Below are 57,671 nucleotides of genomic sequence, written 5' to 3'. Positions count from 1 at the left end.
GGCATTCCGTCCGGGCGACATTCTGACCACGATGTCCGGCCAGACGGTAGAAGTGCTCAATACCGATGCCGAAGGCCGCCTGGTGTTGTGCGACGCCCTGACCTACGTCGAGCGCTTCGACCCTGAGCTGGTGATTGACGTGGCGACCCTGACCGGCGCATGCGTGATCGCATTGGGTCATCACATCACCGGTTTGCTGTCGAATCACAATCCGCTGGCCCATGAGCTGATTGGCGCGTCCGAGCAGTCGGGTGACCGCGCGTGGCGTTTGCCGCTGGCTGACGAGTATTACGAGCAGCTGGATTCCAACTTTGCTGATATGGCGAATATCGGTGGCCGTCCGGGTGGTGCTATCACCGCAGGCTGCTTCCTGTCGCGCTTTACCCGTAAATACAGCTGGGCCCATCTCGACATCGCCGGTACGGCATGGCGTTCAGGTAAGAACAAAGGCGCCACGGGCCGTCCTGTCGCTCTCCTGTCTCAGTTCTTGTTGAACCGCGCAGGGCTTGATGGCGACGATTGATCTCCCCATACACCCTAGCGATACCCAAAATCATTCGAGCTGTATCAAGGCGGCAACTGAATGAATCCCTGGGAGCTTACATCAAGTAAGTGACTAGGGTGAATGAAGGCAGCCAACGCAGAGACAGCTTGAAGGATGAAGGGGATCAGGTCGGTTAATTCCGGCCTGATTTATTTTGGTTAAATGCACTGGATAACTGATGAAACAAGCCACTTTTTTTCTGCTCGATACGCCCGATGGCGACACCGGCCTTAGCTCGCACGAAGCGCTGGCCTGTCAGATTGCCGCCGAACGCTGTCGCGCCGGGAAACGCGTTTTGCTGGCATGTGAAGATCAACAGCAGGCAGAACGTCTGGACGAAGCCTTATGGCAGCGCGACCCAAGCCAGTTCGTGCCGCACAATTTGGCCGGCGAAGGCCCAAAATTCGGTGCGCCGGTTGAGCTATGCTGGCCGGGAAAACGCGGTAACGCGCCGCGCGATCTCTTGATAAGCCTGCTGCCCCAGTTTGCAGATTTTGCTACTGCTTTCCATGAAGTGGTAGACTTCGTACCATACGAAGATTCCCTAAAACAGTTGGCGCGCGATCGCTATAAAGCGTATCGCAGCGTTGGCTTTACCTTGACCACGGCCACGCCGCCGTCGGTCACTACATCGACCGACTAAAAAAACGAAGCGAAATGGATAAGACATATAACCCGCAAGATATCGAGCAACCGCTTTACGAGCACTGGGAAGAACAGGGCTATTTCAAGCCGCATGGCGACACCAGTAAAGAAAGCTTTGCCATCATGATCCCGCCGCCGAACGTCACCGGTAGCTTGCACATGGGTCACGCTTTCCAGCAAACCATCATGGACGCCATGATCCGCTATCAGCGTATGCAGGGTAAAAACACGCTGTGGCAGGCGGGTACTGACCATGCGGGTATCGCAACGCAGATGGTGGTTGAACGCAAAATTGCTGCCGAAGAAGGTAAAACGCGCCACGACTACGGTCGCGATGCTTTCATCGACAAAATCTGGGAGTGGAAAGCCGAATCCGGTGGCACCATTACTCGCCAGATGCGCCGTCTGGGCGACTCCGTGGACTGGGAGCGCGAGCGCTTCACCATGGATGATGGCCTGTCTGACGCCGTGCGCGAAGTCTTTGTGCGCCTGTATAAAGAGGACCTGATTTACCGCGGCAAACGTCTGGTGAACTGGGACCCGAAACTGCGTACTGCGATTTCTGACCTTGAAGTTGAAAACCGCGAATCCAAAGGTTCCATGTGGCACCTGCGTTATCCGCTGGCTGACGGCGCGAAAACGGCCGAAGGTAACGACTATCTGGTGGTGGCGACGACGCGTCCTGAAACCATGCTGGGTGATACCGGCGTGGCCGTTAATCCAGAAGATCCGCGCTACAAAGATTTGATTGGCAAAGAGATTATTCTGCCGCTGGTTGGCCGTCGTATTCCTATCGTGGGTGATGAACACGCCGATATGGAAAAAGGCACCGGCTGCGTGAAAATCACGCCAGCCCACGACTTTAACGACTACGAAGTGGGTAAACGTCACGGCTTGCCGATGATCAACATCCTGACCTTCGATGGCGATGTTCGCCAGACAGCCGAAGTTTTCGACACTAACGGTGAAGAGAGCGACGCGTGCAGCAATGAAATCCCAGAAGCCTTCCGCGGCCTAGAGCGTTTTGCCGCGCGTAAAGCCGTGGTTGCTGCTTTCGACGAAGCTGGCCTGCTGGAAGAGATCAAACCTCACGAGCTGACCGTGCCTTATGGCGATCGCGGTGGCGTGGTTATCGAGCCAATGCTGACCGACCAATGGTATGTGCGCACAGCCCCGCTGGCGAAAGTGGCGGTAGAAGCCGTTGAGCAGGGTGAGATCCAGTTCGTGCCTAAGCAGTACGAAAACATGTATTTCAGCTGGATGCGTGACATTCAGGACTGGTGTATTTCCCGCCAGCTGTGGTGGGGCCACCGTATCCCTGCGTGGTACGACGCCGAAGGCAACGTTTACGTTGGCCGCGACGAAGCTGAAGTGCGCAGCGAAAACAATCTGGGCGCAGACGTCGTGCTGACCCAAGACGAAGATGTGCTCGACACTTGGTTCTCTTCTGGCCTGTGGACCTTCTCCACGCTGGGCTGGCCGAACCAAACTGCCGATCTGAAAGCTTTCCACCCGTCGAGCGTCGTGGTCAGCGGCTTCGACATCATCTTCTTCTGGATCGCGCGCATGATCATGATGACCATGCACTTCGTGAAAGATGAAAACGGCAAGCCGCAGGTTCCATTCCACACGGTCTACATGACCGGGCTTATCCGCGACGACGAAGGGCAGAAGATGTCTAAGTCGAAAGGTAACGTAATCGATCCATTAGATATGATTGACGGCATTTCGCTGGAAGACCTGCTGGAAAAACGTACCGGTAACATGATGCAGCCACAGCTGGCGGAGAAAATCCGTAAGCGCACCGAGAAGCAGTTCCCGAACGGCATCGAGCCGCACGGTACTGATGCCCTGCGCTTCACACTGGCCGCGCTGGCTTCAACCGGCCGTGATATCAACTGGGACATGAAGCGTCTCGAGGGTTATCGCAACTTCTGTAATAAGCTGTGGAACGCTAGCCGCTTCGTGCTGATGAACACAGAAGATCAAGATTGCGGCCTGAACGGCGGCGAGCTTGAGCTGTCTCTGGCTGATCGTTGGATCCTGGCTGAATACAACCGCACGGTGAAAGCTTACCGTGACGCAATGGACGGCTACCGCTTCGACTTAGCGGCCAGCATTCTGTATGAATTCACCTGGAACCAGTTCTGCGACTGGTATCTGGAACTCACCAAGCCGGTAATGAATGGCGGCAGCGAAGCACAGCTGCGCGGCACCCGTCATACGCTGGTGGAAGTGCTGGAAGGCCTGCTGCGCCTGGCGCATCCGATCATTCCATTCATTACAGAAACCATCTGGCAGCGCGTTAAAACGCTGAAAGGCATCACAGCTGAAACTATCATGCTGCAACCTTTCCCAGAGTATGACGCGGCTAAGGCTGACGAAAGCGCGCTGGCCGACCTTGAGTGGATCAAGCAGGCTATCATCGCTATCCGTAACGTTCGCGCCGAGATGAACCTCTCTCCGGGCAAACCTCTGGAGCTGCTGCTGCGTGGAGCAAGTGCAGATGCACAGCGTCGCGTTGAGCAGAACCTGAACTTCATCTCCTCGCTGGCACGTCTTGAGTCCATCACCGTGCTGCCTGCGGGCGATAAAGGCCCGGTTTCTATGACCAAGCTGGTGGACGGCGCTGAGTTGCTGATCCCAATGGCCGGTCTTATCGACAAAGCCGCTGAGCTGGCGCGTTTGGATAAAGAGATGGCGAAGATTGACGGCGAAATCGCGTCAATCGAAGGCAAGCTCTCCAACGAAGGCTTCGTGGCTCGTGCTCCAGAAGCGGTTGTTGCTAAAGAGCGTGAACGTCTGGTTGCCTGTGGCGAAGCCAAAGTTAAGCTGGCTGAGCAGAAAGCGACTATCGCCGCGCTGTAAGATATCGTGTCTAAGTGATGTTATGCAAAAGGCCGCTCACGCGGCCTTTTTTGTTGCAGCGGCGCAAGCTAAATTTATTGCGTATTTTAAAACGGCATCCGTGGCCCCGGCGTTGCATCATTGCGCGGTTAGGTGGTATTAATTCGGACTGATTGTGTTTTTATCATCATATTGAGTGAGCCTTATGTCTACCGCCACACCCCTCAACTTGCAGGTGCGTCTGATACGTCCTGAAGACAATGCCGCTATTGCGAATGTTATCCGCCAAGTCTCTGCCGAATTCGGCCTGACCGCCGACAAAGGCTACACGGTGGCGGATCCCAACCTTGACCATTTATATGAAAATTACAGCCAACCGCGCTGCGCATATTGGGTGGTGGAGCTGGATGGGCAGATCGCGGGCGGCGGCGGGGTCGCACCTCTACAGGGCGCAGAAGATGATTTGTGTGAATTACAGAAAATGTATTTCCACTCGGCATTGCGCGGGAAAGGTTTAGCCAAGAAATTAGCCTTACAGGCATTAGATTTTGCCCGCACCCAAGGCTTTGCACGCTGCTATTTAGAAACCACCGGCAGCCTGACGCAGGCCGTGGCTTTATATGAGCACTTAGGTTTTGTGCATATTGACGGACCATTAGGCAATACAGGTCATACTGATTGTGAAGTTACCATGCTTAAACTGCTATAATCAGGCACGATTAAGTTTGGATCGGCTAACTTTGGCACAGGCATCAGTATGTTCACTTATAAAGAAATTTCGACGCTGAACGAATTAGAATTGATGGTGTATAACACCATCATTAAAAACACGGATAAAGTCATGTATATGACTATCCGTGAACTCGCTGATGCTGCGGGCGTTTCCACCACCACCGTGCTGCGTTTTTGCAAGAAAATGAATTGCGACGGATATTCAGAATTCCGCATTCGCTTTAAGTTATATCTTGAACGTGATGAAAAGCCGCCGGTCTCTTTCGGTATTAGTGAGATTATTAGTTACTTCAAAAGTATTAATAATAGCGAGTTTGATGAGTTATTAGATAAAGCCGCTGCGCAAATTGCTTCCACCCGCAGAATTATATTTGTGGGCATTGGCACGTCGGGCGCTTTGGGTAAATATAGCGCGCGCTTTTTTTCTAATATTGGTAAGTTCAGCACTTATATTGATGACCCTTATTACCCAATTAATAGCGATATGTATCAGGATGCCATCGCGATTATTTTCTCGGTTTCTGGCGAGACAGAAGAGATCATCCGCATTGCCAGCCAGTTCAGTTTGCAGAATTGCAAAATTATCAGCCTGACCAACAGCGAAAGCTCCACGCTGGCCCGCATGGCGGACCTCAACATCTCTTACCACATGCCACCCATTCTGCTCGAAGGCCACTACAATATTACGACGCAGATCCCAGTTTTGTATATTATCGAAACTATCGGCAAAAAACTGCCGCCGCTAATTAATGAAAATATTATCAAACACCCTAAATAAAACAGGGTGTTTTAAATATGTAACATCTACCAAATAACCCGCTTTGTTATATCGTGACTTCAATTTCTTTTTTGCTAAACTCCCGTCCGAAGTATAAAAATAATAATCTCACCTCTCGTGCCAAAAGTTATACCCGCAGTGATTGACGTCTCAGCTAAGCAGCCAAAGCGCCAAATACCCCGGGTATTAGGAGAATAATAATGGCGATTGATTACGCTCAAACTGCTCAGGAAGTCGTAAAATATATTGGTGGCGATAATAATGTGATTAGCGTCACACATTGCGCAACCCGATTACGCTTTATTTTGAAAGATAATAGCATCGTCGATAAAGAGGAATTAAAACGCGTTAAAGGCGTTATTACCGTTATCGAAGCGGGCGGGCAGATGCAGGTGGTGATCGGCAACCACGTCAGCGATGCTTATAAACAGGTTCTGCGACTGATCACCGTTGACGAAAATGCCCCGGTCTCCGCGCCGAATGTTGGCATTGTCAGCCGGGTGATGGACGTCATTTCGAGTATTTTCACGCCATTCCTTTACCAACTCGCGGCCTGCGGTATTTTACAGGGGATCATCTCCTTCCTGGCCGCCGTCGGCATTATGGACTCCAGCAGCGGCACTTACCGCATCCTGAACTTTGTGTCGTGGACGGCATTCACCTTCCTGCCAGTGATGATCGCCTTTACGGCGGCTAAAAAATTCAACGTTCATCCATTCACCGCTGTTATCACCGCCTGTGCGCTGATCAGCCCTGACTACATGAACATGGTGACGGCGTTCAAAATCACCACTATCAACTCTGCGGATCCTGCGATGCAGCAATTGATGCGTGAAGCCGTTAGCAACCCGGAAATCGCCAATGCTCTGACCAATCTCGTGGGCATTCCGCTCTCCGCGCCGACGCTGGACTTCCTCGGCATTCCGGTGAAATACCTCAGCTACACCGCGTCAGTTATCCCCATCATTCTGATGGTTTGGGCGATGTCCTACGTTGAGCGTTTCTTCAATAAAATCCTGCCAGTGGTGATCCGCAACCTGTTCACCCCAATGTTCTGTATCGCGATTATGGTGCCGATGACCCTGCTGGTGTTTGGCCCGATTGGCAACCTGATTGGCGGCGCGATCGGCGGCGTTTATAACTACCTGTATCATCTCAGCCCGACCGTGGCAGGCTTCGTGGTGGGTGCCTTCTGGCAGCCGTTAGTCACCCTTGGCGTTCATTGGGGCATTACGCCGGTTACCGTCGGCAACTACGCAACCTTGGGTTATGACACCTTCACTGGCCTGCAGGCTTCTGCGGTATTCGCTATGACCGGCACCATGTTCGGCGTTTATCTGAAAACCCGTAGCCGTGAAATGAAAGGTATTTCACTGTCAGCGGGCGTAACCGGGCTGTTTGGGATCACCGAACCGGCTATCTATGGTGTGGCGCTGCGCCTGAAAAAACCTTTCCTGTGCAGCTGTGCTGCGGGCGGGATTGGCGGCGCGATTGCAGGCTCATTCAACGCCGTTTCATGGAGTTACTGCCTGCCGGGCATCGCGGTGCTGCCGGTGTTCTTCAAAGAAGGCCACATGCCGCAGTTCCTCGGATTCCTGCTTTCTATCACCGTGGCGTTCGTGCTCGGCGCGCTGTTCACCTATCTGGTCGGCTTTAAAGACGAAGTGGAAAGCCAACCCAAAAGCAGTGCCAAGGCGGCTGATACGACGGCGCCACAGGCCCAGTTGAATCAGGCTTAATCAGTATTTTGTAGATTGGGCGGGAGCTTCCCGCCCTGAATAAGGGAGAATTTGTATGAGAAGCAGCCAGCAATTACCGAAAGATTTTTTATGGGGCGGTGCCGTAGCCGCGCATCAGGTTGAAGGTGGCTGGGATAAGGGCGGTAAAGGCGTAAGTATCGCCGATGTGCTTTCCGGTGGCTCGCACGGCGTGGATCGCGTGAGAACCGATGGCGTGCTTGAAGGTTATCGCTATCCGAACCATGAAGCCGTCGATTTTTACTCGCACTATAAAGAAGACATCGCGCTATTTGCTGAGATGGGCTTCAAATGCTTCCGCACCTCGATTGCCTGGACCCGCATCTTCCCCAATGGTGATGAGGCCCAGCCAAACGAAGCTGGCCTGCAATTCTACGACAACATGTTTGACGAGCTGCTTAAGCACGGCATCGAGCCGGTTATCACCCTGTCTCACTTCGAGATGCCGTGGCATCTGGTAAAAGAGTACGGCGGCTGGAAAAACCGCAAAGTGGTGGATTTCTTTGTGAAGTTCAGTGAAGTGGTGCTGGAGCGTTATAAGCACAAAGTGAAGTACTGGATGACCTTCAACGAGATCAACAACCAGCGCAACTGGAAGTACCCGCTGTTCGGCTATTGCTGCTCCGGCGTAGTGTTCACCGAACACGAAAACCCGGAAGAGACCATGTATCAGGTGCTGCACCACCAGTTCGTGGCCAGTGCCAAAGTGGTGAAGCTGGGTCATGCCATTAACCCTGACTTCCAGATTGGCTGCATGGTGGCCATGGTGCCGCTGTATCCATTCTCCTGCCATCCGGACGACGTGATGTACTCGGTGGAGTCCATGCGTGAGCGCTTCCTGTTTGGCGATGTGCACATGCGCGGATACTACCCGTCCTACATTCTTAAAGAGTGGGAGCGTCGCGGCTTTAACATCCAGATGGAAGAGGGCGACGAACAAGCCCTGCGCGAAGGCTGCGCGGATTACATGGGGCTGAGCTATTACATGAGTAACGCGGTGTCGGCGCATAACCCGAGCGATGACAACGGCTTGTCTGGCTTTGCCGGCAGCGTGCCGAACCCGCACGTCAAGGCGTCCGACTGGGGCTGGCAGATTGACCCAGTAGGCCTGCGCTACTCGCTGAGCGTGCTGTACGAGCGTTATCAGAAGCCGCTGTTCATCGTCGAAAATGGCTTTGGCGCCATCGATAAGGCTTCTCCAGACGGCATGATCCACGATGACTACCGTATCGCCTACCTGAAAGCGCATATTGAGCAGATGAAGAAAGCGGTGTTTGAAGACGGCGTTGACCTGATGGGCTACACCCCTTGGGGCTGCATCGACTGCGTGTCCTTCACCACCGGCGAGTACAGCAAGCGCTACGGTTTTATCCACGTCGATAAAAACGATGACGGCAGCGGAACCATGGCCCGTTCGCGTAAACAGAGCTTTGAGTGGTACAAGAACGTGATTAGCAGCAATGGCGAAGTGCTTTAAGGCGAGATGTCAGACAAGCTGTTGAAAGTCAGAAAGAATTCAGGCCCGTTAAGGGCCTGAATGTTATGAGCGAAATGATTTACTTCACGTAGGTAAAGGCAGTGGTGACGTGTTTCACACCACTCACACCGGCTGCAATGCTCGCCGCCGATTTCCCCTCTTCCTGAGTTACCAGACCCAACAAGAAGACTTCGCCGTTTTCAGTGGTCACTTTCACATTGGAAGATTTCACCGAGTCGCTGGTCAGGATCTGCGAACGGACTTTGGTGGTGATCCACGTGTCCATCGATGCAGTGCCCATAGAGACAGGCTTGCCGGTACGGATTTCGTTGTAGACTTCGCTCGCGCCGTCAACACCCATGGTGATTTGCTTCGCGCGCGCGGCCATGTCTGGCGTTGGCGTCTGGCCGGTTAGCAAGACTTTGCCCTGATAGGCGGTCGCCACAATGCGAGCTTCATCTTTAAGCTGTTTATCTTTGCTAATGGCGTTAGACACGCGAGCTTCCAGCGTGCCGTCATCCACCTGAGTACCCACGGTACGTGGATCGGTGGTGGTTTTCGTTGCCACGCCCGCGACGCCAACAACGGCGGCCGCTACGCAGCCTTGTAATAGTAGGGCGCTTAACAATACTGCAAAGAGAGGACTCGCCTTCATTGGATCTCCTTAATCGTCCTGGTGAGGGAACAGCGTGTTATCAATCAGGTCACAGAGGCAGTTCACTGTGAGCATATGCATTTCCTGAATACGTGCGCTGCGATGGGACGGAATACGGATCTCAACATCGTGAGGCCCTAATAGACCGGCCAACTCACCGCCGTCATACCCTGTCAGTGCGACGATGGTCATGTCGCGGGTCACTGCTGCTTCAACCGCTTTGACAATATCACGGCTGTTACCGCGGGTGGAAATAGCCAGTAAAACGTCTCCAGCCTGCCCCAGCGCGCGAACCTGTTTGGCGTAGATTTCTTCATGCAGGCGATCGTTAGCGATAGCCGTCAGCACGATGTTATCCGCACATAGTGAGATTGCGGGTAAGCTTGGACGTTCAGTTTCAAAGCGATTAATCAGACTGGCTGAAAAATGCTGGGCATTCGCGGCGGAAGTACCATTACCGCAGCACAGTATCTTGTTACCGTTTAGCAGTGATTGCACCAGCGTCATTGCTGCGCGGGAAATCGCATCGGGCAGTGCTTCTGCGGCGGCAATCTGGGTTTGAATACTTTCAGTAAAGCAGGCTTTGATTCTATCCAGCACGTGATTTAGTCCAGTCAGTAAAATGTCGGCTGCGCTATGGCAGGCGTCAGTCTCAAAACAATCTTAATCCGCATTGAATGCATCACGCAGCCATTCTATCTGGCTACCCGTGATGGCTAAAACATCAAAACGGCAAGATGATGTGTCAAAGCTCGCATTTCTTCGTGCAAGCCAAAAAGAGGCGGCTTGTAATAAACGCCGCTGTTTTTGATGCGTCACGCTGGCCGCGGCTCCGCCAAATAAGGCGTTGCGACGGTAGCGCACCTCAACAAACACGATGGTTTGCTGGTCGCGCATGATCAGGTCAATTTCACCCTGTCGGCAAGCCACGTTGGCCTCGACGAAAATTAACCCGGCTTTTTCGAGATAACGCCGGGCGAAGACTTCATAGTCTGCGCCACGTTCGCGCGTTGTCGCGTTTTTTTCTAACATCTATACATCCTTGTACTTAAAAAACGGGGTAAATCCGATACCCCGTTCACGCTTTCAGCTTTGTCTTAAACCTATGATTTAAGAAGAAACCGGCACCAGCGCGCCTTTACTGTACTGCAACCACGGCATTTTGCGATGGATCACGCAGTTTTGGTTCGCACTCAGCTGGCCGGTTTTGCCACTAATCTGGAAGCCTGGGATCTGGCGCATTTGTGAGAAGTGGTTTGCCAAGTCCCATGCGTCGATACCCATTGCGTAGAGGCGCACCAGCGAGTAGTCATTTTTGAACTGACCCGTAGCTTGCTGCATCAACGCCGGGTTGGTGCCCGCCAGCAGAGGAATATCGCTGAACTGCACGCCTTCCATCTCCAGACGGTAATCCGGGCCTGCGCCTGCCTGATAGCTGCGCGAACTGGCGTAGACAGCTGGCTTATTGCGGCCGCTGACAGCCAAATCAATCATCGGCTTAATCAGCGTCAGCTCGTCCTGCGTCGCCACGATATACACCGAATCTACATTACCCGATGCGCCGCCGCCGGTGGCCTGAGTGATCTGGTCATCGGTTGGTGGTGCCGGGATGGTGATGCCGCCAATGGTCACGCCCTGAGGCGCGGTCGCCGCCGCTTGCGCGCTGCTCGACACCGGCGTGCCGGTCAGACGAATGCCGCTGCGGATGGTGGATTTCAGTTCTGCATAAGAGCCAAGGCCCTGTTTCAGCACCGTTTGTCCACCCTGTTTCTGCCACTCATCGGCAAAAGCCTGAGCGATACGGTCGCCGAAGTTACCACGCGGCACCAACAGCAGCGGAGCCTGACGGTGCTGTTGCCACATATGGCGCGCGGCGTCCTGAGCTTCGTCTTCCGGAGAGAGCGCAAAGTAACAGATATTCGGGCTGCTTTTCTCAGTTTCTGGCTGATTCAGCGCTAAAACGTTTAATGGCGTTTGATCTGCCGCCAAACCGTTGACCTGATCCTTCAGCAATGGGCCGACGACGATAGTCGCGCCATCTTGCTGAGCCTGCGCGAGCAAGGCTGGGATTGGTTGGGTGCTGGTGTCATACACTTTCACCTGAGCACTTGGGTTAGCCGACGTGGTTGGCTGTGGGGCAGCCGGAGCTGCTGCAGTAGTGGCTGCCTGCTGCTCTTGATCCGCGCCGTCCTGCTGGGCCGAAGGGCTAACGGCGGCATTCGGGTCAACCGGAGCTGGAGCCGGTGCCGCGTTTGGATCTGCTGCTGGCTGCTGCTGCGCCGCAGGCTGAGCAGAAGGTAATCCGTTCATTGCCGCGTTGAAGCCTTGCTGAATGGCATTGCCATACACCTGCGCCGCGCCGCTCATCGGCAGGAACAAGGCAATCTTCTCCGTAGAAGAAGGTTGGAAGTTCAACACGCTGTTTAACTGAGTCGGCAGGCTCTTAGCCGCCGGGTTCACCGGATAGCGGCGCTGCCAGTCTTTAATACCGGCTTTCAGCAGGTCAGGGTCTTGCTTGTTGCTCTGCCAGACGCTGAGCAGGTCGAGCCAGCCTTGCAGGGTGTTTTCATTCGCATTGATGGTGATGTTGCTAACGTCCTGCGGCGTCATCTGAGTCAGCGCGGCCCAGGTGGCGTCAATGTTGTTCTGATGGGGTTTACCCTGTAACAGCGGCTCCTGAGCGATATAGGCACGCAGCAGGCCTAGGCTGGTGCGGCCTTGGCTGGCGTCGATTTGCGCCTGATAGAAGCGCGCCTGCTGGTCGCTGTTGAGGTTGGAGGGATCGATTTTGCTCAGCGTGGTGGCCGCCGCTGGGTAATTCTGCTGGGCGACCTGCACTTCGGCGCTCACCAACTGCTGCTCTTGCGCCTGCACGGCGGTCAGGTTTTGCGGCAAATTGGCCAGCTGATCGGCTGCCTGAGGCACTTTGCCTTCGCGCAACAGGGCACGAACTGCAAGTAATTGCCAGTCAGCCTTGGTATCATCACCGCTTTGCTGGGCCTGCTGCAGATAATAGTCTGAGCTGCCCGTCGCCTTCGCCTGAACGGTTTCAGTCGGCGCTTGCGGTGCCTGGCTCGAACAACTGGCGAGAAGCATCGCCACGATAACGGCAGGGATCAAACGTCCCGTGCGGGTACGAAAAGTAGTTGAGGAAGGCATTCAGTTTCCAGTGATGTTTTTTTCAAGATGCTCAATATTAAATCGGCAATCCGGATGAAACAATGAATCAACACGATCAAGCAGATATTTCTGCATCAACGCTGTACATCGTACCGACACCAATCGGCAATTTAGGGGACATTACCCAGCGTGCATTGGCGGTGCTCAGCAGCGTAGATTTGATTGCGGCGGAGGATACCCGCCATACCGGATTACTGCTGCAACACTTCGCCATTAGCGCCAAAATGTACCCTTTGCATGACCATAATGAGCAGCAAAAAGCCGAGCATTTATTAGCAAAATTGCAGAGTGGTCAAAGCATTGCGTTAGTTTCCGATGCCGGAACGCCGCTGATTAACGACCCCGGCTACCATCTGGTGCGTCGCTGCCGTGAAGCCGGTATTCGTGTGGTTCCTTTGCCGGGGGCCTGTGCCGCGATTGCGGCTCTGAGCGCCGCCGGTTTGCCTTCGGATAAATTCTGTTACGAGGGTTTTCTGCCTGCGAAAACAAAATCACGAAAAGATGCCCTTCAGGCACTGATTGAAGAGCCTCGCACCCTGATCTTCTACGAATCCACTCATCGCCTGCTCGACAGCCTGCAAGATATGGTGGAAGTCTGGGGGCCAGATCGCTATGTCGTGCTGGCGCGCGAAATCACTAAAACCTGGGAAAACATCCGTGGTGACGCCGTGGGCGCGCTGCTCGACTGGGTAAAAGAAGATGAAACCCGCAAACGTGGCGAAATGGTGCTGATTGTCGAAGGCCATAAAGTAGATACCGAAGCCTTACCGGCTGAGGCACTGCGCACGCTGGCGCTGCTACAAAAAGAGTTACCGCTGAAAAAGGCCGCCTCGCTGGCCGCCGAGATCCACGGCGTGAAGAAGAATGCGTTGTATAAATACGCACTCGACCAGCAAGAGGGTGACAAGTAGGCCATTATGGCCTATCATCCGCGCCGGAGTTGACCAGACAGTCGCCGCTTCGTTGCCGTCCCTTTCGGGGGAGACAGATGAAGGGGAGGAAAGTCCGGGCTCCATAGGGCAGGGTGCCAGGTAACGCCTGGGAAGCGCGAGCTTACGACAAGTGCAACAGAGAGCAAACCGCCGATGGCCCACGCAAGTGGGATCAGGTAAGGGTGAAAGGGTGCGGTAAGAGCGCACCGCGCGGCTGGCAACAGTTCGTGGCATGGTAAACTCCACCCGGAGCAAGGCCAAATAGGGGTTCACATGGTACGGCCCGTACTGAACCCGGGTAGGCTGCTTGAGCCAGTGAGCGATTGCTGGCCTAGATGAATGACTGTCCACGACAGAACCCGGCTTAACGGTCAACTCCTCCAATACGAAAAGGCCCGTGTAACGCAAGTTACACGGGCCTTCTTCATTTATGGCGTTTCGCGGTGAAGCTTATTGCGTCACACCGGCAGGTCGATCAGCAGGGCGCGCAGCGGGGTGCTGGCGGTCAGGCTGATTTCTGACTCACCTTGGATAAACGCGCCGTCGCCACACACCAGCTTCTGCTTCTCCTGACTCTCTGCGCCCAGGGCGTCGATGCGGCCGTGAATCGATTGCAAATAGGCTCGCGTGCCGCGTATCGGTAGAGTAATGCTCTCGCCTTCGCCCAGCTCAATATGATGGATCCACACCTGCTGGCGCAGCTGTAGGCTGCCTTTCTCGCCATCGGGCGATGCCAGCAACAGGTGCGGCTGCTGGCCGACCTTAAGCTGCTGGATCAGCGGATTTTCATGCTGCGGGCAGGCGTCCAGCCACAGCTGCATGCGGGTCAGAGGCTGGGTTGAACTCAGGTTCAGCTCGCTGTAAGCAACGTTATTCTGGGTTGAAAGCAGCACGGCTTCGCCCTCGTTGACGCGAACGCTATTGCCCTCGGCGTCGCGGTACTCCGCGCTGCCTTGCAGCACTAAATTCAGGATGTCGACGTGCGGGTAGGTGCGTGGCTGGAAGCTGGCACCCGGCGCCAGCACTTCCTGATTGAGAACGCGCAGTGACGCGTAGCCCATAAGTTTTGGGTCAAAATAGTGCCCAAATGAAAAGGTATAGCGCGCCTGAAGCCAACCAAAGTCAGCTGTGCCGCACTCTTTTGCAGTTCTGCTCTTAATCATTGCGGTCTGGCTCAGTTAAAAAAATTCCATACTTAAATGGTAAGCGTCTGGACGACTGATTGTTAGCCAGTTAATCTGGTCGGTATATTCAAATTTCCTGACAGAGAACCCCATGGCTAAGGATCGCGCACTCACACTTGAAGCACTCAGGGTCATGGATGCCATCGACCGGCGCGGCAGCTTTGCGGCGGCGGCAGACGAGCTAGGCCGCGTGCCTTCTGCATTGAGCTACACCATGCAGAAGTTGGAGGAAGAGCTGGACGTGGTGTTGTTTGACCGTTCAGGTCATCGGACAAAATTCACCAACGTTGGCCGCATGCTGCTCGAACGCGGCCGCGTTTTGCTCGAAGCCGCTGATAAACTTACCGTAGATGCCGAAGCGCTGGCGCGCGGTTGGGAAACCCAAATCACCATCGTTTGTGAAGCGCTGGTTCCCGCTACCCAGCTATTCCCGTTAATTGAAAAGCTGGCGCTGAAAGCCAACACGCAGGTATCGCTGATAACCGAAGTGCTAGCCGGTGCCTGGGAGCGTCTTGAGCAGGGCCGCGCCGACATTGTTATCGCGCCGGATATGCACTTCCGCTCATCGTCTGAAATCAACAGCCGCAAGCTCTATAAGCTGATGAGTGTCTATGTCGCCGCGCCGGATCACCCAATTCATCTGGAAGCCGAGCCGCTGTCGGAAGTCAGCCGGGTGAAATATCGCGGCATCGCGGTGGCGGATACCGCCCGCGAGCGCCCGACCCTCACCGTGCAGCTGCTGGATAAACAGCAGCGTTTAACCGTCAGTACCATTGAAGAGAAGCGACAGGCGCTGTTGGCAGGTTTGGGTGTGGCGACGATGCCTTATCCGATGGTGGAAAAAGATATCGCCGAGGGGCGTCTGCGGGTGGTGAGCGCGGAGTACAACCGCGAGGCGGAGATCATCATGGCGTGGCGCCGCGACAGCATGGGTGAAGCCAAGGCGTGGTTCCTGCGGGAAATCGCCAAGCTGCTTGCCACCCGCGACGCCAACTAGTCTTGCTCCCCCTCGCCAGAGGGGAAGCATGCGGCTTAGCTGAAACGCAGGTCGCGGCCGTGCTCGGCATCCAGATCCTGCGCCGGACCGGTGGAGATCACCCCGTGCGGATTGATGGTCGCGTGGCTGCGATAGTAATGATTGCGGATGTGCGCGAAGTCCACGGTTTCGGCAATGCCCGGCATTTGGTAGATGTCACGCAGGAAGCCGTAGAGGTTCGGGTAATCACTAATGCGATAGCGGTCGCACTTAAAGTGCGTGACGTACACCGGATCGAAGCGCACCAGTGTGGTCCACAGGCGCAAATCGGCCTCGGTTAGCTGGTTGCCGGTCAGGTAGCGATGTTTCTCCAGCAGGGCTTCGGCTCGGTCCAGCCCTTCAAATACCCCTTTTACCGCCTCGTCATAGGCTTCCTGCGAGGTAGCAAAACCCGCTTTATAGACGCCGTTGTTAATTAGTGGATAGACCCACTCATTCACTTCATCAATGGCCGAGCGCAGGTTTTCCGGGTAGTAATCCCCAGCGCGCGCGCCTTGGGCATCAAACGCGCTGTTGAACATACGGATGATGTCCGCCGATTCATTGCTGACGATGGTTTGCAGCTTTTTGTCCCACAGGATAGGCACGGTGACGCGCCCGGTGTAGTCCTTCTGCGCCCGCAGATAGATTTCATAGGCGAAGTTCAGGTGGTAAAGGTCATCGCCGGTCGCGGCAGGGAAGTCGGTGGCGAAGGTCCAGCCATTCTCCAGCATCAGCGGATGCACCACGGAAACTGGAATCAGCTTATCCAAGCCTTTCAGGGCGCGCATCAGTAAGGTGCGGTGCGCCCAGGGACAGGCGAGGGAGACATAAAGGTGATAGCGATTCGGCTCGGCGGCGAATCCGCTTTTGCCGTGCGGACCTGCCTCGCCGTTGGGGGTCACCCAATTGCGAAATTGCGATTCAGTGCGTTTGAAATGGCCGCCGGTAGATTTGGTGTCATACCAAACGTCATGCCATTTGCCTTCGACGAGTTGTCCCATGATCCCTCCTTTCCCATCATCCTTCGTGCTGAATCTTGGTGTACTGCATTGATGCAACGCGAATCATGCTGGGGAGATGTGCAGATAAGAAATAAAAAGGGCGAGGTGAATAATCACATCGCCCATCAGTCTATTGAGTATAGCGGCACATTCTTATGTGCGAACTGTTACCAGTTTTTCTTGATCAGGCGGTCGATGCTGATTGCGCCCGGACCCGCTACGAACAGGGCGAAGAAGCCACCGGCGATAGACAGGTTTTTCATGAACATCATCTGGTTTACGGCAACAGCAAAATCAGTGTGGAAGATCAGTGCAGTCAGGATGGTGAAGATTGCAGTGATAAACGCTGTAGTACGGGTCAGGAAGCCGAACAGAATGGCCAAGCCGCCGCCGAACTCAAGCAAAATGGTCAGTGGCAGCAGGAAAGATGGCACACCCATTGAGCTCATGTAAGCACCGGTTCCTGCGTAGTTGGTGATCTTGCCCCAGCCCGCAGTGATGAACAGAATCGGCATTAAGATACGAGCGATAAGCAGGACGGTATTGTTAACTTTGGTCATTTTCGACTCCGAAAAATGTTGCCCAAATTGGGCGACAATAATATTAACGGCACGTCCGGGTATTATCCCCAACCGTTACCGCGTCTGGTTGATGATGGGATAGTAAGGGGAAAGTTGAACAGTTGTTAGCAAGTAAAACTGTCTATTATTATCAAATAAATTGAACAGCGCGGCGGGAACTTAAAGAAACGGGCCAGTCGGAGAAACTCCGGACTGGCCCGTGGGGGAGCGCGTTGCGAGTTGATTAAAAATGAATTAGTCGATTTTAATCAATAAATTAGCGCTACGGCTTTATAAAGTTACGGCGGAAAAGCTGCACGGTGCCCCAGATACCAAAGGCGCGACGCGACCAGCGAACCACTTTACTTGGATGTCGGATGCCGTAAATCGCCAGAACGCTGGAACCCAGCACCAGGTATTTACGCATATCAATAAACTTCACCCAGCCGCGATCTACTTTTGCGGTTGCTTCGAGCCATTCGTGGCGGCCCGCAGACAACTCAGCGCGTTGGCGCTCGATTTTACGCAGCAGTTTTACTTTCTCGATAACGCGGTCAGGTGTGCTCATTGGTCATCCTTTTCCAGCAATGAACGGTCAATATCCAGCTGTTTACGCGTCATGCTCAACAAAGTTGAACGTTTCGCTTTCGACAGCGTCCAGAGACCTAATACCACCGCCAGGAACAGTAAAACGCCGGTGGTGGTGCCCATTGCAACAAGTCGATAAGCCGGGTCGATTGCCCAGAACAGCACAACCAATAGGCTCATTAAACCGAAAGCGGTAAAGATGAGGGTGATGCCCGCCATCAGCAAGAGTTGGAAAATATTGGCCTTTTCCTCTTCCAGCTCAATGACGGCCAGTCTGACACGCGTTTCAACCATGCCAACCAAAACGGTGACAATGCGTTGCGCCGTATCAAGTATCCCTTTGCCCGGTCCTTGTGGCGGAGTCTTTATCGGTTCAGCCATAATTAACGGCGGGCTAGCAGAACGCCAATGACTACGCCGACGGCAGCACCAATACCAACGCCAGTCCAAGGTTTGTCATGCACGTAATCATCAGCACGACCTGCGATTTCTTTCGAATGATGGGCCAGCTTATCGCCAGTATCACTCAGGCGAGAGCGGGTGTCTTTCAGCAGGCTTTCTGCCTTGCCGCGCAGCTTATCTAACTCTGCTTTTGGCTTATCGGTGGAAGTTTGAAGAACTTCTTCCAAAGTATCAGCCAACGATTTAAGTTCCGCGCGCAGATTTTCTGAGGTGGTGTTCTTAGCCATTTTTGTATCACTCCATACGTTAACTGATGCGAACTTTTAACATAGCGGATATCTGGGTTATCGCAACTTAGGCACCTGATTTAAGGACTAAAGCCCCCGATTTAAGGTTAAGCCTGAGTCAGATAACGCCATTTCACCGCTATGAACGGGGAAAATCGGTCTGACAGGGCTAATTATTGGCCCTGTGCTTCTTTCAATTCAGATTGTGCTTCGTCCAGCTTGTGCTGTTTCTTCTCGATCTTTTTGCTGTCGCCCGTGGCTTGGGCTTCTTTCAGCTCTTGCTCACGTTCCTGAACTTTTTCTTTCTTTTCAGCAACATGTTTTTCGTATTCGGCTTTGAGACCAGAGTCCGTGCAGTGCGCTTGGTTTTCGCTCAAGGCTTTTTGCAGGCCAGCGATCTGGTCTTTATTGTTGTGCTGATGTGCGTAATCAAGTTGGGTCTTGATTTGCTGTTGTTTAGCGGCGCAAGTCTGTGGCTGCGAAGCAGCGAGAGATGCGGCAGAAAATGCGAAAAGCGGTATAGCGAACAGCGCGGATAAACGCAGATTCATGAGGGTGTCTTCCTTAGTCATTGTGAAACGCTGGTGCATTTCTTCCGTAGGTAAAGCACTGAAAAACGTCTTATCGAAATGGGTCGATAGAAAAAATGCGCCGTCTTGGCACAGATAATTTTTCAATACAGTGGGATTAAGTATAACAGCAGATAATAGATGCGCTTAGGGGAGGATTCCGAAAGCGCGAGAGGGTTAACCTAATTTGAGCTGGTCGCGGGTGATTTTATGCACCCAGAGCTGGGATTGTGGCGGATCGCAGCGTTGGATGGAGAAGCCCAGCGGTAAGATATCCATCAAGGCGTGTTCCGCCAGTTCGCGCTGCTCCAGTGAGTCCAGTTCGACGATCAGCCCGTCCTGCACCGGCGTGATGCTCTGAATGCGAATGCCGCGCTGGTTCAGGCTTTGGTAAACATAAAAGCCGTCGGGCAGCGCCACGCCGGCCCGCACTGGGCGAATCTGCAGGGCGTTAGTGTTCTGCGGCATGCGGGCGACGGCAAATCCAATCACAATCGCCACCAACACCAGCGTCAGCAAGGTGATAGGCCACAGGATTGAGCGTTTAATCGGTTTGATTTTCACGGTGCCTTATCGCCCTTATTCTGACGATCGGCCTGCTTTTTACGCCACAGCAGCAGCAATGAGCCGCCAAGGCCACCCACCAGCAGCACCACCGGCAACAGCATCAGGCAGTTCATCAGCTGATCTTCGTACTTCAGGAACAGCGGCGTCTTACCCAAGAAATAGCCGAGGGTGGTCAAAATTAAGATCCACAGCAGGCCGCTCATCCAATTGAAGAACTGGAAACGCGCGTTGCTCAGCCCGGACAGGCCCGCGATGGTCGGTAATAAGGTTCTGACGAAGGCCAGAAAGCGGCCCACCAGCAGTGCGGAAAGCCCGTGGCGGTGGAACAGGTTGTGCGCGCGCTCGTGATACTGCACCGGGAGATGCGCCAGCCAGCCTTGCACTATTCGCGTATTGCCCAGCCACTTGCCCTGAATATAACTCAGCCAGCAGCCGAGGCTAGCGGCGGTGGTCAGCAGCACGATGGTAAGCGGGAAATTCATGGCGTCTTTAGCAATCAATACGCCGACTAAAATTAATAAGCTGTCGCCAGGCAGGAAGGCGGCGGGCAGCAGGCCGTTTTCGAGGAAGATAATCAAAAATAAAACGGTATATAACGTCCAGACCAGCGAAGGGTTGGCCAGAGTTTCATAATCTTGTTGCCATAAGGCATCGATAAGCGAACTAATGATTTCCATGTACTTTTGCGAAACTCCATCGTTTTCAGTTAACCCGCCTGAATCGACTACGGAGCAAGCATGCTCAACGCGAGACTTTCAGACCGAGAAGTACGCCTTTCCCTGGCGCTGCATTCGGGGCAAAAAGCCCAAAACGCCGTGAGTATTGATACATGCAGTATAGGAATTGATACAAAAGGCCGATTGATCACTGGCAATCAAATGCATCTTAAGTGCAAAAAAAACGTTGTAACCTTTATTTTCCTTAGTCTTTATGCGGGTATTTTGGACGATTCCTCGCATTAAGCGCATTTTATCGCTCGGCGCTTAGGTAATAAAAGTCGTCTAACTGTAACAAAACAACCACCTTTGAGACAGGTAAATATACCTGCTTGAGCGCATTGGTTTAAGTTCGCAACGCCATACGGGGCGCGCTTTTACACTGACTGACACAACTCGACAATGGCTGACAGGTAGAGGCTTATTTTTCTGACAAATGGGTAGGATTATTCAGAAGAAATTGATGAAAGCAGGTCGAGAAATCGGCCTGCTATAAGAGGCACTATTTGTTGTTTAGCGGAGTAGGGACATTGAGAGGTGGTGAATCGAGATGCACCACCGGGTTTTCTGAGTACATATAGCGATCAACGTTGAATTCAAAGTCATCGCTGGTGGCGCGGAACAGCATCTGCTTGGTGTTTTCCAGATGTTGCCACATCGCCAGCTTGGCGGCGTGCGGGTCGCGGCGGATCAGCGCCTTCAAAATTTTGTCGTGATCTTCACACCAGCCTTCGATCGATTTCTCATCAATATGTTCGTGCAGCTTGCGCCAGTAAGGGTTCTGCCGACGCTGGCTCCACATCTTCTCGACGATGGTCGCCATGGCGCTATTTTGGGTGGATTGCGCCACCTGAATGTGAAATTTCAAATCCCATTCTGAATCGCGAAAACGGTCTTCAAGCCGCGCCTGCTCTTGGATCTCCATCAGCCGGATAATGTCCTGCTTGGTGACCTGAGTCGCTGCAAACTCCGCGATATTGCTTTCAATCAGCTGGCGCGCCTGAAGCAGCTCAAAGGGGCCTGCCGCGCCGAAATCAAGGCCGGTACCGCCGCTGCCCGCCACCACCAGATGCTTCTGCTGGTTGGACATCACGTGAATGCCTGAGCCTTTGCGCACCTCCACGTAGCCTTCTACTTCGAGCATGATGATGGCTTCGCGCACCACGGTGCGGCTGACATTCATCTCTTCCGAAATCAGACGTTCGGCGGGCAATTTCTCGCCGACCGGATAAACGCCACCCTCAATTCTCTCTTTGAGCGTCGCGGCCAGTTGTTGATAAAGACGTCTGGTTTCAGTGGGTTCCATGATTTTACTCTTCATCACTTTGATAAATTGAATTGCGCGGGACTAGCGTTCCAAACTTGTTATACCAGTATACGAGGAAGTGCAGGGCGATGCACCGTGCAACTCAAGTGAAAACCGGTATGCCTTGCACAAGACATACCGGCGGAGACGAGTTTTAGACTTTCGCGGGCTGCAACGGCTGGGCAACAGGCTCAACCGCCGAGCGATTTTGCAATACGGTCCAGATAACAATCGCGCCGAGCAGGTCAAATACCGACAGCGCGGCAAACAGCGGGCTGAAGCCCAAGGTGTCAGCCAGTGCGCCCACCACTAAGGCGAACAGCGTGCTGGCGGTCCATGCTGCCATGCCGGTCAAACCATTGGCGGTCGCCACTTCGTTTCGGCCAAACACGTCAGAGGAGAGGGTGATCAGCGCGCCAGACAGCGACTGGTGGGCAAAGCCGCCGACGCACAACAGGGCGATGGCCGCGTAAGGGCTGGCGAACAGGCCAATCATCCCCGGACCAATCATCAGCAGCGCGCCCATGGTCACCACCAGTTTGCGCGAGACAATCAGGTTCACCTTGAAGTATTTCTGGAATAACGGCGGCAGATAGCCCCCCACGATGCAGCCTAAGTCGGCGAACAGCATCGGCATCCAGGCAAACATCGCAATATGCTTGAGGTCGAAGCCATAGGCTTTAAACATAAACAGTGGGATCCACGCGTTGAAGGTTCCCCACGCTGGTTCAGCCAGAAAACGCGGCAGCGCGATGCCCCAGAACTGGCGGTTACGCAGGATTTGCCATGCCGACATCTTCTTACTGTTTGAAGTTTGGTGCTGCGCTTCCTGACCACCCAGAATGTATTCGCGCTCAGGCTCGCTCAGCTTCTTCTGGTCTTTCGGGTGCTTATAAAACACCAGCCAGCACACCGCCCATACCAGACTCAGCACGCCGGTGATGATGAACGCCATCTGCCAACTGTGCATCACAATCGCCCACACTACCAGTGGTGGCGCAATCATGCCGCCGATGGAAGAGCCGACGTTGAAGTAGCCCACCGCGATGGAGCGCTCTTTGGCGGGGAACCACTCGCTGCTGGCTTTCAGGCCCGCCGGGATCATAGCCGCTTCTGCCATACCTACTGCGCCACGAGCGATAGCCAAGCCGCCCCAACTGCTGGCCAGCGCCGTCGCCATACAAAACAGCGCCCACATGATGGCAAACATGGCGTAGCCCACTTTGGTGCCCATCACGTCCAGCACGTAGCCCGCCACGGGTTGCATGATGGTGTAACAGGCTGAATAAGCAGCGATAATATAAGAATATTGTTGAGTGGTGATATGCAGTTGATCTTGTAATGTCGGTGCCGCCACGGCGATGGCATTACGTGTTAAATACCCCAGAACAGTACCGACGGTCACCAGTGCGATCATGTACCAGCGTAACCCTTTAATCTTACCCATTTCGTTCTCTCCAACCCAATGTAGTCGGCGATGGCTCGATACGGCCACGGCGCGAATAGCTCCGCCTGACGGCGGGCCTCGGCTTTATTGCTTCTTGGTTTTTTCTTTTGCCCAGCGAACGGTTCGCTAAAAAATGCCCAAACAACGGTGCCGTCGAGGTGGCAGGATCTCGACGGCACATTTGTTCGGGCAAAATTACGATAACTTGTCATACAGATTTAAAATTTGAATGACATCACAAAACCACATTTGAATAGTGTGGATAATGTGCGCTGGCTATATAAATTGATAAAATCCTTAAATATCAATAATTTTAAAGATTTTTTATTATTTCTCAGTCTATTGGCGAGCCGGGTTTAGCAAGAAATAGCGCTGGACGATAGCTTAAATTGGTGTGATAACTTTGCATCAAGAGAGATAACTCAAATTCACATCAAGGCGAGGAACCCCAAGATGGCGCAGTTTTTAACTGAAGATTTCCTGCTCGATACCGAAGTCGCACGTCGCCTGTACCACGACTATGCGAAAGATCAGCCGATTTTTGACTATCACTGTCACCTGCCGCCGGAACAGATTGCGCAGGACTATCAGTTTAAAAACCTCTACGACATCTGGCTGAAGGGGGATCACTACAAGTGGCGCGCCATGCGCACCAACGGCATGGCCGAGCGCCTGTGCACCGGCGACGCCAGCGACCGCGAGAAGTTTGATGCTTGGGCCGCCACCGTGCCTCACACCCTCGGTAACCCGCTCTATATCTGGACTCACCTTGAGCTGCGCCGCCCGTTCGGCATTATTGGCAAGCTGCTGTCGCCGAAAACTGCCGATGAAATTTGGGAGCGCGGCAATGAGCTGCTGGCACAGAAGAGCTTCAGCGCGCGCGGCATCATGAAGCAAATGAATGTGAAGATGGTCGGCACCACCGATGACCCGATTGACTCGCTGGAGCACCATAAAACCGTCGCCGAAGATGGCAATTTTGACATCAAAGTGCTGCCAAGCTGGCGTCCGGACAAGGCTTTCAACATTGATGCCGCTGGCTTCAACGATTACATCAAGCGCCTTGAGCAGACTTCAGATACCACCATTTCGCGTTTTAGCGATGTCTGCGACGCGCTGAAAAAACGCATGGATCACTTCGCGGCGCACGGCTGCAAGGTGTCAGACCACGCCCTGGACGTGGTGGTTTATGCCGAAGCTGACCCGGCCACGCTGGACGGCATTTTGTCTCGTCGCCTGAGCGGCAGCCTGCCGAGCAAAGAAGAGAGCGCGCAGTTCAAAACCGGCGTGTTGCTGTTCCTTGCTTCTGAATACCAGCGCCGCAACTGGGTGCAGCAGTACCACATCGGCGCGCTGCGTAATAACAACACCCGCATGTTTGAACTGCTGGGTGCCGACGTCGGCTTTGACTCTATTAATGACCAACCACTGGCCGAGCCGCTGTCGAAACTGCTGGGCGCGCAGGGGATGAACGGCGACTTGCCGAAAACCATTCTTTACTGCCTGAACCCGCGTGATAACGAAGTGCTGGCAACCATGGCGGTGAACTTCCAAGGCGACGGCATTCCGGGCAAAGTGCAGTTCGGCTCCGCGTGGTGGTTTAACGACCAAAAAGACGGCATGCAGCGCCAGATGATCCAGCTCGCCAACATGGGGCTGCTCAGCCGCTTCGTTGGCATGCTGACCGACAGCCGCAGCTTCCTGTCCTATACGCGCCATGAATACTTTCGCCGCATTCTTTGCCAGATGATAGGTCGCTGGGTGGAAGAGGGCGAAGCGCCAAATGACATCACGCTGCTCGGTAACATGGTGAAAAACATCTGTTTCGACAACGCCAAAAGCTACTTCGCGATTGAGCTTAACTGAGAGTGACGCACAGCATGACTGACACGGCGACTATGCAAAGCACCATTACTATTCACCCTGCTGATAATGTCGCCGTGGCACTGCGCGATCTCACCTGCGGAGAAATTACCGACACCGGCGCTGCTTTGCTGCAAGAGGTAGTGCGCGGCCACAAGTTTGCGCTACGCCCGATTGCCGCCGGAGAGCACATCATCAAATACGGCTTGCCGATTGGTCATGCGCTGGTGGACATCGCTGCCGGAGAACACATTCATTCGCAGAATGCCAAAACCAACCTCAGCGATCTCGACGCGTATCAGTATCAGCCGCAATTCGCCGCCGTGCCTGAACAAAAGGGCGATCGCGAGGTGCAGATTTACCGCCGCAAAAACGGGCAAGTCGGTATTCGCAACGAGCTGTGGCTGATCCCAACTGTCGGCTGCGTGAATGGCATCGCCAAGCAGATTCAGCAGCGTTTCCTCAAAGAAACTCAGCAGGCGGAAGGCATTGACGGGGTCTACCTGTTCACTCATCAGTTGGGCTGTTCGCAGCTCGGCGATGACCATATCAACACCCGCACTATGTTGCAGAACATGGTGCGCCACCCCAACGCGGGCGCGGTGCTGGTGATTGGTTTAGGCTGTGAAAACAATCAGGTGGACGTGTTCCGCGAAACCTTAGGAGAGGTCGATGAAGCTCGCGTGCGCTTTATGGCGTTGCAGAAATTCGATGACGAAGTTGAGGCGGGCGTCGCACGTTTGCACGAGCTTTACGCCGTGATGCGCAGTGACCAGCGCCAGCCGGGCAGGATGAGCGAGCTGAAATTCGGCTTAGAGTGCGGCGGGTCTGACGGACTGTCGGGCATCACCGCCAACCCGCTGCTCGGGCGTTTTTCGGATTACACCATTGCCAACGGCGGCACCACTGTGCTGACCGAAGTGCCGGAAATGTTCGGCGCGGAGCGCATTCTGATGAGCCGCTGCCGTGACGAGGCGACTTTCGACAAAACCGTCAGCATGGTGAATGACTTCAAGCAGTATTTCATTTCCCACAACCAGCCGATTTATGAAAACCCGTCGCCGGGCAACAAGGCGGGGGGCATCACTACCCTTGAGGAGAAGTCGCTGGGCTGTACGCAGAAAGCCGGGCATAGCCCGATTGTCGACGTGTTGAAGTATGGCGAACGCCTGACCGCGCACGGCCTGAACCTGCTGAGCGCGCCGGGCAATGACGCCGTCGCCACCAGCGCGCTGGCCGGAGCGGGCTGCCATATGGTGCTGTTCAGCACCGGGCGTGGCACGCCTTATGGCGGATTTGTGCCGACGGTAAAACTGGCGACCAACAGCGAACTGGCGGCCAAAAAGCCGCACTGGATCGACTTCGACGCCGGGCAGCTGATCCACGGCGTGAGCATGGATCAGCTGCTGGACAGCTTTGTGGATCTGATTGTGAAGATTGCCAGCGGCCAGCAGACCAAGAACGAGCTGAATGATTTTCGCGAGTTGGCGATTTTCAAAAGCGGCGTGACGCTGTAAACGTCAGAGAGAACGTGAGAGAAGGATCGGCCAGCGCCGATCCTTTTTTGATCAATCCAGCTTCAGCGGCGGCAACTGGGCAAAGATGCTCAGCAAACCTTCCCCCCAGCCTTTACGGATCATGTCGAAATAGGGATGTTCCTCCGTGACGCGGTACTGCTGCGCGGTGCTGAAACTGTCGGTCGGGTAGATCATCACGTCCAGCGGCAGGCCCACCGACAGATTACTGCGCAGGGTGGAATCCATCGAAATCAGCGCGCACTGCATAGCCTGTTCCAGCGGCGTGTTGTAAGTCAGCACGCGGTCGATAATCGGCTTACCGTACTTGCTTTCTCCCACCTGAAAATAGGGCGTGTCGTGGGTCGCTTCGATGAAATTGCCTTGCGGGTAAATGTGGAATAGCCGCAGCCCTTCGCCCTTAATCTGCCCGCCTAACAGCAAGTTACAGCTGAAATCGGTCATGCCACCCTGATTCGCGCCGCTGTCGCGGGCGATCACCTCTCTCACGGTTTCTCCCAGCAGGCTGGCAGCGTCGTACATCGACTCCACGTTGAGCATATTCTCGCGATCCGGGTCCAGACAGCGGCGGTGCAGCAGGCTGATGATGCTCTGTGTGGTCGCCAAATTTCCGGCACTTTGGATAACCAGCATCCTCTCATCGCTTTGATGAAAAACATGCAGTTTGCGGAAGGTGGAGATGTGGTCCACCCCGGCATTGGTGCGCGAATCTGAGACAAAAACCAGACCAGAGGACAAGCGCATGGCCACACAGTAAGTCATCGAAATCTACCTTTTCAGTAAGTCAGGGTCATTGGGGAATATCGAGCATTTGCACCGCCGCGACGGTATGCATATCTTCGCACCCTCCGCCTAACCGAACGCCACGCACCGGGCACGCATCAAGATAATCGATACCAATAGCGAGTTTCAAATGCTGATTCGGCTGGCAGGTATTGTTAGTCACGTCGAAGCTCTGCCAGTGTCCGTCGAGCCAGGCTTCGGCCCAGGCGTGCATCGCCACGTGGGTAGAATCCTCGGTGTAGAGATAGCCACTGACGTAGCGCGCCGGGATGCCCAAGCTGCGGCAGCAGGCGAGGAACACGTGGGTGTGGTCCTGACACACCCCCTGCTGGGCGGAAAACGCCTGCGAGGCGCTGTCTTTCACCGTGGTGGTGCCGGGGCTGTAAGGCATTTTCATCAACAGTTCGCCCATTAAGGCGCGCAGGCTTTCATGCTGGGCCTGCGGGCGATAATAGCGGCTGGCGAAGTCGCGGATCGCGCCGTCGGCCTGGGTCAGCGGGCTGGTGCGCAGGAACACCAGCGGCGATAAATGGCCGCAGTTGTCATCCTCCACGTTGTCTTCGATTTCCACCACGCCGTTAGCTTCAATGGTGATAGCCTGATGCGGCTGGTCCAGCGTCAGTACGTGCAGCACGTTGCCATAGGCGTCCAGCGTGCGGGTGGCGAACTCCGGCAGGGTTAAATCCCACGACAAAATCTTCTGATGGCTGGAGTCTTGCGGGGTGAGGCGCAGATACTGAGTGCTGCGTTTCACCTGCTGCGCATAGGTGTAATGCGTCTGATGACTGACATTAAGCTTCATTATTGGGCCTCCAGATAAGTGTGGTGAATGCTTTCGGCGATGGCACTGGTTTGGCTCAGGAATTGCGCCAGCCATTCGCGCAGGCCCACCTTCAGAATGTCGTCCAGCGTGCTGAAACGCAGTTCGGCGTGCAGGGTGTGGACCAGGCGGCGCGGCAAGTTGCCGGTGCGGCCGCCAATCAGCTCCAGCTGTTCGGCCATGATCTCCACGCAGGCCAGCAGCGAGCGGGGCAGTTCGCGGCGCAGGATCAGCAGATCGGCGATGGTTTCGCGGCTGATTTGCTGCTTATAAAGAGTATGGAAAGCCTCGCGGGCGCTAACCGCGCGCAGCAGGGTGTCCATCCGGTAATACTCGCGCACCGGGTCTTCATCGGCATCGAGCAGCTGGTTTTTGGCGTCCAGCAGCCGCGCCGTGCTGTCGGCGCGCTCGAGCATGGTGCCAAGGCGGATAAAATAGAGCGCGTCGCTGCGCAGCAGAGTGCCAAACATAGCCCCCCGAAACAGGTGCGAACGCTCCTTCACCCAGTCGAAAAAGGCGTCTGCGCCGACCGACGCCACGCCTTGGCGGCGGATCTGCTTCATCTCAATCCACGAGGCGTTAATGCTCTCCCACACTTCCGACGACAGGCTGCCGCGCACCGCGTGGGCGTTGTTCCACGCCATCTGCATACAGCTGAAGATGCTGCTGTGGTTAAGGCTGTCCAGCGCGAAGAAGTTGAGCAGGTTGCCCATAGTGACCTGCGGATAATTGTCGCTGAACAGCTGCCGGGTGCCTGTGAGGGTCAGCGGCACCAGTAAATCGTTCCGCTCATCTTCCAGCTGAGATTGGTCGCGAATCGACATCATCGACAGCTTGTTGGTGACGTCGAGTAGGCGGGCAATGTTCTCGGCGCGCTCCAGATAGCGCGCCATCCAGTACAGCTCGCTGGCGGTTCTGCTTAGCATGCGTCATCCTCCGCAACCTGGCCGTTGACCGGCTCATCCTCTAACACCCAAGTATCTTTGGTCCCGCCGCCCTGCGACGAGTTGACCACCAGCGAACCTTCAGCCAGCGCCACGCGGGTTAGGCCGCCGGGCACCAGACGGACTTCCGCGCCAGTCAGCGCAAAGGGGCGCAAGTCGATATGGCGCGGTGCCAGCCCGTTACCGACAAAGGTCGGGCAGGTGGAAAGTGCCAGCGTTTCCTGCGCGATGTAGTTCTGTGGGCGGGCTTTGAGCAGTTCGCGGAAACGTTCTATCTCGGCTTTGCTGGCCGTCGGCCCTATCAACATGCCGTAGCCGCCTGCGCCGTGAACCTCTTTCACCACCATTTTTTCCAGATTCGCCAGCACGAAGCTCAGGGCTTTTTCATCGCGGCACTGCCACGTCGGCACATTATTCAGGATCGGATCTTCCGCCAGATAGAAGCGGATCATCTCCGGCACATAAGGGTAGATGGACTTGTCGTCGGCGACGCCGGTGCCGATAGCGTTCGCCAGCACCACGCCCCCGGCGCGATAGACCGACAGCAGCCCCGGCACGCCGAGCATGGAGTCAGCGCGGAAGGCCAGCGGGTCGAGGAAGGCGTCATCAATGCGGCGGTAAATCACGTCGATTTTGCACGGGCCGGAGGTGGTACGCATAAAGACCGCGCCATCTTTGACAAACAAATCAACGCTTTCCACCAGCTCGACCCCCATCTGCTGGGCGAGGAAGCTGTGCTCGAAATAGGCGCTGTTGAAACGCCCCGGCGTCAGCACCACAACGGTTGGGTCATTGACCGGCGTGCTTTCACGCAGGGTTTGCAGCAGGTGGGAAGGGTAGCGCGACACCGGCGCGATGCGCTGCTCGGCGAACAGTTCAGGATAGAGCCGCATCATCATTTTGCGGTTTTCCATCATATAAGAGACGCCGGACGGCGTGCGCAGGTTGTCTTCCAGCACGTAATATTCGCCATCGCCGCCGCGCACCATGTCGGTTCCGGCGATGTGCGCATAGGTGTTGCGATGCAGATCTACCCCCTGCATGCAGGGCTGGTACTGCTCGTTGGCGAGCACCTGCTCGGCAGGCACGATGCCCGCCTTAAGGATCTTCTGGTCGTGATAGATATCATGCAGAAAGGCATTAAGTGCCTCAACGCGCTGGCGAATGCCGAGATCTAACATCTTCCATTCATTGGCTGGAATGATGCGCGGCACGCTGTCGAACGGGATCAGTCGCTCCGCGCCGTCATCTTCGCCATAAACATTAAAGGTAATCCCCACCCGGTGAAACAGCAGCGCGGCTTCCTCCTTCTTGCGCTGTACGGCCTGTTGATCTGCCTGCTGTAACCATTGCCAGTAAGCTTGATAGTGGTCGCGGTGTTGCCCCTGCGCCATTAGCATTTCATCAAAAAAGGGTGAATCAGAAAGCTCGATATTAATCATATTCACCTCACTGACAGGACGGGCTGCTTCATTGTTTTTCAATACGCATTAGTGATCAGGCATAAACCATGCCAGCGTGCATAAACCGCAGAAAACTCAGTAGAAAGAGGCTATTTCGCGCTATTTCAGTGCGCCAGATAAGGCGGCTGCCTGAATACAGGGCAGAAAATGGGCAGATGTCTTAAGTATGGTCGGTGATGAGGCAATAACAATGTGGCGGGAAATGGGGCAGAAAAAGGCATAAAAAAGCCAGCCCGCAGGCTGGCTATTGCACGGCGCGTGGGTCGAATTAACGACGAACGGCGATGGCTTCGATTTCGATTTTCACATCTTTCGGCAGACGAGCCACTTCAACACAAGAACGAGCCGGGAATGGCGCATTGTGCTCGGTGAAGAAAGCTTCGTAAGTGGCGTTAACCGTGGCGAAGTCATTCAGATCTTTAACGAAAACAGTGGTTTTCACGATGTCTGAGACCTTGAGGCCAGCGGCTTCCACGATCGCCTGAACGTTGACCAGAGACTGACGTGCCTGAGCGGCGATGTCATCGGCAACTGCACCGGTTTTTGGATCAACCGGGATCTGGCCGGAAGTGATGATCATGCTGCCCAGATCAACGCCCTGAACGTAAGGACCGATAGCTGCTGGTGCATTTTCAGTGCTAATTTCGCGGGACATAGTGTCTCCTGATTTAAGTGATAAGGAAGGATAGCTTGCCGACAGTATAAAGGGCGCAGATGAAAAGTCATTACGCCCGATCAGGTCACGGCTTATTCATCGCTGCTCATCACCACCTGATGCTCGAACTCTTTCTCGCAATATTTGCATTGCAGGTGCACTTCGCTCTGGCGCTGCTTGACGCTAAAGCTCGAGGCCACCGGCTCAGAGCGGCTGATGCAGTTGCTGTTCGGGCAGTGCAGCACGCCGTCGATACGGTCCGGCAGGCTGGGGGTCAGCTTCTTCACCACTTCGTAATCGTCGATGCGGTTCACCGTGGCTTTCGGCGCGTAAACCGCCAGCTGGTTGACCTGCTGCTCGGTCAGGAAGGTGTTTTCGATTTTAATAATGTCTTTGCGGCCCAGCTCGTTCGACGGCAGGTTCAGGCCAATGGTGATGCGCTGGTCGGTTTCAGTCAGCTTAAACAGTGACAGCAGCTTGAAGCCTACCTGAGCCGGAATATGGTCGATGACGGTGCCGCATTTGATGGCTTCAACCTGAAGTTTGTTATCGTGAGTCATGCTGTTATCTCCTCAAGTTTAGTGGGCAGTGTCGGCGTTAAGAACCAGTGCCAGCAAGGCTTGGCGGGCATAAATGCCGTTACCAGCTTGCTGGAAGTACCAGGCGTAAGGGGTTTTATCGACGTCGGTGGTGATCTCGTCGATGCGCGGCAACGGGTGCAGCACTTTCAGATGTGACTGGGCACTCTGTAGGTCATTGGCGCGCAGGATAAACTGGGCTTTGACGTTGGCGTACTCCGACGGGTCCAGACGCTCTTTCTGCACGCGAGTCATGTAGAGAATATCCAGCTCCGGCACCACTTCGTCGATGCTCTGATGCAGGCTGTACTCAATGCCTTTCTCTTCCAGCAGGGAGAGAATATAGCCCGGCATGGCCAGCGCGTCCGGGGCGATAAAGTAGAAACGGTTGCCTTTGAATTTCGCCAGCGCCTGCGCCAGCGAGTGGACGGTGCGGCCATATTTCAGGTCACCGACCATGGCTATTTTGATGTTGTCCAGACGGCCCTGAGTTTCGCGAATGGTGAACAGGTCGAGCAGGGTCTGCGTCGGGTGCTGGTTGGCACCGTCGCCGGCGTTGAGGATGGGAATGCCGCCGGAGAATTCAGTGGCTAAGCGCGCCGCGCCTTCCTGCGGGTGGCGCATCACGATGGCGTCCACGTAGGTGCCAATCACCGATATGGTGTCGGCCAGCGTTTCGCCTTTCTTACCAAGCGACGTGTTGGAGCCGTCGGCGAAACCGACCACCGAAGCGCCCAGACGGTGGATTGAGGTTTCGAACGATAAGCGCGTGCGGGTCGATGCTTCGAAGAAGCAGCTGGCAATCACTTTATGCTTCAACAGTTCAGGCTGTGGATTGGCTTTCAGGCTGGCCGCGGTGTCGAGCACCAGTTCTAACTCTTCACGACTGAGATCGTTAATCGAGATGATGTGTTTTTGGTACAGCGGATTAGCCATGACGTATTTCCTCAGCAGTTAGGGTTCTTAACCTCAAATTCTGGACAAAAAAAAGCCCCTTCAATGAGGGGCTTTCAATAATTCAGCAATGCAACGGAAGAACAACGGCAGCGGGCTGCCTTCAGGTACGGCGTGTTGAGCATGTTTTTTAACATCACAAACCTGACAATTGTTCATGGGTTCTCCCGGCAAATTGTGGCGCATTATACGCGCAGATTTTCGTGCTGCAAGCGAAAATCGGCCTGAATCGATTCTAAAAGCAAACGATTGGCAGCCCACTTACCGTTTGAAGATTTTCATTCTCCAGCGACGCATGCGGCCCAGACGCTCCGGAGCCTTCAGCTTGTGCTTGATCCACACCACCTGCCACGGCTGGAGGCGGGTTTGGCCGTCAAACGGCACATCGGCAATCAAATCCTTGCCTTCAATCGCCAGTTTAACCACCTGCGTTTGGTTGCTGATGTTGAACACGCAGGTGATTTTGTCTTCCGTCAGCGGATCATAGCGCTCCATGGCAAACAGCGATTTCCCCATGTCGAACACCCGCTGCCCGGCCTGTGGCGAGAAGGCCGGATGGGCGCGACGGTGCTTGATCAGATTACTCAGTCCGTAAAACACCTTTGAGCTCAGGCTGTCAGTTTTTTCCAGCCCGGCCTCCACTTGGTCTAGCTTGAGCTTCTTGCGGTTAATGCGGCGATTTAGCCCCGACTGGTGCATACCCTCGAGGTCATTTTCGCTGCCCAGCAGGCTGTGAATATAGATGGCCGGCACGCCGATGAAGGAGAGCAGCAGGGCCTGCGCCGCGAGGAATTTCCGCGCTTTGGTGTCGACGTCGTCATCCGGCTCGGTCAGAGCGCTGAGGAAGTTGATGTTCAACTCGTAGGGCGAGTGGGTGCCGTCGCCGTTGTCCTTGTAGGAGACGCGGCCCTCTTTGCGCAACGTCTCCTGCGCCATGTATTTGCGCTCGTCGTCGCTGAGGAAAGTTTCGGTCGGGCGCAGGCCGATGCCGTCATGGCTGGCTAAAAAGTTGAAATAGGTAGTTTCCGGGTAGCGCGCCTCGGCGTTGAGGCTCTGCGCCCACTGGGTCAGCGTGGTGGTGTCTTGGCGCAGGAAGGCATGCAGGGTCAGCGGCGGCAGCGGGAACTGGTACACCATGTGGGCTTCGTCGCCTTCGCCAAAGTAGCTGATGTTCTCGTGATGCGGCACGTTGGTTTCGGTGATGAGCCGCGTGCCGGGGATCACTTCATCCAGAATGGTGCGCCACACTTTGATGATGTTGTGCGCCTGCGGCATATGGATACAGCGAGTGCCGACCTCTTTCCAAATATAGCCAATGGCGTCGAGGCGAATCGACTGCCCGCCGCTGGCGGCGTATTGCAGCAGCACGTCGATGCTCTCCAGCAGCACCTGCGGGTTTTTGAAATTGATGTCGACCTGATCCTCGCTGAAGGTGGTCCACAGATACAGCTCGGTGCCGTCGGCTTTGATAAACGGCGTCAGCAGCGGCAGAGCGCGGGGGCGCACCACGCGGCTGTAATCCAGCTCCGGGTTGGAGTCGATAAAGTAATCTTTGTAGTAAGGATCGTCGTGCAGATAGCCCTTCATCCAGTCGCTGGATCGCGAAATGTGGTTGATCACGCAGTCGAACATCAGGTTGAAGTGGGAAGAGAGCTGGTGGATGTCCTGCCAACCGCCAAGATGTTCGTCAATCCGGCGATAGTCGATGACGCTGAAACCATCATCCGAGCTGTAGGGATACATCGGTAAGATATGGATATCGCTGATGATTTCGCGCAGATACTTGTCGGCAAAATGATTCAGGGTCGCCAGCGGTTTCTGCTCGCCGTGGCTGATATTGTCGCCATAGGTGATGAGGTAAATGTTGGTGCCATCGACCCAATCCTGAGTGCGGTGTTTGCCGTAATTCCATTTTTCGGCCAGTTGCAGGATCTGTTTCAGTAAATCGGCAATGTGTTCTCTGGGATAGATCCGGCTCAGTAAACTTTCCAGTCGCAAGACATATTCCAAATTGACTGATTTCATATCGTTTCCCTTTTCTTTATCACTCCAAAAGATGGCAAAAGAAGCGGCGCATAATGAAAAGGTTAGTTGAAAATGGGGCGTTCAGGCGGGGATTGGCCATGAAAAACTGCAATGTTGTGTAAAAGGGTATGTGCGAAGCTGGAGGAAATAACCTGACGCGCGAGGATTGTCGCGTCAGGCCGAAGGCGAATCAGAGTGAACCAAGAGTGGCGACCATCACTGCTTTGATGGTGTGCAGGCGGTTTTCAGCCTGATCAAAGACCACGCTGTGCGCCGACTCGAACACTTCGTCGGTCACTTCCATCCCGCCGTGCAGGTTGTACTCTTCCGCCATCTGGCGGCCGAGGGTAGTCTGGTCGTCATGGAAGGCGGGCAGGCAGTGAAGGAATTTCACCTGCGGGTTGCCGGTCAGGGCCAGCATGGCGCTGTTCACCTGATAGTCACGCAGCAGGCTAATGCGTTGTTTCCACGTCTCTTTTGGCTCACCCATTGATACCCAAACGTCGGTATAGAGGAAATCCGCGCCTTTCACGCCCGCCGCAATGTCTTCGGTTAGAGTGATGTTGCCGCCGTTTTCCTGCGCCAGCTTCTTACAGGTTTCCACCAGCTCGGCTTCAGGCCAGCAGGCGGTCGGCGCGACCAGACGGAGGTCCAAACCGCAGAGCGCGGCGGCTTCCAGCAGGGTATTACCCATGTTGTTGCGCGCGTCGCCCAGATAGGCCAGCGTCATTTGTGACAGAGATTTGCCCGGCAGATGCTCTTGCATGGTCAGCAGGTCGGCCAGCAGCTGAGTCGGGTGAAATTCCGTCGTCAGGCCATTCCACACCGGCACGCCGGAGAACTCCGCCAGCGTCTCAACTTTATCCTGACCAAAACCGCGATATTGAATACCGTCATACATTCTGCCCAGCACGCGGGCGGTGTCTTTCATTGACTCTTTGTGACCAATTTGGCTGCCACTTGGGCCGAGGTAGGTGACGTTAGCACCCTGATCATAGGCGGCAACTTCGAAAGAGCATCGGGTGCGGGTTGAGTCTTTTTCGAAGATGAGCGCGATGTTTTTCCCTTGCAGATGGGCTTTTTCGCTGCCGTTTTTCTTATCGGCTTTCAGCTCGGCGGAGAGCTGGAGAAGGGATGAAATCTCCGACGGGGTAAAATCCAGTAACCTGAGAAAATGACGTTTACTCAACAGACTCATGGTGTTCCTCTCCAATGCCTTTGCATTCTTTAGTGAATTAAAATTCAATTTATATGTATGAATATGCAATTACAACCCCGTCGTTAAAACTTTATAGTGGAGGCTGGCCCCGCGCTGTGTGAAAATGGTCTAGAGAAACGTCACATTGATTGAGGACAGAGGCATGGCAAATCGTGAATTGCTAGAAGAACAGAGTGAAGAGACCCGCTTAATCATCGAAGAGCTGCTGGATGATGGCAGCGATCCAGACGCGCTTTACACCATCGAACATCACTTATCTTCTGATAAGTTTGAAGATTTGGAGAAAGCCGCGGTTGCCGCTTTCAAACTGGGTTATGAAGTTAATGACGCAGAAGAGTTGGAATTAGAAGACGGTTCAACCGTGATGTGCTGTGACGTGATCAGCGAAATTGCGCTGAACGCCGAACTGATTGATAAACAGGTTGAGCAGTTGATGGACCTGGCCGAAGCCCACGGCGTTGATTACGACGGTTGGGGCACTTACTTCGAAGGCGACGACGAAGATGAGGACGGCGAAGAAGGTGATGAAGAAGATTTGGTTGATGAAGATGATGACGGTAAGCGTCATTAATAACTAACTCTATCAGTAAGATAGGGTTTTGATCCTCCCCTTGAACTAAGGGGAGGATAAGCCCAGCTTGCAATTCCGTGCTTTAAATCATTCCGCGCTTTAAATCTCGTTATTACGCACTAACTCCGCAACCAGATCGTTTACGCCGTCACTCATATTTTTAAACTTGGTTAACTCGCTGCGCGTCACTACCACGAACACGCCTACGCCGCGCTGAGGCACCATCGCCACATAAGTAATAAAGCCACCGCCACCGCCGGTTTTCTGAATAATGCGCGGTAACAGTGGCGTCGGCGCCATCGTCACCCAACCCATACCCAAAGAGTCGGCCATGCCCGGCACGTCCATGCCTTTTAGCGATACCAAATCAGTACGCTTAAAGTACATCTTCTGCGCCATTTCGGCGGTCAGGCTTGGCTTGCCGAGTGGGGAAGGCAGGAACTGGCGCATCCAACGCGCCATGTCGGCCGGGGTCGAGTAAATCCCGCCGCTGCCCGCCGCCGCCGTGGTATTCAGGCACGGGCTTGGGCGCAGGCCGGACATCAGGCGAGCACACTGGCTGGCGTTTGGCGTCAGCGTGGTGTCGACCATGCCCAGCGGCTGGGTTATCTGTTCGCGCAGCAGCTGGGTGTAAGGTTTGCGCGCCGCGTTGGATAAGGCGTCAGCCAGCAGGTCAAAGGCTAAGTTGGAATAAGCCGCACGCGCGCCCGGAGGCGTGGTCATTTTGGCGACTCGCAGCCACGCCCAGCGATCGGCCTTGGTCGGCCAAGTGAACACCGGGCGATTTGGCGCGCCGCCCGGCTGCTCACGCGGCAGGCCGCTGGTGTGAGTGGCGAGGTTAAGCAGGGTGATTGGCGTGGAGCCGCTATAGGAAGGTACCGCGCTGCCGCCGGAATATTTGCGCAGCGGGTCGTTAATCTTGACGGTACCCTGCTGCGACAGCTTCACCAGCACTTCGCTGGTCATCAGCTTGGTCAGCGAGGCAATTCGAATCACGGAATCTTCGCGTGGACGAATGTCTGAGCCGGGACGGGTTTCGCCAAAGCTGCGGAAAACTTGTTGGTTATTATCGACAACCACCAGCGCCATTCCCATCGCGCCGCTGCCGTAGAAGATATGTTCGGCATAGTCATCAACAACTTGAGAAGCCAATCGGGCGTTTTTCGCCTGGCTCAACAGCGGCGTGCTGGCAAAGGCCAGAGCCAAAAGTGAGAGAGAAATTTTTTTCAGCAAACCGGTATCCATCAACTAGGCAGAGTATTCATTCGGAATTTGTATACTAATGCGAACTTTCTGAAACGGCATGGGAAAAAAGCGCCCAATTGGCAAAATGTTGTAAGAAATCTCCTTTATCTGGTTATTCCGGTTGCGGCACGTGTTTTTCGCGCACCAGTAGCATGGCACCAATTCCCACCAGCGTGATGATCGCCGCGAAGTAGAAACCGGCGTTGAGTGAGCCCGTGCGGTCGGCGATAAAGCCGGTCACGTAAGGGGCAAAAATCGATGCCGCCATGCCAAAGAAGTTATACAGGCTGAAGGCGGTGCCGAGGGCTTTCTTCGGCGCGTTATCTGCCACCAGCGCCACCAGAATCGGGTTCAGGCTGATTTTGCCGATAAAGCCATACAGCACCAGCACGACAATCAGCATGGTTTCCGAGGTCGAATAGACAATGCCGAACAGCGCCAGCAGCGAGAGCGGCAGCATGCACAGCACCACCGGCTTTCTGCGGCCCAGCTTGTCCGAGGCGTAGCTGAAAATCAGCGTCCCGAGAATCGAAATCCACGGCACAATCGACGCAATATTACTGGCGCGCGCCATGTCCATTCCGCGCTCCTGCTGCAAGTAGTAAGGCAGCCAAGAGATGATCACGAAGAAGCCGTAAATCGAGCAGAAAATGGTGATGTAGGCGAGGATCAGGTTGCGATTTTTCAGTAAATCCATAAAGCGGAACGGCGGCTCTTGGTCGGCGGCCTGTACCGCAGCGGGCGCGGCAACCGGCGGGCGTTTATGGATAACAAACAGCATCAACAGCGCGACCACCAGCACCGGCAAGGCGATGATCACAAAGGGCAATTTCCAACCAGTATGGAAATGATTCACCGACAAGCTAGACAGCTGATAGCCCAGCGCAATACCAAAGGACATGCCGCTGCCAATTACCGCGCTACCCAGCGTCAGCCATTTCTTCGGAATGGCTTCCGAAGAGAGCGCGTACTGCGGGCCGTAATAGACCCCTTGCGCCGCGCCGGTCAGCATCCACAGCAGGATAAAGCCTAAGAACCCCGGTGAAATGCTGATAGAAGCAATAAAAACGGCGAACAGCATAAAGCCGGTGACTAAGACTTTTTTGTGGCCCAGCCGGTCGCCGAGCAATCCGGCGGGAACCTGTAGCAGGGTGTAGGCCAAGAAGAACAGGCTACTGATGATGCCCAGCTCGGCCTGATTCAGCCCGTATTCGTCCTGAATCATCGGCATTAGCGGGCTGAGAACCGAGCGTCCGGCGTAGATAACCACCCAGCCGAAGAAGAAGATAATCACCAACTGGATCCAGTAGGGGAACCGGCTGGCGTGCGCGTTTTTTTCCATGATGTGTGCCTCAAAAGTTCAAATGCTTCAACGTTGAAAGGCCGGTGAGAAATCGCTCTCCACCGGCCTGATTTTTGCGGCTGTAACCAGCCTGCTTCAGTGTTTTGGGTGGATTAGCGGGCGGGGTGGATCAGGGTTCCCGCGCTGCCGTTCAACACGGCATCAATGTCTTTGAGCGCGCCAATGTGCGCCTCTTTACCTGAACGTTCGACAAAGCGACTCACCGCCATGATCTTCGGCCCCATTGAGCCGTCCGGCACCGCCAGCGGAGCCAATTGCTGCGGCGTGGCGCTGCGAATGGCCTGCTGGCTTGGCGTGCCCCAGCCGGTATACACCGCGTCGGCGTCGGTCAAAATGACCAGATGGTCAGCATCCAGCGCTTCGGCCAGCAGCGCCGCGGCGAGATCTTTATCAATCACTGCCTCAACGCCCTGTAATCCCTGCTCGGTCGCCACCATCGGAATGCCGCCGCCGCCGCTGCAAATCACCACCTGATTTTTCGCCAGCAGCGCGTGAACGGCTTCTATGTCCAAGATCTGCTTAGGCTCAGGGGAAGGCACCACGCGGCGCAGATGCTCGCCGTCCATCTTCATGGTCCAGCCATACTGCTGGCGTAGATGCGACTCTTCCTTCGGCGCATAGACCGGGCCGATAAACTTGGTTGGCTGCTGGAAAGCTTCATCGTCACCGTCCACCAGAATGCGGGTCATCAGGGTGGAAACCGCCTGCTGGGGGTGAGACGCGGAGAGCTTTTGCGCCAGCATATAGCCAATCATCCCTTGGGTTTCCGCCACCAGAATGTCCAGCGGATAAGGCGGCACGTCGCGATAGTTGAGATTCTGCAAGGCCAGCAGGCCGACCTGCGGGCCGTTGCCGTGGACAATGGCAATGCGGTATTTCTTGGCTAACTCGCCAATCGCATCGGCAATCAACGCAATGCTCTTATATTGATTTTCAGCAGAAAGCACCGCGCCGCGTTGCAACAGGGCATTCCCGCCTAAAGCGATAACCAAAGTTTCCATGTTCAGTTCTCTAGTGTGTTGAATCACAAGTAAAAACCACGCTTTCAGCAGGCCGCTAAGTGCGGCGAAGTGCTGACTGAGTGAAGTTGATTAATGGTTTGCGCCGCCAGCCAGATGCCCAGCAGCGCGTCCGCGCCCGAATAGTGGCCGACACTCAGCAGGTCGCGCACGGCGGGGAGTAAGGTCTGTGGAGCCAGTAGCCCGTGGGCGATAGCCAGCAGCGGCGAGGAGAAAATCCCCCGCGCGGCATAAGCCAGATAGTGATGACTCACTAACGTGGTTAGCCCGGCCAGTGGCTTGCTGTGCGCAAAAAAAGGTGACAGCTGGCTGGGATTAACGCGGCTGTCGCAGTAGGCGACCAGCAGCATGCCGACCAGCGTGTCGTCGTTGCTTGGCGTGAGGCCTGGCCCCTTGCCGATAAACGCCGTCCAGTCCACTTCGCCGCCCAGCAGCCAGTCCGCAAATTGGCGCTGCATTTGCTGTAATTCGCCGACGGCGGGTAAAGCCACTAGCGCGTCTAACCCGCCAAACAGGCCGGTTTGCGCTGGCGAACAGCGTAGGGTTTGGCGCAATGTTTGCGTGGTCACCAGCCCCGGCTGGCTCAGCGTTAAGTTGCGCTGCGGGCCGATATTTTTCACCCGCAGGCCATCAATCAATAAGCCTTCGGCATCAAAATGGAGCTGTTCGGCCCCTTGCAGCTGGTCAGCAATCAGGTCGAAATCCGTTTCATCCACCACCCATCCCATCGGGCTGAGGCCGTGCCCGCTGCGGTGCAACGTCAACAGCTGATGGCGCGGAGTAAGAAAGTTCATCGCGTTGTTGAACAAGCCGGCGCGGCGCAACGGACCATAATCACAGGTGGCGTGAGCGCTGGAAGAGAGAACGATGCAAACCATGGTGGCTCCTGATTGCCCGACGGCTCCGCCGGGCAAAGTGGCGTGAAGGGTTACGCGCTGATACCAAGCTTCTCGGCTAAGGCTTCAATGGCTTTTTCGAAGCAGGCGAGCGGTGGGCGAACTGTCCCCGCGCCAATCTGACCGACGCCCGGCGAGCGGTGTGCTATCCCGGTGTTGATCAGCGGCGTGATGCCGGTTTCCACCACGCGGCGAGCGTCCAGACCTAAACAAGCACCTTGGAAGTCCCACGTCGGGATTTGCAGCATCATGTTGCGTTCGAGGAAGATTTCGGCCATCTCTTCGGAGACGTCCAGCGCCGCGCCCATGCCGCCCGCCGCGCCAACAAAGCGCGTCACGCCCGGCGCTGCGACCATGGCCGCGCCGCCGATACCAAAGGTTTCAGTGATAGCGCTGTCGCCGATGTCAGGGTTGGCGTCGGCTTGGCTGTAGCCTGAGAAGAACAGGCCTTCCGGCGTGTTAACCGGCGCAGTGAACCACTGGTCGCCCATGCCACTGATTTTGATACCAAAATCTTTGCCGTTGCGGGTCATGGCGGTGACGATGGTGCCTTGTTTGATTTCGGCCCCGGCATCCATGGCGGCTTTGCAGTAGGCCATCGCCAGGTTGAGGAAGAACTGATCGGTAATGGCAAGGAAGGAGAGCACGCTGGTCAGCTCGCTTTGCGGGCGATCCAACTGGGCGATTTTTGGAGCCAGCTGGCGCATTAACAGCGCGGAGGCGGCGATATTACGCTGGTGGAATTCATCCCCCATGGTGATAGCCTGCGCCATCACGGCGGTCAGGTCGATGCCGCCATCAATGTGGCTTAGAACCTCTTTCAGCACCGGAGCCAAGGTGTCGCGCATCCAGCGCAGGCGCTCCTGCACGTCAGGGCCGTACGCGCCGAAACGCATCACTTTACCAATCCCTTCATTCATATTGCAGAACGCCAGATTGCCGTGAGTGTGGTTTTCCACTACCAGCATCGGCATATGGGCTGAAGTGATGCCGCCCATCGGGCCAACGGCGCGCACGCTGTGGCACGGAATAAATTCAATTTCGCCGTTTTCCAGCAGGGCCAGCGCCTGCTGTTCATTTTCGGCCCAGCCTTCAAACAGGCAGCAACCAATACAGGCGCCGCGCACCGGGCCGCTCATGTCTTGCCAGACCACCGGCGGACCGGCGTGCAGTAGCTTGCGACCTTGCTGTAATACCGGCACCACTTCCTGCGCCTGTTTGACGTCACACCAGTGTGGACGGGCTTCGCGGATCCGCGCAATTACGGCTGCATTGGCTTCATTAATAGTTGTAGTCATGTGATCCCTCAGTGCAATTTTTTCAGAATGGCGGCTAAACGCTGATTTCCACCCGCGACCGGTGCCCATTGGTAATGCACCACGGGAACCTGATTAGTTTGTAAATCAGTGGCGAAACTACGCAGACCGGCGTTGATAACAGAGACGCCATCCAGCAAGTGGTAAGGCGTCAATGGCCCGGTTTCGGTCGGCGGACTGATTAGTTGATGAGCCAGCAGTACGGCTTCCGGCAGGGTGTTCATCACCACGATGCCCGCGGCGGTGAGCGTGTCGATTTGCCGACTGCGCTGTTGTGGGTCCTGCTCGGTGCCGGTGACGGTAGCGATCACCACCAGCGGGTGAGCCGGGTCGCGATGCTGTTTGAGTGCGTGAACCGTGTCGGCCAGCGAGGTTGCCGGGTCAGCCTGCGCGCCAAAGCCAATCACCACGTCAATCAGCAGCACGCCGGTTTCAAGCTGATTAGCTAACTGGGCGATGGTCTGGTTGCGGGTCGACGGGTCAATCATCGGGTGGGGTTTGCCTTGGGTGTAGAAGTCATCACCCATATCAATGATTCGATGGCCCTCGGCGTCGAGCATGCTGCCGTGGTGGTGCTGGCTGTCCGGCGCGACCTGCAAATGCTCGGCCAGCAGCATGGCAACTTCAGCGGCCAAGGTGCCTCCGGCGTAATATCCGGCGATTTTCTTGCCATGCACGGCGGGCAGGGAAGCTATCTGCTGCTGGACATTCGCCAATGTGGCGGCGAGGCGGGCGGCTTCGTCCAGCGTGCTGGCGAGCCACACGTTGCCCACACGCGGGCTGGCCGGTTTGGTGCCGAGGAACAGCGCCACAATCGGCTTATTGATGCCCTGCATTTCATCCATTACGCGCTGGCGCACGGCTTCTGCCGGAGGCTTAGAGACGAAGGCGATGACCTGCGTTTTGCTGTCATTAGCCAGCATCGCCAGCGCCGTCAGGGCGCTGATGCCGCCGACTTCGGCCGAGAGGTCGCGCCCGCCGAGGCCAATGGCGTGGGAGACACCCTGACCGGCCAGCGTGATTTGCGAGGTCAGCTCCTGAATGCCAGTGCCTGACGCGCCGATAATGCCGATGACGCCTTTGGGCGCAACGTTGGCAAAGGCCAAAGGACCTCCGGCGATATTGGCGGTGCCGCAGTCCGGCCCCATCACAATCAGCTTTTTGCTGCTGGCTTTCTTCTTCAGCGCAATCTCCTGTTCCAGCGAGACGTTGTCGGAAAACATCATCACGTTGCAGTCGTTGTCGAGCGCCTGATCGGCCAGACCGGCGGCGTATTCACCGGCAATAGAGATCAGCAGCATATTGGCGTCCGGCGCTTTTTGGCGAGCCGTCTGCCAGCTGCGGGCGACTGGCAGGCGTTTGCCCCCTTGCTGCCCTTGCGCAATGGCTTTGAGCGCCTCTTCCAGCGCGTCGCTGATGAACTGGGTGATCTCTGGGTCTTGGCTGTCGGCCTTAATAGCGACACAAATATCGTTTGGCGTGGCGTCGTTGAACTGGGCGTGCCAAAAGCCGGTGGCTTCCAGCAGGGATTTGTTGGCAGGGGTGCCCATCATCACCGAAATTTCGTCTACCTGTGGAAATTCGCTGAGCTTTCGGGAGATCAACATCAGGCTTACCGAGTCCTGAAAACTCCCTTTCTTAATAAAAGCGTGGACCATGACTGTTTCCTTTTGCTTTTTTTCTCATGCTTAGTGAGAAGCGGTTCGTGAAAAGCCTGATAAAGAATTTCAATTTAAAATTTCCCTTAATGGCTGGCTGGAAATTACAAATATCTGGGGTGTCACAAGGAGAGGTGAGTCACACTTCGCGGATTGTTAGAAATATTCATGGCAAAGAGAAGACTTTATTAAAATCGCTCAATCAATGCCGACAGGCTTTATCAAAATAATTTTTATAATTCGACGGTGAGTGAATGAAATTTTAATTTAATAGTTTAAAAACGTCGCCGATCACATTTTTAAAGTCTGAGGGTTATAGATTGTGACCATAAATAGGTTCTATCAGTGGTTAGCAAAAAGGATTATCTATGAAAGTCACCCGGGAACAGCTCCACACTTTAATTAGCAATAAGATCAACAAGGCGGGACTGCCAAGAGAACAGGCCAATATCGTGGCGGATGTTCTGGTCCATGCCGATGCAAGGGGCGTACATTCTCACGGTGCCGTTCGGGTGGAATACTACTCAGAACGTATCAGCAAAGGCGGGACTAACAACAACCCGGATTTTAGATTTGAGAAAACCGGACCTTGCAGCGGCGTATTTGACGGCGATAACGGCGCGGGGCACGTGGCAGCCAAAATCGCCATGGAGCACGCTATCGACATCGCCAAAGACAACGGCGTGGCGGTAGTGGGCATCCGCCGTATTGGCCACAGCGGCGCACTCTCCTACTTCGTACAACAGGCGGCTAAACAAGGGCTTATCGGCATTTCACTCTGTCAATCCGACCCAATGGTCGTGCCCTACGGCGGCGCGGAAGTCTATTACGGTACCAACCCAATCGCTTTCGCCGCACCGGGCGAAGATGGCCATATGATCACCTTCGACATGGCAACCACGGTGCAGGCATGGGGCAAAGTGCTGGATGCCCGCTCGCGCAATGCCAAAATCCCTGACACCTGGGCCGTGGATTCCAACGGCGAACACACCACCGATCCTTTCGCCGTCAGCGGTCTGCTGCCGATTGCCGGGCCGAAAGGCTATGGCCTGATGCTGATGGTGGACGTGCTGGCGGGCATCCTGCTTGGTCTGCCGTTTGGCCGCAACGTCAGTTCCATGTATCACGACCTGACCGAAGGCCGTAACCTCGGCCAGCTACATATTGTTATCGATCCTGCCGCTTTTACTAATATCGACAGCTTCCGCAAAAATATTAATCAGGTGATGAGTGACCTCAATGGCATTAAACCTGCGCCGGGCGTGAGTCAGGTAATGTATCCGGGGCAAAATAGCGAAAACAATGAGCGTAATAGTGAAATCAATGGCATCGAAATTGTTGATGAAATTTACGATTACCTCATCTCCGATGAAATCTATTTGCGTTCTTACGACCACAAAGATCCGTTCGCCAGTTAATTAATGGATTTTTTATATTAATAAGACAGTGAAATAACTCACTTGAATAAATAAGTGCTTTTTGCGCGGATTATTGGCCAATAACCTGCCAGTAATTCGCGGTTCTATTTCTACCTCCTCGTGATTAATGACCTTCAATATGGAAATTAAATAAGGACCGGAATATGCAAAACTTCCCTCGCCAGATACAAGAAATCTCCGCATGGCTTTCGCAGATCGGCGCAGACCCGACCGGAGGTATGACGCGTCTTCTCTATACTCCCGAGTGGTGTGCCGCGCAGCGCGCACTACAGGAAAAATTTGAAAGTGCCGGGCTGAAGACCCAGTTCGACCACGTCGGCAACCTATCGGCGCGCCTCGAAGGTAGCCGCTACCCCGAGCAGACCATCATGTCGGGCTCACACATCGACACCGTGGTGAACGGCGGCAACCTCGACGGCCAGTTTGGTATCGAAGCCGCTTTTTTGGCAATCAACTACCTGAAAGAGACTTACGGCCAGCCACTGCGCACTTTAGAAGTGCTATCGATGGCGGAAGAAGAGGGCAGCCGCTTCCCGTTTGTCTTCTGGGGCAGCAAAAACATCTTTGGCTTGGCGAATAACGCCGACATGCATCAGGTCCAAGACGCCAAGGGCGTGGGCTTTGTGGATGCCATGCATCAGGCCGGTTTTGACTTCCGCCCGGAAAACACGCCGGTGCGTCAGGACCTGCGCGCGTTTGTCGAGTTGCACATTGAACAGGGCAAAGTGCTGGAAACCGAGGGCAAAACCGTCGGCGTCGTCACCAGCATTGTCGGCCAGCGCCGCTACGACATTCGCTTGACCGGCGAGTCCAACCACGCGGGTACCACGCCGATGGGCTACCGCCGTGACACCGTGCACGCTTTTAGCCGCATCTGCTATGAGTCCATTGAAAAGGCGCGTAAAGAGGGCGACCCGCTGGTGCTGACCTTCGGCAAAGTGGAGCCAAAACCCAATACCGTCAACGTGGTGCCGGGCTTCACCCACTTCACCATGGACTGCCGCCACACCGACCAACAGGCGCTGCTGCGTTTCACTCAAGAGATTGAAGCTGACATGCAACGCATTTGCGGCGAGATGGGCATTGAGGTGGAGATCAACCTGTGGATGGACGAAGCGCCAATCCCAATGGACCCACAGCTGGTGAAACAGGTCGCGGCGGTGTGTGAAACCGAGAAAATGAACTATCGCCTGATGCACAGCGGGGCGGGGCATGACTCACAAATCTTCGCGCCACGGGTGCCGACCGTCATGCTGTTTGTGCCAAGTATCGCCGGTATTAGCCACAACCCGGCTGAAAAAACTGAATTGAGCGACTTAGCCGAAGGCGTTCGCGCCCTGGCCCACGTGCTGTATCAGCTGGCTTACCAAGAAAACGGGGGCGCAGTATGACCACTCGCACTACCTTATCGCCAGCCGGCGGTGGCATTGATCCGCTGTACTGGAAGAAAATCGTCGTCGTGCTCTGTCTTGGCTGGGCGGTTATCTGGATTTACCGCACCGTCCTGACGCCGATCTTCCCTGAAATTCAGGCCACCATTGGCGCGCAGTCCGACACCGAAATGGGGCTGATCGCCAGCTTCTACTTCTTCGCCTACACCGGCATGCAGATCCCCGCCGGGATCTTGGTGGATAAGTTCGGCAAGAAGATTGTGCTGATCCCCGGCTTCTGCCTGTTCATCATCGCTACGCTGCTGATTGGTAACGCCACCAGCTTGCACATGATCTACGCCGGTAGCCTGCTCGCCGGGGCGGGCTGTGGTTCCTACTATGGTTCGGCTTACTCGCTCTCCTCTGAAAGCATTCCGTTAGAAAAACGCGGCTTATCCACCGCCATCATTAACAGCGGCTCGGCGCTGGGGATGGGGATTGGCCTGATTGCCTCCAGCCTGCTGGTGAAAAGCGTCGGTATGAACTGGCAGGTGCTGCTGTTTATGATCACCTTCCTGCTGGTGCTGATGACGCTGGTGTTTTTCTTTGTGATCAAAAGTACGCCTAAGCAGCAGCCTGTCGCGACAGCCACGGTGACCGCCGCGCCGGTGGTTGAAGAGGTCAATCAGAATCCGGGCGGCTTATTCAGCCTGAAGATGATTTCCGCCTACGTCATGTATTTCGCCACCTGTTACGGCTATTACATGATTGTCACCTGGCTGCCGTCATTCTTGCAGCAGGAGCGCGGTTTTCAGGGCGTCGCCATTGGCTTCTCGTCGGCGCTGGTGGCCTTCGCCTCGGTGCCGGGGGCGCTGTTCTTCAGCCGCATGTCCGACCGTTTCCGCAACAAGAAAGTCAGCCTGATCATCTTCCTCGAGATTTGCGCGGCGGTGATGCTGACCTGCACCGTGCTGTCGCCGGACTCCACCATGCTGCTGATTAGCCTGATCCTCTACGGCCTGCTCGGCAAGCTGGCGGTTGACCCAATCATGATCTCTTTCGTCGCCGACAACGCGCCGAAAAAGGGCTACGGCACCAGCTTCGGCGTCTTCAACTTCTTCGGCATGTCTTCTTCGGTGATTGCGCCGCTGGTGACCGGGATGATCTCCGACCATACCGGCTCGAAGGTCATGGGCTTCTATATCTCGGCGGCCATTCTGGTTATCGGTACGCTGATGTTCTTCACCGTAAACGTATTAATGAAAAAACATCAAACCGCTAAACCGGCTTTATCTCAATAATCTTTATATAGGCCGATATCTCTTATCGGCCTATGGAATAAATAAGGAAAAATCATGGGTTATATTAATCAGCAGACCGGTTATCGTGCCGACGTATTATCTTCACGTTCTATTATTAAACGCCATAACTATGCCTTAATTGAGCCGGACGGTTTAGTTAAAAACGTCATTCCTGGTTTTGAGAATTGCGATATTACCATTCTGTCCACGCCGAAATTAGGCGCGACCTTTGTGGATTATCTGGTGACTTTATTAGACGGCGGTCGTAATCATCAAGGTTTTGGCGGTGGCGATATAGAAACTTTCGTTTATGTCATTGACGGCGAAATTATGGCGGCGGCGGATGATAAATCTTACGCACTTAAAACCGGCGGATATTTATATTGCCCGGCGGGCGTAAAGCTTTATCTCGATAATAATAGCGAAGGTAAACCAAGCAAACTGTTCCTCTACAAACGCAAATATCAGCCATTGGCGGGCCATCAGGCCTATGTGGTCAGCGGCAACGTCAGCCAGCTTGAGCGTATCGAGTATGAAGGGATGAGTGACGTTATCTTGCAAGACTTCCTGCCGAAAGAGCTGGGTTTTGACATGAACATACACATCTTGTCCTTTAATCCGGGTGCCAGCCACGGTTACATTGAGACCCACGTGCAGGAGCACGGCGCTTATATCTTGAGTGGCGCGGGCATGTACAACCTCGACAACGAATGGGTACCGGTGAAGAAAGGCGACTACATCTTTATGGGCGCGTACTGCCCGCAGGCGGGCTATGCGGTGGGCAAAGACGAGGTGTTCAGCTACATCTACTCTAAAGATTGCCATCGCGACGCCGAGCTTTAATCACGCATTTCGTCTTAACTAAATAGCCAAAAGCGCCTGAAGATCTCTCCTCAGGCGCTTTTTTAATACTTCTCACTTTCTCTTCTAAGACAATCAGTTACTACTTATTCACCATCTTGGCAGGCACCGTTAGCGTGAGTATCGCGCCGAGGATCATCATTGAGGCCAGCACGCACATCGCTACCAAATTACTGTTCGTCGTATTCTTAAAGTAGCCGATAATATAGGGTGAGATAAAGCCGCCGATATTGGCGATGGAGTTAATCAGCGCAATGCCCGCCGCCGCGCAGGTGCCGGTAAAGATGGCATTCGGCAGGCTCCAGAACAGCGGCGAAGGCACCAGACTGGCGGCCACGGCGATGCACAGTGAGAACATCACGATGCTTTTGTTGTCCTGAAATACGCCAATGCTGACCATGGCGACGGCGGCAATGCAGAAAGGAACCACGATGTGCCAGCGGCGCTCGCGGTGCTTATCGGAGCTACGCGCCGCCAGCAGCATCGCCACCACCGCCAGCATATAAGGCACCATGCTCAGCAGGCCGACGTCGAAAACGGACTTCACGCCGGTGTCTTTGATAATGGTCGGCACCCAGAACGCCAGCCCGCCTTGGCCCATCACGGTACAGAAGCAGATCAGCCACATTTTGGTGAACGCCGAGGATTTCAGCATGGTTTTCATCGTCCATTCGTGGGCGACAATACCGTTTTTGGCGTTTAACAATCGCTGTTGATTGGCCTGATCCATATCCTCGTGGATCATGGCTTTCTCCTCATCTGTCAGCCATTTAGCGTTTTGATAGGTGTTGTCGAGGAAGAAGAAGATCACCAGCGCAATCAGCAACGCGCGCGGGCCGCTGATGAAAAACAGCCACTGCCAGCCGGACATCTGCATCAGGCCATTCATGTGCTCAATGATCCAGCCGCACAACGGGCCGCCGATGATATTACTGATGGGAATGCCACAGACGAACAGGGCGGTCATCTTGGCGCGCTGGCCGGAGGGGAACCACAAAGTGAGGTAAAGAATGACGCCGGGATAGAAGCCCGCTTCGGCAATGCCGAGGAAAAATCGGGCGATGTAGAACTGCATGGGAGAGGTGATAAACACGCTGAGCATCGAGATGCCGCCCCAAATCACCATCAGTAGCGCAATGATTTTTCGCGCACCGTACTTACTCAACACCATATTGCTCGGCACGCCAGCAATAATATAGCCGATGAAAAACACTCCGGCGCCCAGCCCATATACTGATTCCGCTAAGGCCATGTTGCCATTTAAAATGTCCGGCATCATTTGGAATTTAGAGAAGGAGATGCCGACGCGATCTAAATAACCCACAATATAACTAATTAATAGAATGGGCATGATTCGCCATGCAACTTTTCGATACAATTTTGATTTATTAATTTGTTGTGAAATTGATGATCCATTGATTGTTTCTGAAACAGCCATACCTATCTCCTTGGATTAAGATCCTGATAATTTTTTATGAAGGCTGGTCTTATTTGTAGAGTTCCCGCTCAGGTTGATGAATAACCCTGAGCGGAGAGAGATAATTATCATTCCCGGTTCCGATTAAAAGTCTATCAGAACGCCATATTATATTTTTCCCGTGACTTCCTTTGTGAGTTGATTAACGTTGTCGATGATTTAGCCAAGATAATCCGGCCGCCGTGTCGCCCTGCGGGTTATATTCACAGCCGATCCAGCCGCTATAGCCCATCTGATCCAGCGCGCTAAAAATGTTGTCGAAATTGATCTCGCCGGTTCCCGGCTCGTGCCGCCCCGGATTGTCCGCCACCTGAATGTGCGCGATCTGCGACAGGTGGTTGCGTAGGGTCTGGATCAGCTCGCCTTCCATCCTTTGCATATGGTAAATGTCATACTGCAACCAGAGATTCTTGCTGCCGACCTGCTCAATCAGCGCCAGCGCCTGACGGCTGGTATTAAGGTAAAACCCCGGCATATCAAGGTTATTGATCGGCTCGATCAGCAGCCGAATATTCTCTTTTGCCAGCGCGTCGGCGGCAAAACGCAGGTTAGTCACCAGCGTTTTTTCTATCACTTGCGGGTCACTGCCCGCCGGGACTTTACCTGCCAGACAGTTCACCTGCGGGCAGTTCAGGGCTTTGGCATAGCGAATCGCCTGACTCACCCCTTGGCGGAACTCGTCCACTCTATCTGGCAAGCAGGCAATGCCGCGCTCGCCCCCGGCCCAGTTCCCTACCGGCAAATTGAACAGCACCTGAGATAAGCCGTGTTGAGCCAGCTCGGCCTGTATTACTTCGGGCGGAAATTCATAAGGAGAGATGTATTCCACGGCGCTGAACCCGCAGGCCCTGGCCTGAGCGAATCGAGCCAAAAAATCGACGTCGGTGAACAGCATGGAAAGGTTGGCGGCAAAGCGACTCATGAGTTCTCTCCTTGGCGGTAATCGTAAAAAGCCACGGCGGTCGGGGCTTCAGCCTGTAGCGCGGTGGTCGGCTCAAATTCAGTGACATTATCCAGCTCGGTGCCCATCGCAATATTGGTCACCCGCTCGAGGATAATTTCTACCACAACCGGCACCTGATGTTGCTGCATCAGTTTTTCAGCCTGCCTAAACGCCGGGGCAATCTCTTCAGGTTTGAAAACGCGAATGGCCTTGCAGCCCAGCCCTTCGACCACCTTCACATGGTCCACGCCGTATTCACCCAGCTCGCTACTATTGATATTTTCGAAAGAAAGCTGGACGCAATAGTCCATGTCGAAGCCGCGCTGTGACTGACGAATCAACCCCAGATAGGCGTTATTGACTAGCACGTGAATGTAGGGGAGTTTGAACTGTGCGCCGACCGCCAGCTCCTCAATCAAGAACTGAAAATCGTAATCGCCGGACAGCGCCACCACCTTGCGAGCGGGGTCTGCGGCGCGAACGCCCAGCGCCGCAGGCAGGGTCCAGCCCAGCGGGCCAGCCTGTCCGCAGTTAATCCAGTGCCGTGGTTTGAACACGTGAAGGGTCTGCGCCGCCGCGATTTGCGACAGGCCGATGGTGGTGACGTAGCAGGCGTCGGCACCAAACGCGCGGTTCATCTCTTCATACACCCGGTGCGGTTTGACCGGCACCTCGTCGAAATGGGTTTTGCGCAGCAGGGTGGCTTTGCGCTGGTTGCACTCTGCGACCCAGCCGTCGCGGTTTGGCAGGTCGCCCTTGGCGAACAGGCGTTTGGCTGATTCAACCAGCATCAGCAGGGCTTCGCGGGCGTCCGACACAATGCCCAGATCGGGGCAGATCACTCGACCAATCTGCGTGGCTTCAATGTCGATGTGCACCACTTTGCGATCCGCGACGTATTTCTCCACCGAACCGGTATGGCGATTTGCCCAGCGATTGCCAATGCCGAACAGCAGATCCGACGCCAGCAGGGTGGCATTGCCGTAGCGATGCGAGGTTTGCAGGCCGACCATGCCCGCCATCAGCGGGTGATCGTCGGGGATCGCTCCCCAGCCCATCAGGGTTGGGATCACCGGAATATTGCAGATCTCCGTCAGCTCTTGCAGCAGATCCGCCGCGTCGGCGTTTATAACCCCACCCCCGGCAATAATCAGCGGGCGCTCGGCCTGACACAGCATCGCCAGCGCCTTGTCGATCTGCGCCTGCGTGGCGCAAGGCTTGTAAGGCACCAGCGGCGAATAAGTCTCGGGATCAAATTCAATTTCCGCCATCTGCACATCAAACGGCAAGTCGATCAGCACCGGGCCGGGGCGACCAGAACGCATCAGATGAAAGGCTTTTTGCAGCATGCGCGGCACCAGCGCGGGTTCCAGCACGGTCACCGCCATCTTGGTCACCGGCTTGGCAATCGACTCAATATCCACTGCCTGAAAATCCTCTTTGTGCAGCCGGGCGCGCGGGGCCTGCCCGGTAATGCACAGGATAGGAATCGAGTCCGCCGAGGCCGAGTAGAGCGCGGTGATCATGTCCGTGCCCGCCGGTCCCGAGGTGCCCAGACAGACGCCGATATTGCCCGCAGTGGCGCGGGTATAGCCCTCGGCCATGTGCGACGCACCTTCCACATGGCGTGCAAGGATATGCCGAATGCCGCCGTGCCTGCGCATGGCATCGTAAAACGGGTTAATCGCCGCGCCGGGCACGCCAAAGGCGGTGGTCACTCCCTCTTTCTCCAGCACCCACATTGCTGCATCAACTGCTCTCATCTTAGCCATCGTTTACATTCCTTATCGTCGATAAATCCATTTATTGGAAAGTTTTTCCAACTTAGTTTTATGCCAAAAAAAAGCACGGAGCTTTGTGATTGGCAGACCGTGCGGCCTGACGCCATCTCTGGCGTCAGGCCTAGATTCTAGCTGTGCGGGTCGCCCAGTGCGGTACTGATGTCGCGCGCGGCGTCGCGCACCAGTTCGCCGAGTTCGGCAAAGCGCGCCGGTTCCATCCGCGAGCTTGGCCCCGAGATGGAGATGGCAGCAATCGGCTGATTGTTCTTATCAAAAATCGCCGACGCGAGGCAGTTCAGCCCCAGCGCGTGCTCCTCGTGGTCCACCGCGTAGCCGCGCTGGGCCGAGGTCGCCAGATCCTTCTTCAGTGGGATCAGGCTATTGAGCGTGTGCGGAGTAAAAGTCTGCAAACCGGATCGCACAATCAGATCCAGCATCTCTTCTTCATCCAGCGCGTAGAGCAGCGCCTTGCCCGCGCCGGAGGCGTGCAGCGGCAGACGACTGCCGAGCGGGGCGCACATGCGCACCATCGCCTGACACTCGCACTGGCGGATCAGCACGGCGTCCATGTTATTGCGGATCGCCAGATTGGCGGTCTCGCCGGAGAGCAGCATCAGGCGGCGCATAAAGGGCCCGGCGACCGACACCACGTCGCGATCGTTCATATACGTCGACCCGACGGTGAACGACTGAATACCAATGTGCCACCAACCCAGCTGCGGGTCTTGGAACACAAACTCTGATTTCTCAAGCACTTTCAGCAGGCGGAAGGTGGTGGAAAGCGGCAGATCCAGCTTTTCCGACAGCACAGACACCGAAGAACTCCCCCCCGATTGTGCCAAAAACTGCAAGATCTCCAGCCCACGATCCAGCGCCTGCGCGCCCTTGGTCGCAGAGGTGCCCTCCTGAGCAGGCCGACCTCTTCTCCGTAATTCAGTCATTACATCCTTTCTCTTATCGCATCGATTCGATCCCTACTGTAGCAAGGGAATTTTCAATTAAAAGTGATAAATGGAATATATTTCCATAATTGTATTTCGCGCACGCTTTCCCTATCTCAGCAATTAAAACCATTTTTGTGATGAAGGTCAGGGGAGATGGGGAGGATTTTAGGCTCAATAGGCGGCATAGTGAGTTGAGACAAACCTGCAAGGAGCGCCAATGCTGGACCACGAGACAATCCGTTCATTTGTAAAAGTTGCCGAGTGCTGTAGCTTTTCCCGCGCCGCCGAGTCGCTGCACAAGACCTCGGCCACCATCAGTTATCGCATCAAAGTGCTAGAAGAGGGGATTGGCACCCAGCTATTCCTGCGCACCACCCGCAGCGTGACGCTGACTCCGGCGGGCAGCTATTTGCTCGAACGCTGTCGTCAGTGGCTGAGCTGGCTGGACTCTATGCCCGGCGAACTCAAGCAGATCAATCAGGGCGTTGAGCCAAGGGTTGATATTGTTATCAATAACTTGCTGTATAACGGCGATAGCGTCGCCGACCTGCTGGCGCATTTAAATGTGCGTTATCCCTTCACCACTTTCCACATCACCCGGCAGGTGTATATGGGCGTGTGGGACACCTTGCTCAATGGGGATTGCCATCTGGCGATTGGCGTGTCGGGCAGGGAGTCGCTGGAGAACAGCATCAGCATTCTGCCGCTCGGCAAGGTCGAGTGGGTGTTTGTGGTTGCGCCGCAGCACCCGCTGGCGCAGGGCGGGGAGACGCTGAGCGAAGAGCAGCTGCGCTGGTATCCGGCGGTCAATATCGAGGACACGGCGGTGCATCTCGCCAAACGCGTCGCCTGGCTGCTGCCGGGCCAGCAGGAGATTAAAGTGGCGGACATGAACACCAAGCTGCAATGCCACCTGCGCGGCGTCGGCATTGGTTTTCTGCCCCGCACGCTATGCCAGCCCTATCTTGACAGCGGCGAACTGGTCGCCAGAACACTGGTTAACCACCGCCAAAGCTCGCCATTGTCACTGGCGTGGTCACACGAACGCGGCGGCGAGGTGGTAAAAGAGTTGGTGGCGATGTTCGAGCGACGCGACCCACTGATTCAAGGCTTTTATTCACCTCTTCAGACCCTCGATTTGTAGTAAAAACAGCCAGAAAGACGCGGTTTTGCCGTTTTTTTCGGCACTCAGTCAAAACCCGTCAGGATAAGTATTGCGTGAGGTCTTCGGAAAGGTATAATGCACCCGTTTTCCGCATACTACTTTCAGTGCCGAAGTGGCGAAATCGGTAGACGCAGTTGATTCAAAATCAACCGCCGCAAGGTGTGCCGGTTCGAGTCCGGCCTTCGGCACCATTAGTCAGTATGAAAATTAAGTCACCCTCGGGTGGCTTTTTTTATGTCTGCGATTTGGCTTAATCCAAAAGTTTAAGTCTCAAATTCAGACAGTTAATGGTCCGTTTCTTCGACTTCCCAGTCTGTCACTCGCACACTCATTCAACTCAAACAGTAGTGGTACGAGATGCGCCACCGCTTTTAGATAAGCACTGATTTGAGGCACCCCCTCTGGCGGCACAATCTCACTGTTCTCCAGCCCTTCGCTAAGACACAGCAAGCCATGACAAAGCCCTTCGGCAGATTCAGAGGCTAATGCACTCAGTTCATAAAGCTGGGTATCTTCTAAGTGACTGAAATCCAGCCCGGCAATCAGTGAACGGAAGACGGTGATAGAGTTTTCAGTGGTTTCGGTGTGAGTCATGATGATCATTCCATTGCTAGATTTTAAGTTTCACCACGCCTTCAGGTTCCAATCTAAAGGTGTGGCTCAGACAGGTTTGGAACTCCGGATCTAGCGACCGGCCAACCGCAAGGGTTGCCCTATCTGAGCCACGATTTAAAGTGTGCACGTAGCCGCTGAAAAAAAACAAGTTTTTTCAGTACCAGATAGTCGGAGTTCCAATTCCGGCTGCGGATTTTGCCGCAGCGAAGAGAGTGTATTCCCACCATCAACATAAAGAAATGTGCTGGATGCATTTACAGGGATTTGTATTTGGTTTTGGAATGTGGATCGCAGGGAATAACATCCTTGAAGGGTGTTTATTGGGGACTTAAGTAGTGGGGCATCTCGATTGTATGCCTTGCTGAACCTCTTAATTTAAACTGAGTAATAAGGAAACGATTCTCATACACCAATGTGGACTTCAGGAGCATAATTTTCAGTACGTTGAAACGGTAGGTAATATTTTCTTTGGTCATATACGCGTAGTCGAATCAGGTATCTTTAATTAGCTGAGTATTTTTTCCATGAAAAATAAAATAATTTATAGCAGTAACGATTTCTAGTTTTTATTATAAGCATCTTAACTCATATAAACTATTAAATATCCCATGCTGTTAAAATTTTTTCCATGTTCATCTCTCATCACTTATATTAATAAGGGGAGTGAATTTTCATGATTCCCTCCCCTATTTTATTTATAGTAAAGAGCATTTTATAAGCAATGATCTTTTTTCTATAGAATAGGTTCTGCAATGGTATTAATCATTTATAGAGAGGAAAAATATCCTAAACGGAGCTTATAAAAAAGACAGTTATTAATTATTACCAATGCTTTCCTATGTATGCAACTTTAATTTTTTTTCTTTCTGATTTATCATCGTATTTTAGTGCGAAATAAATTCGTATAAGATTTTTAGATGTTAACTTTATACCCTTATCATCCCAGTTTATCTTTAAATGATATTCACAATTAACCGATTCAGTTGCAGAGTCCTTAGAGTCATCAATTGGGAAATCGAATTTTCGTTTATTTGAGCCCTGCCGAGTACAAGATAGTTTTTTCCCGATAGTTGCTGTGTATTCTGATATGAAGTTAAGATCCTCCTGATTACTATTAGGGCATTTAGATATGAAATGGTAACACTGATTCAACGTATTTAATGAGTCTGATATTATGACCCTACAGTCTTTATATGTACTTTGCTGCATAGTGTCTAAAGTTTCACCTATATCTTTGTGGAAAGAAATGTTGTCGTAGTTATTTTGGGATTTTTGAACAAAATCACTTTTGTTTTTACTATTCTGAGCAATAAATATAGAATTTTTTTTCAGCGTATCTTTCCAGCTATGAGTATGCGCACTTTCGTTTTTTCCAGGCCAAAGAAGACCATCAATTGTTAATGAATAATTTCTTGGGAAAGAATCAATGTTTACCTTATCGATTAACTGTCCGTAGGTAGAGCTGCAAATATTTGATTTTATGCTAGATATGGATTTTTCAAACAAAGAGTAATAATGGCCAAAAAATGACAAATCCTCCTCTGCTATTTGAAAAATTATTTCTTCAAGAGACATTAAATCATCATGAGTTTTATATTCTAAAAAATCGTTAGCACAATGAATATTTATATTTTTAGAATAGGCATACTCAAAAATTATTTCTTCTAACTTCTTGG

Annotated in this window: 53 protein-coding genes, 1 tRNA gene and 1 other RNA gene (1 of these 55 running past the window's edge); 19 read left to right on the top strand and 36 right to left on the bottom strand. The window is 54.3% G+C overall.

All coding sequences use genetic code 11. From position 1 onward, the window contains the following. The 7 genes from pepA to ACT3RR_RS18055 all read left to right on the top strand — a co-directional run. Nucleotides 1-523: the final stretch of a leucyl aminopeptidase gene (gene pepA, locus ACT3RR_RS18085; RefSeq protein ID WP_353500788.1), read on the top strand. It extends 989 nt beyond the left edge of the window; the window shows 523 of its 1,512 coding nt (coding positions 990-1,512); its start codon lies off the left edge, out of view; the stop codon is at nt 521-523. Nucleotides 524-722: 199 nt separating this feature from the next. Further along, complete coding sequence (locus ACT3RR_RS18080) at nt 723-1,187, top strand: DNA polymerase III subunit chi (RefSeq protein WP_034786742.1); 465 nt, start codon at nt 723-725, stop codon at nt 1,185-1,187. Between the two features lie 14 nt (nt 1,188-1,201). Next, a complete protein-coding gene (locus ACT3RR_RS18075) occupies nt 1,202-4,057 on the top strand; it encodes a valine--tRNA ligase (protein WP_496200866.1) in 2,856 nt (951 codons plus the stop codon). A 184-nt stretch (nt 4,058-4,241) separates the two neighbouring features. Continuing rightward, nucleotides 4,242-4,745, top strand: a complete 504-nt coding sequence (locus ACT3RR_RS18070) for a GNAT family N-acetyltransferase (protein ID WP_353500790.1) — start codon at nt 4,242-4,244, stop codon at nt 4,743-4,745. A 48-nt stretch (nt 4,746-4,793) separates the two neighbouring features. Next, entirely contained in the window at nt 4,794-5,546 is a 753-nt protein-coding gene (locus ACT3RR_RS18065; RefSeq protein WP_034786749.1) for a MurR/RpiR family transcriptional regulator, read from the top strand. 200 nt (nt 5,547-5,746) lie between these two features. Continuing rightward, nucleotides 5,747-7,285, top strand: coding sequence for a PTS transporter subunit EIIC (locus ACT3RR_RS18060; protein WP_353500791.1), 1,539 nt, complete (start codon nt 5,747-5,749; stop codon nt 7,283-7,285). Nucleotides 7,286-7,340: 55 nt separating this feature from the next. Next, the gene (locus tag ACT3RR_RS18055; protein WP_496200865.1) at nt 7,341-8,780 is read left to right on the top strand and encodes a 6-phospho-beta-glucosidase; all 1,440 of its coding nucleotides are present in this window, start codon (nt 7,341-7,343) and stop codon (nt 8,778-8,780) included. A gap of 79 nt (nt 8,781-8,859) precedes the next feature. Here ACT3RR_RS18055 and dolP read toward each other — a convergent pair whose 3' ends face one another. The 4 genes from dolP to ACT3RR_RS18035 form a co-directional block, all read right to left on the bottom strand. Continuing rightward, a complete protein-coding gene (gene dolP / locus ACT3RR_RS18050; protein WP_034786754.1) occupies nt 8,860-9,435 on the bottom strand; it encodes a division/outer membrane stress-associated lipid-binding lipoprotein in 576 nt (191 codons plus the stop codon). A 9-nt stretch (nt 9,436-9,444) separates the two neighbouring features. Then, on the bottom strand, nt 9,445-10,035 hold the full coding sequence (gene diaA, locus ACT3RR_RS18045; protein WP_034786756.1) for a DnaA initiator-associating protein DiaA: 591 nt from the start codon (nt 10,033-10,035) through the stop codon (nt 9,445-9,447). A 63-nt stretch (nt 10,036-10,098) separates the two neighbouring features. Next, nucleotides 10,099-10,467: a YraN family protein gene (locus tag ACT3RR_RS18040; protein ID WP_496200864.1), complete on the bottom strand. Its 369-nt coding sequence runs from the start codon at nt 10,465-10,467 to the stop codon at nt 10,099-10,101. 78 nt (nt 10,468-10,545) lie between these two features. After that, complete coding sequence (locus ACT3RR_RS18035) at nt 10,546-12,594, bottom strand: penicillin-binding protein activator (RefSeq protein WP_496200863.1); 2,049 nt, start codon at nt 12,592-12,594, stop codon at nt 10,546-10,548. Between the two features lie 62 nt (nt 12,595-12,656). On the opposite strand from ACT3RR_RS18035, the gene rsmI reads away from it, so the two are divergent. Beyond that, entirely contained in the window at nt 12,657-13,526 is an 870-nt protein-coding gene (gene rsmI / locus ACT3RR_RS18030) for a 16S rRNA (cytidine(1402)-2'-O)-methyltransferase (protein WP_353500795.1), read from the top strand. Between the two features lie 25 nt (nt 13,527-13,551). Then, an RNA gene (gene rnpB / locus ACT3RR_RS18025) (RNase P RNA component class A) lies at nt 13,552-13,930 on the top strand. 75 nt (nt 13,931-14,005) lie between these two features. On the opposite strand, the gene ACT3RR_RS18020 is transcribed toward rnpB, so the two are convergent. Continuing rightward, a complete protein-coding gene (locus ACT3RR_RS18020; protein ID WP_496200862.1) occupies nt 14,006-14,710 on the bottom strand; it encodes a pirin family protein in 705 nt (234 codons plus the stop codon). Nucleotides 14,711-14,822: 112 nt separating this feature from the next. On the opposite strand from ACT3RR_RS18020, the gene ACT3RR_RS18015 reads away from it, so the two are divergent. Then, entirely contained in the window at nt 14,823-15,728 is a 906-nt protein-coding gene (locus ACT3RR_RS18015; RefSeq protein WP_396131515.1) for a LysR family transcriptional regulator, read from the top strand. A 35-nt stretch (nt 15,729-15,763) separates the two neighbouring features. On the opposite strand, the gene ACT3RR_RS18010 is transcribed toward ACT3RR_RS18015, so the two are convergent. The 10 genes from ACT3RR_RS18010 to ACT3RR_RS17965 form a co-directional block, all read right to left on the bottom strand. Next, a complete protein-coding gene (locus ACT3RR_RS18010; RefSeq protein WP_496200861.1) occupies nt 15,764-16,750 on the bottom strand; it encodes a glutathione S-transferase family protein in 987 nt (328 codons plus the stop codon). Nucleotides 16,751-16,917: 167 nt separating this feature from the next. Next, entirely contained in the window at nt 16,918-17,310 is a 393-nt protein-coding gene (locus tag ACT3RR_RS18005) for a DoxX family protein (protein WP_034786772.1), read from the bottom strand. Nucleotides 17,311-17,593: 283 nt separating this feature from the next. Continuing rightward, nucleotides 17,594-17,878, bottom strand: coding sequence for a YqjK-like family protein (locus ACT3RR_RS18000; protein WP_486031469.1), 285 nt, complete (start codon nt 17,876-17,878; stop codon nt 17,594-17,596). Then, nucleotides 17,875-18,279, bottom strand: coding sequence for a phage holin family protein (locus ACT3RR_RS17995; RefSeq protein WP_034786781.1), 405 nt, complete (start codon nt 18,277-18,279; stop codon nt 17,875-17,877). Before ACT3RR_RS17995 ends, ACT3RR_RS18000 begins: the two co-directional genes overlap by 4 nt. A gap of 2 nt (nt 18,280-18,281) precedes the next feature. Next, the gene (locus tag ACT3RR_RS17990; RefSeq protein ID WP_353500799.1) at nt 18,282-18,587 is read right to left on the bottom strand and encodes an ElaB/YgaM/YqjD family protein; all 306 of its coding nucleotides are present in this window, start codon (nt 18,585-18,587) and stop codon (nt 18,282-18,284) included. A gap of 173 nt (nt 18,588-18,760) precedes the next feature. Beyond that, nucleotides 18,761-19,138 carry a DUF1090 domain-containing protein gene (locus tag ACT3RR_RS17985; protein WP_496200860.1) on the bottom strand — a complete coding sequence of 126 codons (378 nt, stop codon included), beginning with the start codon at nt 19,136-19,138 and terminating at the stop codon, nt 18,761-18,763. A 195-nt stretch (nt 19,139-19,333) separates the two neighbouring features. Beyond that, a complete protein-coding gene (mzrA, locus tag ACT3RR_RS17980; RefSeq protein ID WP_353500801.1) occupies nt 19,334-19,720 on the bottom strand; it encodes an EnvZ/OmpR regulon moderator MzrA in 387 nt (128 codons plus the stop codon). Beyond that, complete coding sequence (locus ACT3RR_RS17975) at nt 19,717-20,400, bottom strand: DedA family protein (protein WP_353500802.1); 684 nt, start codon at nt 20,398-20,400, stop codon at nt 19,717-19,719. The genes mzrA and ACT3RR_RS17975 overlap by 4 nt, the downstream gene beginning before the upstream one ends. A gap of 541 nt (nt 20,401-20,941) precedes the next feature. Further along, nucleotides 20,942-21,745 carry a transcriptional regulator ExuR gene (exuR, locus tag ACT3RR_RS17970; protein ID WP_353500803.1) on the bottom strand — a complete coding sequence of 268 codons (804 nt, stop codon included), beginning with the start codon at nt 21,743-21,745 and terminating at the stop codon, nt 20,942-20,944. Between the two features lie 154 nt (nt 21,746-21,899). Continuing rightward, entirely contained in the window at nt 21,900-23,192 is a 1,293-nt protein-coding gene (locus tag ACT3RR_RS17965; protein WP_496200859.1) for an MFS transporter, read from the bottom strand. Between the two features lie 453 nt (nt 23,193-23,645). Here ACT3RR_RS17965 and uxaC point away from each other — a divergent pair, with 453 nt between their 5' ends. Both uxaC and ACT3RR_RS17955 read left to right on the top strand, forming a co-directional pair. Beyond that, a complete protein-coding gene (gene uxaC, locus ACT3RR_RS17960) occupies nt 23,646-25,058 on the top strand; it encodes a glucuronate isomerase (protein ID WP_496200858.1) in 1,413 nt (470 codons plus the stop codon). Between the two features lie 32 nt (nt 25,059-25,090). Next, on the top strand, nt 25,091-26,572 hold the full coding sequence (locus ACT3RR_RS17955) for a UxaA family hydrolase (RefSeq protein WP_496200902.1): 1,482 nt from the start codon (nt 25,091-25,093) through the stop codon (nt 26,570-26,572). 51 nt (nt 26,573-26,623) lie between these two features. Here ACT3RR_RS17955 and ACT3RR_RS17950 read toward each other — a convergent pair whose 3' ends face one another. The 9 genes from ACT3RR_RS17950 to argF form a co-directional block, all read right to left on the bottom strand. Next, nucleotides 26,624-27,352, bottom strand: coding sequence for a proteasome-type protease (locus ACT3RR_RS17950; protein WP_353500807.1), 729 nt, complete (start codon nt 27,350-27,352; stop codon nt 26,624-26,626). A 28-nt stretch (nt 27,353-27,380) separates the two neighbouring features. Then, nucleotides 27,381-28,175: a transglutaminase family protein gene (locus tag ACT3RR_RS17945; protein WP_034786809.1), complete on the bottom strand. Its 795-nt coding sequence runs from the start codon at nt 28,173-28,175 to the stop codon at nt 27,381-27,383. Beyond that, nucleotides 28,175-29,119 (bottom strand): alpha-E domain-containing protein, encoded by a 945-nt coding sequence (locus ACT3RR_RS17940; RefSeq protein WP_496200857.1) that lies wholly within the window; start codon nt 29,117-29,119, stop codon nt 28,175-28,177. Before ACT3RR_RS17940 ends, ACT3RR_RS17945 begins: the two co-directional genes overlap by 1 nt. Further along, nucleotides 29,113-30,579 carry a circularly permuted type 2 ATP-grasp protein gene (locus ACT3RR_RS17935; RefSeq protein ID WP_034786816.1) on the bottom strand — a complete coding sequence of 489 codons (1,467 nt, stop codon included), beginning with the start codon at nt 30,577-30,579 and terminating at the stop codon, nt 29,113-29,115. Before ACT3RR_RS17935 ends, ACT3RR_RS17940 begins: the two co-directional genes overlap by 7 nt. A 289-nt stretch (nt 30,580-30,868) precedes the next feature. Continuing rightward, complete coding sequence (gene ridA / locus ACT3RR_RS17930) at nt 30,869-31,255, bottom strand: 2-iminobutanoate/2-iminopropanoate deaminase (protein ID WP_034786820.1); 387 nt, start codon at nt 31,253-31,255, stop codon at nt 30,869-30,871. A 92-nt stretch (nt 31,256-31,347) separates the two neighbouring features. Beyond that, complete coding sequence (gene pyrI, locus ACT3RR_RS17925; RefSeq protein WP_353500810.1) at nt 31,348-31,815, bottom strand: aspartate carbamoyltransferase regulatory subunit; 468 nt, start codon at nt 31,813-31,815, stop codon at nt 31,348-31,350. An 18-nt stretch (nt 31,816-31,833) separates the two neighbouring features. Further along, nucleotides 31,834-32,769: an aspartate carbamoyltransferase gene (gene pyrB, locus ACT3RR_RS17920; RefSeq protein ID WP_485902175.1), complete on the bottom strand. Its 936-nt coding sequence runs from the start codon at nt 32,767-32,769 to the stop codon at nt 31,834-31,836. A gap of 279 nt (nt 32,770-33,048) precedes the next feature. Then, nucleotides 33,049-34,812, bottom strand: coding sequence for a sugar phosphorylase (locus ACT3RR_RS17915; RefSeq protein WP_486031461.1), 1,764 nt, complete (start codon nt 34,810-34,812; stop codon nt 33,049-33,051). 190 nt (nt 34,813-35,002) lie between these two features. Next, the gene (gene argF / locus ACT3RR_RS17910) at nt 35,003-36,010 is read right to left on the bottom strand and encodes an ornithine carbamoyltransferase (protein WP_496200856.1); all 1,008 of its coding nucleotides are present in this window, start codon (nt 36,008-36,010) and stop codon (nt 35,003-35,005) included. Between the two features lie 163 nt (nt 36,011-36,173). Here argF and rraB point away from each other — a divergent pair, with 163 nt between their 5' ends. After that, nucleotides 36,174-36,602, top strand: coding sequence for a ribonuclease E inhibitor RraB (rraB, locus tag ACT3RR_RS17905; protein ID WP_034786830.1), 429 nt, complete (start codon nt 36,174-36,176; stop codon nt 36,600-36,602). Between the two features lie 99 nt (nt 36,603-36,701). Here rraB and ampH read toward each other — a convergent pair whose 3' ends face one another. The 6 genes from ampH to fdrA all read right to left on the bottom strand — a co-directional run bounded on the left by ampH (nt 36,702) and on the right by fdrA (nt 44,099). Then, complete coding sequence (gene ampH / locus ACT3RR_RS17900; RefSeq protein WP_353500814.1) at nt 36,702-37,847, bottom strand: D-alanyl-D-alanine-carboxypeptidase/endopeptidase AmpH; 1,146 nt, start codon at nt 37,845-37,847, stop codon at nt 36,702-36,704. A 112-nt stretch (nt 37,848-37,959) separates the two neighbouring features. Further along, on the bottom strand, nt 37,960-39,189 hold the full coding sequence (locus ACT3RR_RS17895; RefSeq protein WP_496200855.1) for an MFS transporter: 1,230 nt from the start codon (nt 39,187-39,189) through the stop codon (nt 37,960-37,962). A gap of 113 nt (nt 39,190-39,302) precedes the next feature. Further along, the gene (locus tag ACT3RR_RS17890; protein ID WP_496200854.1) at nt 39,303-40,211 is read right to left on the bottom strand and encodes a carbamate kinase; all 909 of its coding nucleotides are present in this window, start codon (nt 40,209-40,211) and stop codon (nt 39,303-39,305) included. A gap of 44 nt (nt 40,212-40,255) precedes the next feature. Then, nucleotides 40,256-41,107, bottom strand: a complete 852-nt coding sequence (locus ACT3RR_RS17885) for a DUF2877 domain-containing protein (RefSeq protein WP_496200853.1) — start codon at nt 41,105-41,107, stop codon at nt 40,256-40,258. 50 nt (nt 41,108-41,157) lie between these two features. Then, entirely contained in the window at nt 41,158-42,423 is a 1,266-nt protein-coding gene (locus ACT3RR_RS17880) for a DUF1116 domain-containing protein (RefSeq protein ID WP_496200852.1), read from the bottom strand. Nucleotides 42,424-42,431: 8 nt separating this feature from the next. Continuing rightward, nucleotides 42,432-44,099 carry an acyl-CoA synthetase FdrA gene (gene fdrA / locus ACT3RR_RS17875; RefSeq protein ID WP_496200851.1) on the bottom strand — a complete coding sequence of 556 codons (1,668 nt, stop codon included), beginning with the start codon at nt 44,097-44,099 and terminating at the stop codon, nt 42,432-42,434. Between the two features lie 368 nt (nt 44,100-44,467). On the opposite strand from fdrA, the gene allD reads away from it, so the two are divergent. The 4 genes from allD to allE all read left to right on the top strand — a co-directional run bounded on the left by allD (nt 44,468) and on the right by allE (nt 49,052). Further along, nucleotides 44,468-45,517: an ureidoglycolate dehydrogenase gene (gene allD, locus ACT3RR_RS17870; RefSeq protein WP_353500819.1), complete on the top strand. Its 1,050-nt coding sequence runs from the start codon at nt 44,468-44,470 to the stop codon at nt 45,515-45,517. Nucleotides 45,518-45,681: 164 nt separating this feature from the next. Then, nucleotides 45,682-46,929, top strand: a complete 1,248-nt coding sequence (gene allC / locus ACT3RR_RS17865; protein ID WP_496200850.1) for an allantoate deiminase — start codon at nt 45,682-45,684, stop codon at nt 46,927-46,929. Next, on the top strand, nt 46,926-48,209 hold the full coding sequence (locus ACT3RR_RS17860; protein WP_496200849.1) for an MFS transporter: 1,284 nt from the start codon (nt 46,926-46,928) through the stop codon (nt 48,207-48,209). Before allC ends, ACT3RR_RS17860 begins: the two co-directional genes overlap by 4 nt. A gap of 54 nt (nt 48,210-48,263) precedes the next feature. After that, nucleotides 48,264-49,052 (top strand): (S)-ureidoglycine aminohydrolase, encoded by a 789-nt coding sequence (gene allE / locus ACT3RR_RS17855; protein ID WP_353500822.1) that lies wholly within the window; start codon nt 48,264-48,266, stop codon nt 49,050-49,052. A gap of 100 nt (nt 49,053-49,152) precedes the next feature. Here the strand turns inward: allE and ACT3RR_RS17850 are convergent, their stop codons facing one another. The 4 genes from ACT3RR_RS17850 to allR form a co-directional block, all read right to left on the bottom strand. After that, nucleotides 49,153-50,421 (bottom strand): MFS transporter, encoded by a 1,269-nt coding sequence (locus ACT3RR_RS17850; protein WP_353500823.1) that lies wholly within the window; start codon nt 50,419-50,421, stop codon nt 49,153-49,155. A gap of 268 nt (nt 50,422-50,689) precedes the next feature. After that, entirely contained in the window at nt 50,690-51,469 is a 780-nt protein-coding gene (gene hyi / locus ACT3RR_RS17845) for a hydroxypyruvate isomerase (protein ID WP_496200848.1), read from the bottom strand. After that, on the bottom strand, nt 51,466-53,262 hold the full coding sequence (gene gcl, locus ACT3RR_RS17840; RefSeq protein ID WP_496200847.1) for a glyoxylate carboligase: 1,797 nt from the start codon (nt 53,260-53,262) through the stop codon (nt 51,466-51,468). The genes hyi and gcl overlap by 4 nt, the downstream gene beginning before the upstream one ends. A 137-nt stretch (nt 53,263-53,399) precedes the next feature. Beyond that, a complete protein-coding gene (allR, locus tag ACT3RR_RS17835; RefSeq protein ID WP_034786864.1) occupies nt 53,400-54,212 on the bottom strand; it encodes an HTH-type transcriptional repressor AllR in 813 nt (270 codons plus the stop codon). A 220-nt stretch (nt 54,213-54,432) separates the two neighbouring features. Here allR and allS point away from each other — a divergent pair, with 220 nt between their 5' ends. Continuing rightward, complete coding sequence (gene allS / locus ACT3RR_RS17830) at nt 54,433-55,359, top strand: HTH-type transcriptional activator AllS (protein WP_034786867.1); 927 nt, start codon at nt 54,433-54,435, stop codon at nt 55,357-55,359. Between the two features lie 127 nt (nt 55,360-55,486). After that, nucleotides 55,487-55,571 (top strand) — tRNA-Leu (locus ACT3RR_RS17825). 85 nt (nt 55,572-55,656) lie between these two features. On the opposite strand, the gene ACT3RR_RS17820 is transcribed toward ACT3RR_RS17825, so the two are convergent. Continuing rightward, complete coding sequence (locus ACT3RR_RS17820) at nt 55,657-55,974, bottom strand: hypothetical protein (protein ID WP_496200846.1); 318 nt, start codon at nt 55,972-55,974, stop codon at nt 55,657-55,659. A gap of 843 nt (nt 55,975-56,817) precedes the next feature. Further along, nucleotides 56,818-57,671 (bottom strand): hypothetical protein (locus ACT3RR_RS17815; protein ID WP_496200845.1); only part of this gene is annotated, 854 nt, incomplete at its 5' end.

The organism is Ewingella sp. AOP8-B2-18 (assembly GCF_052376015.1).
GTDB lineage: Bacteria > Pseudomonadota > Gammaproteobacteria > Enterobacterales > Enterobacteriaceae > Ewingella > Ewingella allii.
Note: the sequence above shows the minus strand (reverse complement) of the source record. Positions and strands in the feature narration are given on the sequence as shown.

Coding starts and splice junctions, on each gene's coding strand:
- ACT3RR_RS18080 (WP_034786742.1), top strand. CDS start 723: ATGAAACAAGCCACTTTTTTTCTGCTCGATACGCCCGATGGCGACACC.
- ACT3RR_RS18075 (WP_496200866.1), top strand. CDS start 1,202: ATGGATAAGACATATAACCCGCAAGATATCGAGCAACCGCTTTACGAG.
- ACT3RR_RS18070 (WP_353500790.1), top strand. CDS start 4,242: ATGTCTACCGCCACACCCCTCAACTTGCAGGTGCGTCTGATACGTCCT.
- ACT3RR_RS18065 (WP_034786749.1), top strand. CDS start 4,794: ATGTTCACTTATAAAGAAATTTCGACGCTGAACGAATTAGAATTGATG.
- ACT3RR_RS18060 (WP_353500791.1), top strand. CDS start 5,747: ATGGCGATTGATTACGCTCAAACTGCTCAGGAAGTCGTAAAATATATT.
- ACT3RR_RS18055 (WP_496200865.1), top strand. CDS start 7,341: ATGAGAAGCAGCCAGCAATTACCGAAAGATTTTTTATGGGGCGGTGCC.
- dolP (WP_034786754.1), bottom strand. CDS start 9,435: ATGAAGGCGAGTCCTCTCTTTGCAGTATTGTTAAGCGCCCTACTATTA.
- ACT3RR_RS18040 (WP_496200864.1), bottom strand. CDS start 10,467: ATGTTAGAAAAAAACGCGACAACGCGCGAACGTGGCGCAGACTATGAA.
- ACT3RR_RS18035 (WP_496200863.1), bottom strand. CDS start 12,594: ATGCCTTCCTCAACTACTTTTCGTACCCGCACGGGACGTTTGATCCCT.
- rsmI (WP_353500795.1), top strand. CDS start 12,657: ATGAATCAACACGATCAAGCAGATATTTCTGCATCAACGCTGTACATC.
- ACT3RR_RS18020 (WP_496200862.1), bottom strand. CDS start 14,710: ATGATTAAGAGCAGAACTGCAAAAGAGTGCGGCACAGCTGACTTTGGT.
- ACT3RR_RS18015 (WP_396131515.1), top strand. CDS start 14,823: ATGGCTAAGGATCGCGCACTCACACTTGAAGCACTCAGGGTCATGGAT.
- ACT3RR_RS18010 (WP_496200861.1), bottom strand. CDS start 16,750: ATGGGACAACTCGTCGAAGGCAAATGGCATGACGTTTGGTATGACACC.
- ACT3RR_RS18005 (WP_034786772.1), bottom strand. CDS start 17,310: ATGACCAAAGTTAACAATACCGTCCTGCTTATCGCTCGTATCTTAATG.
- ACT3RR_RS18000 (WP_486031469.1), bottom strand. CDS start 17,878: ATGAGCACACCTGACCGCGTTATCGAGAAAGTAAAACTGCTGCGTAAA.
- ACT3RR_RS17995 (WP_034786781.1), bottom strand. CDS start 18,279: ATGGCTGAACCGATAAAGACTCCGCCACAAGGACCGGGCAAAGGGATA.
- ACT3RR_RS17990 (WP_353500799.1), bottom strand. CDS start 18,587: ATGGCTAAGAACACCACCTCAGAAAATCTGCGCGCGGAACTTAAATCG.
- ACT3RR_RS17985 (WP_496200860.1), bottom strand. CDS start 19,138: ATGAATCTGCGTTTATCCGCGCTGTTCGCTATACCGCTTTTCGCATTT.
- ACT3RR_RS17975 (WP_353500802.1), bottom strand. CDS start 20,400: ATGGAAATCATTAGTTCGCTTATCGATGCCTTATGGCAACAAGATTAT.
- exuR (WP_353500803.1), bottom strand. CDS start 21,745: ATGGAACCCACTGAAACCAGACGTCTTTATCAACAACTGGCCGCGACG.
- ACT3RR_RS17965 (WP_496200859.1), bottom strand. CDS start 23,192: ATGGGTAAGATTAAAGGGTTACGCTGGTACATGATCGCACTGGTGACC.
- uxaC (WP_496200858.1), top strand. CDS start 23,646: ATGGCGCAGTTTTTAACTGAAGATTTCCTGCTCGATACCGAAGTCGCA.
- ACT3RR_RS17955 (WP_496200902.1), top strand. CDS start 25,091: ATGCAAAGCACCATTACTATTCACCCTGCTGATAATGTCGCCGTGGCA.
- ACT3RR_RS17950 (WP_353500807.1), bottom strand. CDS start 27,352: ATGACTTACTGTGTGGCCATGCGCTTGTCCTCTGGTCTGGTTTTTGTC.
- ACT3RR_RS17945 (WP_034786809.1), bottom strand. CDS start 28,175: ATGAAGCTTAATGTCAGTCATCAGACGCATTACACCTATGCGCAGCAG.
- ACT3RR_RS17940 (WP_496200857.1), bottom strand. CDS start 29,119: ATGCTAAGCAGAACCGCCAGCGAGCTGTACTGGATGGCGCGCTATCTG.
- ACT3RR_RS17935 (WP_034786816.1), bottom strand. CDS start 30,579: ATGATTAATATCGAGCTTTCTGATTCACCCTTTTTTGATGAAATGCTA.
- ridA (WP_034786820.1), bottom strand. CDS start 31,255: ATGTCCCGCGAAATTAGCACTGAAAATGCACCAGCAGCTATCGGTCCT.
- pyrI (WP_353500810.1), bottom strand. CDS start 31,815: ATGACTCACGATAACAAACTTCAGGTTGAAGCCATCAAATGCGGCACC.
- pyrB (WP_485902175.1), bottom strand. CDS start 32,769: ATGGCTAATCCGCTGTACCAAAAACACATCATCTCGATTAACGATCTC.
- ACT3RR_RS17915 (WP_486031461.1), bottom strand. CDS start 34,812: ATGAAATCAGTCAATTTGGAATATGTCTTGCGACTGGAAAGTTTACTG.
- argF (WP_496200856.1), bottom strand. CDS start 36,010: ATGAGTCTGTTGAGTAAACGTCATTTTCTCAGGTTACTGGATTTTACC.
- rraB (WP_034786830.1), top strand. CDS start 36,174: ATGGCAAATCGTGAATTGCTAGAAGAACAGAGTGAAGAGACCCGCTTA.
- ampH (WP_353500814.1), bottom strand. CDS start 37,847: ATGGATACCGGTTTGCTGAAAAAAATTTCTCTCTCACTTTTGGCTCTG.
- ACT3RR_RS17895 (WP_496200855.1), bottom strand. CDS start 39,189: ATGGAAAAAAACGCGCACGCCAGCCGGTTCCCCTACTGGATCCAGTTG.
- ACT3RR_RS17890 (WP_496200854.1), bottom strand. CDS start 40,211: ATGGAAACTTTGGTTATCGCTTTAGGCGGGAATGCCCTGTTGCAACGC.
- ACT3RR_RS17885 (WP_496200853.1), bottom strand. CDS start 41,107: ATGGTTTGCATCGTTCTCTCTTCCAGCGCTCACGCCACCTGTGATTAT.
- ACT3RR_RS17880 (WP_496200852.1), bottom strand. CDS start 42,423: ATGACTACAACTATTAATGAAGCCAATGCAGCCGTAATTGCGCGGATC.
- fdrA (WP_496200851.1), bottom strand. CDS start 44,099: ATGGTCCACGCTTTTATTAAGAAAGGGAGTTTTCAGGACTCGGTAAGC.
- allD (WP_353500819.1), top strand. CDS start 44,468: ATGAAAGTCACCCGGGAACAGCTCCACACTTTAATTAGCAATAAGATC.
- allC (WP_496200850.1), top strand. CDS start 45,682: ATGCAAAACTTCCCTCGCCAGATACAAGAAATCTCCGCATGGCTTTCG.
- ACT3RR_RS17860 (WP_496200849.1), top strand. CDS start 46,926: ATGACCACTCGCACTACCTTATCGCCAGCCGGCGGTGGCATTGATCCG.
- allE (WP_353500822.1), top strand. CDS start 48,264: ATGGGTTATATTAATCAGCAGACCGGTTATCGTGCCGACGTATTATCT.
- ACT3RR_RS17850 (WP_353500823.1), bottom strand. CDS start 50,421: ATGCCCATTCTATTAATTAGTTATATTGTGGGTTATTTAGATCGCGTC.
- hyi (WP_496200848.1), bottom strand. CDS start 51,469: ATGAGTCGCTTTGCCGCCAACCTTTCCATGCTGTTCACCGACGTCGAT.
- gcl (WP_496200847.1), bottom strand. CDS start 53,262: ATGGCTAAGATGAGAGCAGTTGATGCAGCAATGTGGGTGCTGGAGAAA.
- allR (WP_034786864.1), bottom strand. CDS start 54,212: ATGACTGAATTACGGAGAAGAGGTCGGCCTGCTCAGGAGGGCACCTCT.
- allS (WP_034786867.1), top strand. CDS start 54,433: ATGCTGGACCACGAGACAATCCGTTCATTTGTAAAAGTTGCCGAGTGC.
- ACT3RR_RS17820 (WP_496200846.1), bottom strand. CDS start 55,974: ATGACTCACACCGAAACCACTGAAAACTCTATCACCGTCTTCCGTTCA.